The following is a 41,413-nucleotide window of genomic DNA, read 5'->3' as shown; positions in this document are numbered from 1 at the left end:
TCAACCGCGCCCGCCGCTTGCCCGTCCGCTACGAACGCCGCGCCGACATCTACGAGGCCTTCACGTTCCTGCAGGCAAGCCTCATCACCCTCCGCCAGATCAGGCGGTTCTGTTAGGCGCTCTAAGCAGTTGTCGGTGCGGCCGAAGCCCTCCATGGGCGGCAGGATGTGCCCGACATAGACGAGCCCGGGAAGAGTGAAGCCAGCGACTGTCACCCGCCCGCCGGCAGGCACCCAGGTCCGGTCGCCAGATGCCTTGTACGGCGGCGTTGGCGCTTTGGCCTGGAGAAGCTGAGGCGCGGGCGCGATGTCCGGGAGGGTGACCTCCGGGAGAGGCTTGGCCGCCAGCGGTGGTGTAGCAACGAAGACGTAAGCCTGGACAGGGGCAGTCACCACCTCGAACGTCGCCCGCGGCGCCGAAGAAGTGACCGGCGATGCCGGGGGAGCACCCTCAACGTTCTGAACAGCCGGGGTGGCTGCCATGTCCTGCGGCGGGCCGGCTTGCCTGTCGGGCTGAGGCGGCAAGGCCGCGGCTTCGCAGATCACGACGGGAGGCTCCTCGACGTCGGGGAGGCGCGGGGGTGCGTCGTCGGAGATGCCCGCGGAAGTCGCCGGCAGATGCGTGTCCGGCCTGCTTCGCCGCCGCAAGGCCCATAACGCCAGGACGGCAGCGATTGCTAGCACCGCAGCAACAACCATTGGAGCCACATGCAGGCGGCCCGGGTCCCAGAGTGTAGGCTTCCCCGTGTCGGCCGCGACGGCCGAAGGCGCGTGATGGGGTCGGTCAAGTACTGGCACCTCGCCCGTGGCCGGGATCCCGGGCGGGATGACGGCGGGCGGCGAAGGCAGTGGTTGGCCCGATGATGCCACCCTGCCGCCTTCCGGTCGGGTGGATGACACAGTTTCCCTTGGTCCGTTGCCGACTGTCGGGACGGACTTCGTTTCCACCTCGACAGCGGGAAGAGCCGGTGTCGGGAGTAAGGTAAGTGGCGACCCCGTTGAGGGCACATTGACGGTCGACTTTTGGCGCGCAGAGGAAGCAATCCCTGCGGCAGCCTGCCTCCGCTCCCGCAGTCGAGTCAGGGTCGGCAGATCGGCACGGCCAGTTGGGGGGAGGCCTTCCGCTTGCTGGAAGCGGAGCAGGGCTTGCACCGATTGGCGTCCCCATCGACCATCGACGCCGCCGGGATTGTGGCCTAGAGCCTGAAGGTCGGCCTGTACCGCGCGCGCCTGAGTGCCCTGTTCACTCTGCTGCGCCGAGGCGGGGAAAGGGACCGACCCGCCAATCAAAACGGCTGCCAACCCGCATGAGACCAACCACCCTGTCGCCGGGAGTATATCCTTGGCCACGTAGGTCACACTCCCGCTCGCAGCCATCCGTCCCTGGTCCTGCATCCCCTCTTCCCACCCTACGCTAAGTTGTTGGACCAAACCAAGACCCTGTCCACAACCAGGGAGACCCATCGAGCCCGCTCGGGTGATCCGGGGCAAAAATTTGCAATGTCTCTGGCCAACCTCAATGATAGGGTGCAACTATGGCAGTCGATCATGAGACGCGGTATCCAAGAGGAGCAGGCATATGCGACGGCCCGCAACCGCCGAACCTACCGGACGAGACAGGACAACCCAAACAGACCCATCGCCGTTCTCGCACCGATTGCGGCCACGCCAAGTGTCTGAAACTTGTCACATCTGATCAGAGGCATTCTGCCGACAGACGGTCTCCGACGCAGCTCACGAACTGCAGCTCGCCCCCGCCGGGTCGACGGACCTTCGTCGCGCCCGCGCACGGCTCACCCTGACCGCGTACGGTCCCCTACGCGGGCGTCCGTCCGACCGCGCCGGAGGAGCCGAGGCAGCGGGTCCACTCGGGCCGAAGCCCCGGGACATCTTCATCCCCGACCGGCACACCGACGGGATCGGGGCACCCAATGTGAACGAGGCCACCCCCGCGATCCGGGTACACACGCGAGACTTTCGCTGATTGTCACCTGAGAGGCTACCAGCATACCGGCGCCGCTCCGATGGAAGCCCCCTGCGACAGCGGCAGGTAGCGACTGGGTGCCCTCGGCATCGCCTACTGGGAACCCTCAAAGGCTCTGCTCTCTGGATCCGGCGCCCCACTACGATCCATTACGCCCGGCGCCCCGGGGCCGGTCACTACCCTGGCTGCCACACAGCAAGGCCCTCAATGGACCGTCTTGGCCCGCCTGCCCCGGCTAGCCCCGGCTAAACGCGCAAGCTATTGAAATAAAATATCTTTTCGAGGCGGTCTGCCATTTCGGCCCGACAAATGTCCATTCCTGCCGCAGTGGTGAAACTGGCAGTTTTCTCGGCGGCCGAACGGAGGCGCCCTCAACGACTATCACCGAGACCGTCTCGGACGGTACGCGGAAGCCCACGGACGATCGGTTGACGGACCGCCCTGCCTCGGATGTTGTCTGGCGGAACAGCATCCCGATCACCGAGAGAGCTTACGTCGCGAAGGGGCGCACACGCAGAGAAGCCCGCCGGGGATCCCCGGCGGGCTTCTCTAAATACGAGTTCATGAGGACGCGGAATGAAGGCCGACCTATTTATAGGCGGCGCAGTCTCCTCGATGCCCCAAAGGCCTGTTTGCTAGATCAGATCGCGTCGAAGCATCTCCGTCAGACGGTCGCCCTCCCCGCGTCGGTACTCCGCGTCGTCGTACCGATGCTCACCATCGATCAGGTAGTAGCACTCGGGGTACCCTGCCTCCTGCCTAGCTTTCCTGAGCATGTCTTGCGACACCCGCACGCGCTGAAGGGTCACGATGCCCGAGTACCGGTGTTTCAAACCATAGAAGCCGGTAAACGTGTCGTCGGGCGCCAAGCCGTTGACATCGCGCTCGCGCGCGTTGAGCGCCGGGTCGACCCCCTTCATGCAGTAGCGAAACCAGCGCCACTGCTCCTCGATCGCACGCGCGACGGCCGTCTCCCGGCGGCGCCGAACGTGGAGGCGTTGTTTGAAGCCTACGCGATCGATGCGCTTAACGTACCGTTCCAGCCACCGCCGGTACTGGGGGTACACGTGCACGGGGACGTGTACCCCGCTGTGCGAGTGGAGGCCAAACGTCTGGGAGCGCTCGAAAACCGCGTAGTTGTAGTTCGGCACCCCGTGACGCCGCATGAATTTGCGTTGGGCCTGCATCAGCACGCGGTGCGCCACATCGACCTCCTGGCTGTAGCGGTAACCTATTTTGTCCCAGGCGATGGTCATCTGTACGTTGAGGATGGCCCCCTGGTGATTGGCGAACGCCACGGCCTGATGCGCAATCCAGAACTGCGGCCGCGTGATAAAGTGCGGCTGTGGTTGGAACTGCTCGTCGTAGGCCGCTGGACAGCGGCCAACCACGGCGCCCCGAAGAGCTTGCTGGCAAGGATCGGAGAACGGCCTCCAAAGATCTTCATCGGATCTCTTATTGAATGGTACCGTACTGTCGAATCCTAACATCGCTGAGCCTTCATTTGATCGTTTGATCAGGGCGCGAACGCGCTCTCTCTTTCCAGAGCGATAGAGATCGTTGAGCCACATCTTGTATTGTTAATGCAGCCCAACGATCGAATGGGAGTTCAGAGATGACAGCGTCAGGCGACCTTGTCGTCCTCGCTTTGCATGAGAATCATCCGGCTAATCTGGAAAATTGACGTCTTATTTTTCTTGGTTCGCCGAGATATTTTTTGCTTTACAGTAATCTTGGGCTCTGGCGGCGGTGTATCCAGCAAGTGCTGGACGAAAGCGCCGAAATGACAATGAGCGGCCACTGACTTGACCAAGTTACGTGTGCGTTCGTCGTAGGGCCGATAGGGCGAGATGCGCAGCATGGACGTGCGCTCCGACAAGTCCTTTTGGCGTTCGAGGCGATCGAAGTAAGCTGCTTTAGCACTTTGTTCTATCACCTGCTGGACGAGAGACATCGACGAGGTCGCTGATGCTTCGCCTGGCGACTTCGCGTCCAGCTGTGGCGCGGCGCTAGGCTCCACGATCGTGGACTCGGAGGCAGTTGCCTCCACGATGAATACGGGAGCAGCGGCTTCGTCAGCGGCAAGGCGTGCGTCCGCGAGCGCGCCAGCGGGCACGCCATCATCATGCTTGTACATGGATTCTCTGTCGGTTTACGGGGGAAGGGCCAACGACGACGTTGGAGATCGCCGCTGTCAGGCCAGGAATGCATGTCACCCATCCCGAACGCAAGCAAGATTCGAAAAATTCGTCGAAAATATTGCCGAGAACCAGCGTGAATACTTTAGGCCCTTAGGATCGAATTATGTCGCACCAAACACTGGGGGGAGCAGAGTTCGCTTCCAAGCCATGTCGTTGATAATAATCCATGCGCATCAGTGGCTTGGTGTTCATGGCACCATGGCGACACAGTCTCGGAGCGCGCAAATCGGCGCCGATTTGGCTCTGTGATCACGAAAATGTGATCGCCGAACCAAAAAATTTTCAGCTCTTGTCCGTGATTGAAGCTCTGCCGTTGGAGGGAAGGATCTCTGTTTATTAGGGACCGCGCCCCGTGCGCGACCTGCACATCGGCGTCATCGGGGCGCCGGTCGCGGCCGAGGTGGCGCCAGTCACCGCGTAGGTCGTCCACTGGCCGAAGATGTCGGCGATCTCGCGCTCGGTCTTGCCGAGTTCTCTGAGGTCCGTTGCCATCGAGTGCCGGACCCCGTGCGGCGTCAGCCCGGGCTTGACCTTCCCCTCCGTCTCGAGCCGCAGCCGCACCCGGAGCCAGCTCGCGTGAAATCCACCCTCGGACCACGGCGAGCCGTCCGAGCTGGAGAACAGGTGCGTGGCGTGGTCCGGCTGCGCGTCGAGGATCCGGGCCAGCGGTTCCGGGCAGGGTGCCGTGACCTCGACCGCTCCCTTGCCGGTGACGAACGAGATCATCCCGGCCTGGTAGGCATCGCGCCGCATCCCCCGCACGTCGCCGAGCCGCACGCCGAGATAGCGCATCATCGCGAACGGGCCCCGCAGCGGCACCGGTAGCTCGGCAAGCACCGCGTCGCGCTCCGCCGAGGTCCACACGGCCGGTTCAGGCTTGTCTCCCCCGTCGCCTTGCGCACCTTCTCGACGTGGTCGACCGGGTTTTCCGTCAGCAAGCCCAGCCCGATCCCGATGCCGCAGGCCCGCGAGAGCACCTGCACGACGTAGTTCGCGAACCGGCGCTTATACGTCGCATAGGCCTTGTTGCGCAGGCCGACCATGAACGGGCGGTCGAGCCGGTCGAGCGGCATCGCCGGCAGCGGCTCCAGGGAAATCGAACACCTTGTGGTAGTCGGCCCGGGTCCCCGACGCGATCGGCGTGACGGGGCAGGCCCGCTCGAACACCGGGGCCGTGCAGCGGCAGTAATCCGCTGCCAGCGTCAGGAGGCGCCGGCTCATGCCCGGAATCGCGGACTGCGTCTTCATCGGATGTCGTGCTCTTCAGGTTCGGGGTTGGCCGTAGAGGTCGCCGAGCCGCTCGCGATCCGGGCAGCCGTCAGCGCCCACGCTTTGGTAGTGCGCAAAGTTCTGGGGTCAGCTGGAACGGATCGAGCGCCAAATCGTAGTTCGGGCAGACGAGGCGCGCGTGAGCAGCGCCCGACACCTCACTCTCGAAAGCTGTACAATCATGTTGCTCTATGAAGTGACGGACGCCCTTGGCGTGGGCGGCCTCTTTCGCGATGTCATGAAGCCGCTCGACACCTATCTCTCCAGCGGCGAAGTCGAGGCAGGTCAGCCGATCGGGCGCAGCGAGGCCGATTGGTCGGCGACCGCGCTGCGTGACGGGACCATCCGGCGCAACGCCATTCGGCGCGCGCCGGAGACCGTCTCGGCGAACGTCTGAGCGCGGCGGCCTCACTGTGCCCTCTCCGATGAGGCGGCCAGCACGGCCGCTCGTCGAATCGGGTAGATAAGCCGCTGATTCGATGCGGCTTTTCCCGGCGAGAGGCCCGACGTCAGGGCCGTGGAATCACTCCCCTTCGGGGCGGCCGCGAGGTGGTGCAGCCGCCGAAGGTCCACGCCTGCCCGGCCTGCGGCTTCAAGCCGGAGAAGCAGAGCGAGATCCGGTGCGAGGACGGCGAACTCGTCGAGGTGAAACCTCTCAAGGCGACGGCCAGGACGCTCGAGAAGGCGAGCCTGGTCGGGCGGCTGAAGCTCGTGGGGCGTCGCCGGGGCTACTCGGCCGGTTGGGCATCGAACCAGTTCCGCGAACTTACCGGCGTCTGGCCGAACCACTCCCGGGATGTCTTGTCAGCCGCCTCCGCTACCAGGCCGAGACCCCCTCCTGGCACCCGGCCATGCTCGCCATGGTCACCGGCCCCGATGGCGTGCCCGCGACGATCCACCGGACCTAACTGACCGAGGACGGCAGAAAGGCTTCGGTCGAGGATCCGCGCCGGATGATACCCGGCACCATCCCGGCCGGCGCGGCGATCCGTCTCTTCGACCATGGCCCGGTTCTCGGGATCGCCGAAGGGGTCGAGACGGCCCTGGCCGCGGCCTCTCTCTTCGGCATCCTGTGCTGGGCGGCGATCAACTCCACCCTGCTCGCGAAGTGGGAGCCGCCGCCCAACGTGGAGACAGTGATCGTATTCGGCGATTCTGACGCGTCATTCGCAGGACAAGCAGCTGCGTATGCTCTTGCGCATCGACTTTCTCAAAATTAATCGACAGTAAAAATCGAAATTCATGCTGGGATTGGTGCTGACTGGTGTGATATCCTCGCGGATCAGCGGTTGGCAGCTTGAGCCGGTGACCAAGAACGGGAGGCCAGAATGGACGATCTCGCTACCGCCGCCACTCACGACTTCGCCGCCCCCGCCGCTGACGTCGTCTCCGGCGAGTTTGCGAACAGTCTGATCTTCGTGGAGAACTGTGCGGCGCGGCGGAGCGATTTCACGAGACGCAACGGGCTCGGCTCTCATTGGCGCAAGTGACGGGTGGCGCAACGGTACCCGGCCTCGCCGTCTCCGGACGGCAGGACCTCTCACGAGCGGGGACAGCAGATGATCGACGAGAGCACCCTCAAGGCTTGGGGCTTCACACCTGGCTCTTGGTTCAAGGCTGGTCTCGCCAAGGCGGTCGAGATGCAGGCTGCCGGCGCGCGCGAGGACGAGATCATGGCAGCGCTTCGAGCGATGAGCGACGAGCGGCCGGCCGAGCCGGAGACGCGTCCGGCCGTGGCCTTCGTCGAGCGCCGAGACGACCTCGCCGTCTTCGATCCGCCCGTTACGATCTTCGGCGAGCACGACGCCAGGACGCTCGCGCAGATCGGGCGTTGCATGTCGCTCGGCAGCGCCGTGAAGGGCGTCCTCTGCGCCGACGGGCACCTCGGCTACGGCCACCCCATCGGCGGCGTAATCGCCTACGAGGACCACATCTCGATCTCTGGCGTCGGGTTCGACATCGCCTGCGGGAACATGGCGGTGCGGCTCGACGTGACCTACGCCGACGTGAAGGACCGGGCCGCGACGATCCTCGCCGACATCGGCCAGGTCGTCAGCTTCGGCATCGGGCAGAAGAACGGCGTGAAGGTCGACCATGAGCTGTTCGATTCACCGCTCTGGGGCGAGGTGATCGGCGCGGCCCCCTTGAAGGGCAAGTCGCGTGATCAGCTCGGCACCGTCGGCTCGGGCAACCACTACGTCGACCTGTTCGAGGACGAGGCGGGCTTCGTCTGGATCGGGGTCCATTTCGGCTCGCGCGGTCTCGGGCACGCGATCACGACCGAGCACCTGACGCTGGTCGGCGCGAAGGACGGCATGGACGTCGATCCAGCCCTTGTGCCGATCGACCACGACATCGGCCGCAGCTACATTTCCGGCCTCGATCTCGCCGGGCAGTATGCCTACGCGGGGCGCGAGTGGGTCGTCGAGCAGGTGCGTCGGATCATCGGCGGCGCGGTCACCGACACCGTCCACAACCACCACAACTGGGCTTGGCGCGAGCGTCATGGCGACCGGGATCTCTGGGTGGTGCGCAAGGGCGCGACGCCTGCCTTCCCGGGCCAGCGCGGTTTCGTCGGCGGGTCGATGGGCGACGATGCCGTGATCCTGGAGGGCGTCGAGAGCGAGCGTTCTCGCGACAGCCTCTATTCCACCGTCCACGGTGCCGGCCGGGTCATGTCCCGCACCGAGGCGCGCGGCAGCTTCGTGAAGGACGAGCGCGGCAAGAAGATCCGGCAGCCGGGCCGCATCCGGCACGACGAGTGGCAGAACTGGATCCGCGAGCGCGGCGTGATCCTGCGCGGCGGCGAGATCGACGAGGCGCCTCAGGCTTACCGTCGTCTCCCCGACGTGCTGGCCGAGCACGAGGGCACGATCCGTGTCCTGCACACCCTGCGCCCATTCGCGGTCGCCATGGCCGGTAAAGGCGAGTTCGACCCCTACAAGGACTGAACGACCTGGCCCGGCGCTCCGGCGCCGGTCTCGTCCGTCGCGTGGAGCCGCCGATGTCCCGTCGATCGACCGCTCTCGCCCAAGCCGCCGGGGAGGCAGCGGACGCGCCGGCCCTGCGCCTGGGTGACCGCTGCCGCTGGCCGCGGGACAGCCGCCGCGAGACCGCCCTGGCCCAGGCCGCCGGCGAGCCCAATCCGGTCCGCTGGCATGCCGCCGTGACCAACCCGGGCTGCAAGGTCATGGTGCGCGACGCCATGGCCCGCAGGGGCGTCGACACGGTGCTGCCGATGCTCCGGTTCGCGGGTCCGTCACCGGAAGCGGATCGTCGCCGAGCGCCCCCTGATGGCCCGCATCGTGGAGTTCGGGCTCGACCGCTCGACGCAGCACAGCGCCGGCATCTACGGCCTGGAGCGCATCGTCAGGGGGGGCGTCGGACCGCTGGACGGTGCTGGACCAGGGCGAGGTGGAGGATCTGCGCCTGCGCATCCTGCGGGGCGAGTTCGACGCCACCCTGAGGCAGACGGATCCGCAGATGGAGGTGCCGCCGCTGATCCGGCACTTGGTCGCGATCGGCGCCCTGCCCTACTCTGCCACCTGCACCCACAAGGCCGCGAGGAACTTAGGCTTGAAATTCAAGGAGGTAGCGTGACATTTGATGGCGTCCGCACGGAAGGCTGCTCTGCACCTGCCATGCGTTAGCTTTGGTGGATGGGTATCCGGTGTCCCTTCCGCCGAGGTGCTGTCGGTGCCGTCCTGTACCTGCTATACTCAGTGGACCGTCGGCCTAGACCGGAGGCTCCGCATGTTCGAGTGGCTTCGCCGCATCCTGTCGCAGGACACGTCTTCTCGAGACGCACTTCGGCGCAGGGAAGAATCCGGCACCGTGCAACACACTCCGCCATACGTCGCCGACCAGTCTGCCGCCATCGCCTCAAGCACCGCCGCTGCCACGATCGCGAGCTCCGGCAGCTTCGGCTGGTTCTCGTCGGGAGGCTCGGATAGCGGCTCGTCGTCCAGCTGCTCGACCGACAGCAGTAGCAGCAGTTCGAGCGGGACCTGCTAAAGGCGGTCGATGAGATGAAGAGGTCGCGCCCGCTTCCGCCGCAGCCTGAACGAACATGAAAACGCCGCCGGTGCGGCGGCAGCGGACCGGATGCCGCGGAGCAAGCGCCGGAGTGGTGCCAGCGCGCAGTGCGGCGAAGGTCAGGCCAGAGCACCAGAGCAATCGAGAAGACGTCCCAGTCTCTACCCCAAGAGCGAGGCGTGGCAGGGCTGGTACAAGAGCCAGCGTTGGGTCCGCATCGCCAAGGCGCAGCTGGCCGCCTCCCCCCTGTGCGTGATGTGCATGGAGGGCGGGAGGCCAGAGCCGGCGACGGTCTGCGATCACGTCGTGCCGCACCGGGGTGACCCGCCCCCGTCGCGGCAACACGAAGGCCATCGCGAGGGTGAGCCCACACCATACGGCGATGCGGGAACTCGGATCGGATGCGGCGGCCCTCGAAGCCGAACTAGGTCTCTCGCCGCGGCGCCGTGACGAAGGTCGAGCGGAAGGCAAAGGCAGCACGTGCGGCGGACGCCTACCTCAAGCCCGTCGGCGCCTGACCCGACCACCGCCTGGGCGCAGGATGTCGCGGCGGGCCGGATCGTATCGGGCGAATTGGTGAAGCACGCGGCCGAGCGCCACCTGCGCCACCTGCGCCACCTGCGCGACGGTCCGGCGCGCGGGCTGCATTGGCGGCCGGAGATCTCGGCCCGGGCGCTCGGCTTCCTGCCGGCGCTGCTGACCATCACGGCCGGCGCCAAGGCCGGCGAGCCGTTCGTGCCGCTGGCCTGGCATGGGTTCGTGATCGGCTCGCTGTTCGGCTGGCGCAAGGCGAGCGGCCGGATGCGGTTCCGGGCCGGCTGGCTGGAGACCGGCAAGGGCCAGGCGAAAAGCCCGCTGATGGCGGCGGTGGGCCTCTACCTGATGGGGTGGGCCGGCATCCCGCGGTCCGAGGTCTACGCGATCGGCCAGGACCGGGCGACGGCCAACGTCCTGTTCGGCGACGCGGTGGCGGTGTGCCGGGCGCCGATCCCGGGCGCCGAGGACGACAGCGACACGCTCGAGCCGCGCGGCGAGGTCGTGATCCGCGGCGAGGGCGACAACGCCTGGAAGGTGGAGCACGTCGAGACCGGATCGAAGTTCCGGGCGCTCGCCAACGGCGAGGCGGTATCGGGCCCGCGGCCGACGGCGGTGCTGGCCGACGAGATCCACGAGTTCAAGGCCAACGGCGCGATCGAGACCTGGCGGCGCGTCATCGCCAAGATGCCGGGCAACGCGCTCATGCTGCTCGGCACCAACACGCCGTCCCTGGCTGCGCTGGAGCGTGCGACGTAGATGGAGCGCCTGATCGCATTGCTGCCGCTGCTGTCGTCGATGCCGGCGCTGCAGGTCTTCGTCGGCGCCGCCGTGGCCGTCACGTGCGTCGCCATGGTGCTGAGGGCGAACAGGGACAGGCACGAGGTGCCGCCCCCGGCGCCGGGTTCGGTGGGCGACGCGATGGTGCATCTGCAGGGCCCGGCCAAGGTGCTGAGCCTCCTGCGCGAGATGCGAGAGCAGGGCCGGCAGTAGACCGACTATCTCGGCCGCATCGCCGAATGCATGCGGGTCATCCGGGGCGAGACGCACAACCAGACCCAGATCCTGCGGAGCATCGACCGGGAGCAGGTGCGCAATGATGGGCACGACCGGCGCGAGTAGCGCTGCGGAGCCCGCCCCGATGCCGCCTCGTTGCCTGTCGGATCTTCACTGGACCCGAGCCCTGCCTTCAGCCCCGCCGGCAGCCGCCGCACGGGGTTTTTTCGGTCTGGCCCCGCCCCTCCGGCGGCGAGCACGCCCTGGCCGATGACGAGGCTCATCCCCCGCTCACTTGCTCGGCGAAGTCCTCCGGCACCTCGCCGAACGAGCCGAGGATCGTCACGCTCTCGGCTCCGCAGGCGACTCCAGCAGACGGGCGTGCAAACCATTAACTGCCTGCAGGAAGTTGCCTGTCAGACCCTATGGACGTTTCGCTCCAAGCATATATTCTTATGACCCAGAAAAATGATGAATATGTATGCTGCAAGCGAACACAACTCTTGCATGTATGCGGCTGTGTTCATTGTTGTCACTGAAGATGTCCGACGCTAGCAGCTTCATGCCCATCACCCGCCCGTCGTTCCTGCAGATGTTACAATGCGAGAGCGGCACGATCGCCGTGCTGTTCAGTCTGCTCCTGCCGATCCTGGCGATGGGGGCGGTGGGCGTAGCCGAGCTCGCTGAAGTGATGCTCGCAAAATCGAAAATTCAAAGCTACGTCGATGCCGCGGCAATCCAGGGTGCCGGCGAATTCGGCGTCGACCAGTCGACGGCCACGGTGGAGCGGGCGCGTCTCTACGCCGATACGATGGCAGCGCCCTTGCGCCTGCGCTGGAGCATTGCTTCGACTGCCGCGGTCAATGCTGCTGCGCGTACGGTCACGGTCAGCCTGGCGGCGCACCGTGCGTCGTTCTTCGGCAGCCTCCTGCCGCCCGGTGGCTGGACCCTGGCCGCGACTGCCACCGCCATCCGCACGGCTCGCAAGCCTTTATGTGTTGTGGGCTCGCGAGCGGGCAGCGAGGACAGTGTGACCGTGACCGCAAGTTCCGAGATCACGGCCAGGGAGTGCGTGGTCCAGAGCAACGCCAACATGACGGTGACGGGCGCAGCCACCCTCTCGGCCGGGGAGGCGCGAGCCTCCGGAAGTGCCTCGGGGGCGATCCAGCCCGCTCCAATCACAGACGCGCCCCCTATCGCAGACCCCTTCGCGAGTCTCGCGATCAACGTGCCGCTGCTGTGCGGCTCGACGTTCGTTAGCATCGGGGGCGGCACGACCTATCTCAAGCCGGGGGTGCATTGCGGCGGCATCTCGCTGCTCGGCAACGCCAATATCGTGCTGGAGCCTGGCGAGCATTACTTTGTCGGGCCGAGCCTCAGCATCGGCGGGCAGACCTCGATTACCGGCAGCGACGTCGTCGTCATTCTCAAGGGGCTGGAGACAGCACAGTTTACGGCGAACTCCCTGCTGCAGTTGGAGGGCCGCAAAAGTGGGCCCTATGCTGGCTTCGTCCTCATCGCGGATCGTAGCTACACCGGCACGGTCGAGATCTCGACCAACAATGCCCGTAAGCTCCTTGGTACGATCTACCTTCCTAATGCCGATCTCAAGGTAAAAGGCAATAACAGGGTCGCCGATCAGTCGGCCTGGACGGTTATTGTCGCGCGTAACATTCGAACGGAGGGGAATGCGCGCCTGACGGTCAACTCGAACTACAGCTCGTCAACTGTTCCCGTGCCCTCGGGTGTCGGTCCGCCTCGGGACCAGCCCGTGCGCCTGTCTCAGTAGCAATGCACCGGTCCGCCCCATCGGAGTGGTCCGCCCTGAAGTATGGCTTCGAGCCGACGTGGCGATGACCTGGAAGGAGCAGGGGCCGACGTCGTGGCGCTACAACGAGGCGGGGCTCGTCACCACCGATCTCGTGCCGCTCGATGAGGCGCCGCGCCCGCTCTTCGACGCGCTGGACCGGGAGAAGTCAGTGAAGCTGATGGCCGCGATGGATACCTGCAACAGCCGGTTCGGTCGCGGCGCCGTCGTGCCGGCGCGGGCGGGGCTGGTCGAGAAACGCCTCTGGTCGACGAAGTTCGAGATGCGCTCGCCGCGATTAGTGAGGTGCCGAGCGTGTCGGCGGTGTTGTAGGCGCCCGCTGCCCACCCTCTCATCCAGCCGGCGCGCCGCGTGCGTGGACTGTGGCACCGCTCCCCAGGCATAGGAGGCCCCACGAAGCGCGTGCAGAGTGCTGGACATTTCTGATTGCATCTGCTTCGTCGATTTTTAGTCCTAGAGACCGCTAGCCACTACTGGTGCGCCTCCAATGAACGGAGGCAAGCCACCGGGGCAGTCGCGAATAAGGTTCTGTAAATTTTCTTCTACCAATTTATTATCTTTATTGTCCTGAAACCATCTGCGCGCAGCTTGGTTCATTGCACTGCAAAACATCAATATATCGAATATCGCGGCTTTCTTTTCTCCAACAACTATTGACAGGGCGTGTATAGATGCGCGAGTTTCAGGAGTTGTGAATATTATATGAGACGCATCAAAATGCGGGTGTCCAGAAAAACTTGCGCGATGCACTACGCCTCCGCGAAGTCTATAACAGTCAAGACCGTCGCAACCCAACTGAGATGGTATTGTGTATTTATCAACAAACTCTACATAATGTTTTTGTTTTACAAATTTTTCCTTCGTCAGGGTCAATGCCGCGCATATTTCGGGGATGGTCAAGCAAATAATTAGAGCAGGATAGTATAATTTTGCATCTATGCACCTTTGCACATCATGCAAAATCCGGTGAAGAGCCCAAGGTACGATTAATTGCTCGTGCATCGATTGCTCCCAGCGTGAGCTTTCCCACCCGTTCGAGCAAGTCGAAGAAATCTACGTCTACACATGAGAAGCCACCCTCATTGATTGCACGCACGACGAAGCGTCCGGTATCTTCGTCTCGACACAATTGCACAGGGTAGCCGTCTTCGCCACCACGGACGCCATGCAGCGTGATAGCTTTCGCCTTCCCACTGGCAGCATCATCCGTATGGACTGGCATGGCCGATTTCTCGTGATAATGAGAGCCAACTGAGTTTGACGCTACACTACCGGCGAGATTACAGGCAACCAAACCACACCGGCGCCACCAGCACCGCCGTCTTCCCCGCATTCCGCCGCCGGGCCGGGGTCGCATCCCCGACGGCAAGCTCATCCGCCGACCACTGGTGCGCCAGGACGGCCGCGGCGACGTCGAGGCGCTTGTCGCCGATCACCAGCACCACCGGCTTCGATGGGTCGGCGAGGTAGGCCGCGATCGCCGCGTCGAGCGCGTCATCGGTGATCAGCTTCTGCTTGTAGGCCTCGCCGCCGGTCACTGCTTCGCCTCCCAGATCGGGATCATGCCCCGCTGCGTGATCGGGTGTGCCTTGTAGGCCCGGCCGTTCCCGATCCGGATCCACTCGTCGGTGACCTCGGTCACGTCGCGGGTGAGCGGCAGCAGATGCCCGGTCCAGTCGCCGCGGATCGTCCCGAGCGTGGGCGACACCCCGAACAGATGTGTCGTTCCCCAACTGGCCTCATGCGCCTGCACGCGGCACTGGTCGATGAAGGCGCAGAGCCGCCCGTGCGTCTCGCGCCATTCGTCAGGACGCAGCCCGCGCCACGGGACGACGCCCGGCGACAGGCTGGCGAGGCCGCGGGACCAGGAGAGGACGGTGAGGAGAATGCGACTTCTCGCCCCTCCCCGTCTAGACGGGGTGGCGAAAAAAGTGAGCAGCATCAACACCCGTCTAGATGCGCGTGCGGACACCGAAGAGACTGATTTATATAACAATATCGGCGGACTCTGACTCCGTTGGTCGTGGCTCGAACTCTGGGCCCCCGAGCCACCCTTACGCCTCCGGCGTCATGCGCATCACCGCAGACTGCCGCAAGGGCATCGGTTTGGGCGCGGCTGCGTCGGACAGGTGGTCTGCGCCCGATCGACATCGATTTGTGTGCTGGTTGCCGGTAAAGCAGCAGCGCTTGCCCGCGATGCGCCCGTCGCGGACGGGGCATCGCCGGGCGCCGGTTTCCCCCTCGGCAGGACGGACGGTGCGCATAGCGCGCCGATGCCGAACATCGCGTCGGAGACCTGCGCCGGGCGCCGTCTCAATTTCATCGACCGTCAGGGCTTCTCGCCGCTCCGTGCGGACGGCGTGATCGCGCGGTGTCCGGACTCCGCATCGCCGGTCGAGGCCGTCCTTCAATCTGACGATGCCTTTTGGGCCGTACGAGCCGATACAAGGCCTGAAGCAGGGGATCGAAGCGACGATGGATCGTCTTCGATCGGCCTGACCGCTAAAAATCCCGCGGAGGAAAAAGATGCGCTCGCTTCTCGTGCCGCTGACGGCACTGGCGATGCTTGCCTGGACAGGACAGGCTTTCGCGCGCTGCCCGCTCTACTTGCCGATGAGAGTCGGTCCAGTCACCGGAAATCCCGAGAAGGACACGGTCGGCCTGTTCTGCGCCCAGCCTGAGCCGGATCGGCCAGCCGCGTCCATCGGTGGCAGCCGCCCCGCGGCGCGGGTGGGGGCGATGACGGGCGAGGCCGAGAAAGACAGCGTCGGCTTCGTCGCCGCCCCGGACGGGGCGCAGGCCGCGCGCTGACCGGCAAGATGGATCGGCAAGACAGGCCCGGCAAGAAAGGCCCGGCGAGGTGGCGGAACGGGCGTCCGGTCAGCCCTCCGCCGCCCGCAGCGAGCGGGCACAGGCGGAGAGGATCGCCCGGGCTTCCGCCGGATAATCGTCCTGCAGCACGGCCTCGAGGGTGCCGACGGTCTCGGACAGCAGCGCCTCGCCGTCGGCGACGCCCTGCTTGTGCAAGGCGACGGCGAGCGCGGTCGCCAGGGTGGCGAAGGCGACACCCACATCCTGGTCGGTCATGAGAGAGATCCTCGTCGTCGAGGGCCGCTCGACGGGTCACCCGGAGCCGGTCGGCGCCGCCCGGTCAATCTGACATCCGGAGCGGTGATGGTGGGCGCGACAGGGATCGAACCTGTGACCCCTACGATGTCAACGTAGTGCTCTCCCGCTGAGCTACGCGCCCCTCGATCCGTCGGCGAAGGCCTGCGGATGTCGGTCGACGACCCTCGCCATAGAGGGTGTCCTGGTCTTCATGTCGTCCGGATCCTTCGATCCGGTGCCGCTCCGCTGGGGAAACCCCTGACATCCGGAGCGGTGATGGTGGGCGCGACAGGGATCGAACCTGTGACCCCTACGATGTCAACGTAGTGCTCTCCCGCTGAGCTACGCGCCCTCGGTGCCGCGTGGCGCGGCGCCGGTGTGAGAGGGCGTATAGAGGCAGTTGCGGCGAGTGACAAGCCGGTTCCTGCGCCAACGCAGTTTTGCCGGCCGACCCGCGACAGGCACCCGGTGCCCCGCAGGCGCGGGGATGGACCGACCTATCAGCCGACCCTTGCCAGCCACTCCGCCCCCCTGCTACACGTCGGCTCACAAGATGCAATCTAAGATATTGATTTCATTGAAGATGCGGCGCCTGTCGGCGCCGGTCGCCGGCCCGGCGACATCGTGAGGCGCGAGGACCGGTGACAGCCCAGACCCCTTCTCCCGCCGCGTCCCGTCCCGGTGCTCCCCTGCCCGACAGCCCCGTCCCCCCCACGCCCTTGCGCGCCTCGCTCCGCCTCGGGCGCGGGCGCGTGGTCGCGCGGGACTTCGCCCGCATCCGGCTCGAATTCGGGGCCGAGGCCCTCAGCCTCGACGTGGCGGATCTCGGGCTCGGCGGGCTTTGGGTCTCCATCGCCTTCAAGGACGAGAATCACGGCGCCTTCAGCCGGGTCGAACTGACGGCGATCGGGGCCGGGCCGGACGGCCCCCAGGGCACCAGCCTGTCGGAGCGCGCCTTCGGCCACGGGCGCTTCACCTGGCTCGGGCGGCTGCCCGCCGGCACCACGGCCTTGACGCTCACGCCGATGCTCGGCGAGCCGGCCCTGAGCATCGACGAGTTCACCGTCCGCGTGCGCAGCCGTGCCGCCCTTGTCGGCCGGGCGGCCCTGCGCCGGCCGGTGCTCACCGCCCAGGCGCTGTTCTGGCGCGCGGTCGGCAAGCGGGTGCGCTCGCAGCACCGGCTCGCCCGCGCCCTCGTGCCGCCGGGGCTCACCGGTTACGACACCTGGGTCCGCCACTTCGACACGTTGGGCGAGGCCGACCGCGCCCGCATCAGTGGGGAGGTGGCGCAGTGGCGCGACCCGCCCCTGATCTCCGTGGTGATGCCGGTCTACGATCCGGGTCCGACGGTCCTGGAGGAGGCCCTGCGCTCGGTCCGCGATCAGCTCTACCCGCATTGGGAGCTGTGCATCGCCGACGACGCCTCGACCGATCCGGCGGTGCCGCGCCTGCTCGCCCGGGCCGCGGCCGAGGATCCCCGCATCCGGGTCGAGCGGAGGCCCGAGAACGGCCATATCGCGGTCGCCACCAACACCGCGCTGGCGCTCGCCCGCGGCACCTACGTGGCGTTCATGGACCACGACGACGTGCTGCCGGCCCACGCCCTCTACGAGGTGGCGAAGGCGATCCGGCGCGAGCCGGACCTCGACCTGATCTACAGCGACGAGGACAAGATCGACGCCGAGGGCCGGCGCTTCGAGCCGCACTTCAAGGGCGACTGGAACCCGGAACTCCTCTACGGCCAGAACTACCTCAACCACCTGACGGTGGTGCGCCGCAGCCTGGTCGAGGCGGTGGGGGCCTTGCGTCCCGGCTTCGAGGGCAGCCAGGACCACGACCTGCTCCTGCGCCTGAGCGACCGGCTCGACCCGGCCCGCGTCCGGCACCTGCCGGTGATTCTCTATCATTGGCGCACCGCGATCGGCTCCGGGACCTTCTCGGACACCTTCCTGGCGCGGGCCGAGGCGGCGCGCCTGCGGGCGCTCGAGGAACTGGTGGCGCGGCGCGGCTGGCCGCATCGGGTCGAGCGCGGCCCGCTGGGCTTCAACCGGCTGGTGCGCGCCCTGCCCGATCCGGCCCCGCGCGTCTCCGTCGTCATCCCGACCAAGGACCGGGCCGAATTGCTGCGCGTCGTCCTCGACGGCCTCCTCGACCGCACCGCTTATCCCGACATCGAGGTCGTGGTGGTTGATAACGGCAGCACCGAGCCCGCGGCCAAGGAGCTGCTCGCATCCGCCGCCGCCGATCCGCGGGTGCGGGTGCTGGCGCGCCCCGGCCCGTTCAACTTCTCCGGGTTGTCGAACGACGGCGCGGCGGCGGCGAGCGGGCCGCTGCTGCTGTTCCTCAACAACGACATCGAGATCGTGGAGCCCGGCTGGCTCGCCGAGATGGCCTCGATCGCGGTCGAGCCGGCGGTGGGCGCCGTCGGCGCCAAGCTGTCCTATCCGGACGGCACGCTCCAGCATGGCGGCGTGGTGCTGGGCGTCGGCGGCGTCGCCGGCCACAGCCACCCGGATATCGGGCCGGACGACCCGGGCTATTTCGGCCGCATGGTGATCTCGCAGGAGGTCTCGGCGGTGACCGGCGCCTGCCTGATGGTGCGCCGGGAGGTGTTCGAGGCGGTGGGCCGCTTCGACGCGGAGGCCCTCGCGGTCGCCTTCAACGACATCGACCTCTGCCTGCGGGTGCGCAAGGCCGGCTACAGCGTGATCTGGACCCCGCACGCGGCCCTGACGCACCACGAATCGAAGAGTCGCGGCAAGGAGGACACGCCCGAGAAGCGCGCCCGCTTCGAGGCCGAGGTCGCCACCATGACCGAGCGCTGGGGGCCGGAGCTGCGCAACGATCCCTATTACAACCCGAACCTCGCCCGGGCGAAGGCGCTGTTCCGGCTCTGGTGACACGGCGTCCGACGGATCCCGTCCGGAAAGCCGTATCGCCAGCCCGCGACGGTGGAGCCGTGCTCCACACGCTCCAGCGACGCCGAAATCCGCATGGCGACGGCCATCGCCGGGCGATCGATCGGACGTCGTACGACCGCTCCGCCGCAGGCTCGCCTCGTGTCGGGGCCGGCGCAACCGTTGCTCGTTTTGCACCGCAACGCTACAGCGGTGCCGCCGGGCGCCGGGCCGCGCCGCTGCCGAGAGGACGTGAGATGCGCGTTGCGATGGTGGGGGCGGGCTATGTCGGCCTGGTCTCCGGAGCCTGCTTCGCCGATTTCGGCCACACCGTCGTGTGCGTCGACACCGCGCCGGAGAAGATCGCCGCCCTGAGGGACGGCCGCATCCCGATCTACGAGCCCGGCCTCGACGCGCTGGTGGCCGAGAACGTGCGCCAGAGCCGCCTCGCCTTCACCACCGACCTCCGCCAGGCGGTCGCCGGCGCCGATGCGGTGTTCATCGCGGTCGGCACGCCGTCCCGCCGCGGCGACGGCTTCGCCGACCTCTCCTACGTCTACCAGGCGGCGCGCGACATCGCCGCCGCGGTCACCGGGCCGACGGTCGTCGTCACCAAGTCCACGGTGCCGGTCGGCACCGGCGACGAGGTCGAGCGCATCGTCCGCGAGGCGCGGCCCGACCTCGCGATCGCGGTCGCCTCGAACCCGGAATTCCTGCGCGAGGGCGCGGCGATCGCCGACTTCAAGCGCCCCGACCGCATCGTCATCGGGGCCGACGACCCCCAGGCCGCCGCGGTGGTGAGCGAGCTCTACCGCCCGCTCTACCTCAACCACGCGCCGGTGCTGGTGACGAGCCGGCGCACCGCCGAGCTGACCAAGTACGCGGCCAACGCCTTCCTGGCGACCAAGATCACGTTCATCAACGAGATCGCCGACCTCTGCGAGCAGGTCGGCGCCGACGTGCAGGAGGTCGCCCGCGGCATCGGGCTCGACAACCGCATCGGCCGCAAGTTCCTGCATGCCGGTCCCGGCTACGGCGGCTCGTGCTTTCCGAAGGACACCCTGGCCCTGGTCAAGACGGCGCAGGATGCCGGATCGCCGGTGCGGCTCGTCGAGACGGTGGTGGCGGTCAACGACAGCCGCAAGCGCGCCATGGCCCGCAAGGTGGTGGCGGCCTGCGGCGGGAGCGTGCGGGGGAAGCGGATCGCGGTGCTCGGGCTGACCTTCAAGCCGAACACCGACGACATGCGCGAGGCGCCGTCCCTGGCGATCATCGCCGGGCTGCAGGATGCCGGCGCCCGGGTGGTGGCCTACGACCCGGAAGGGGTGGAGCAGTCCCGCGCCCACCTGACCGGGGTCGATTACGCCGCCGACCCTTACGCCTGCGCCGAAGGGGCGCACGCTCTCGTGATCGTGACCGAGTGGGACGCGTTCCGGGCCCTCGACCTCAAGCGCCTGCGCGCCGCCATGGCCGATCCGGTGCTCGTCGACTTGCGCAACGTCTACCGGCCGGAAGACGTCCGCAAGCAGGGATTCGTCTACGCCAGCGTCGGGCGTCCCTGACCGGTGCCGAGATGCGGTTTCGGGGCCGTGGCAGCCGCTCCTGCGGAGTGCGCGGCCACCGTTTTGAATTCTTATAAAAACGAATCGCGTAAGCCGCCAGGAGAGAGCCGATGCAGACCTTCTTCGTCGAGATCAAGTGCCGCCTGGGCAAGACCTATACCGTGGCGAGCGCCTTGGCCGACCGCGAGATCGCCTCCGAGATCTATTCGACGGCTGGGCATTACGACGTGCTCGCCAAGTTCCACGTCGATGACGGGGTGGATATCGGGCATTTCGTGGCCGAGCACGTGCAGACGATCGCGGATATCCAGGATACCCGCACCATCATCACCTTCAAGGCCTTCTGACGATCTGCCCCTAGCCGGGGCGCGATGGGGCGGGTGATTCGGCGCCCTGCCCCATTGCGACCCGATTTCTCGGGTCTAACGTTGACGGCGCGCTCCGGCCCAGCCGGGACCGCGATCAAACTTAACCTTATCGTATGCCGCACCGCGCATGTTGATCGGTTGACAATCTTAGGTCGTTTCTCACCGGTTTCGCCGGGATAGGCGGCAGGACTTCGACTGATGAAGGCATGTCACAGGTGGGCCATGTCTTGCCTATCCGGGGCTGGGGGTGCCCGTCCGGGGTTGGCGCGATGCGGGCCTCATACTATGGGTTAGGGTGAATTGCCCGGGTGCGGCGCCGCCGTGTCCGGTCCTCCGTAAAAGAGCGTGCAGCGAATCGAACGTGACACAGCGTCCTGACATCGCGATCATCGGTCGGGCCTGCCGGCTTCCGGGCGCCTCGGGCGTCGACAGCCTGTGGCAGATGCTCATCGAGGGACGGTGCGCCGTCTCGCGCATCCCGGAGGACCGGTGGTCCCTCGAGCGCATGGGGCATCCCCGGGCGCAGGAGCGGGGCAAGAGCTACACCTGGGCCGCCGGCGTCATCGACGATCCCTGGTCGTTCGATCCGTCGGTGTTCGGCATCTCGCCCCGCGAGGCCGAGCAGATGGACCCGCAGCAGCGCCTGCTGCTGGAGCTGACCTGGGAGGCGCTGGAGAGCGCGGGCCTGCGGCCGTCGGCGGTCGCCGGCAGCCCGATCGGCGTGTTCGTGGGCGCCTCCTCGCTCGATTACGGCAACCTGCGGGTGCTCGACTCGGCGTCCGGCGACGCCTACGCGGCGACCGGCAACACGCTGTCGATCCTGTCGAACCGCATCTCCTACATCTTCGACCTGAAGGGGCCGAGCTTCACCCTCGATACCGCCTGCTCGTCGTCCCTCGTCGCCCTCGACGCCGCGGTGGCGGCGATCGCCTCGGGGCGGATCGACACGGCGGTGGTGGCGGGCGTCAACCTGCTGGTCAGCCCGTTCAACTTCGTGTCGTTCTCGAACGCCTCGATGCTGTCGCGAACGGGCCTGTGCCAGGCCTTCTCGGCCAGCGCCGACGGCTACGTGCGCGCCGAGGGCGGCGTCGTCCTGGTGCTGCAATCGGCGCAGGCGGCCGCCCGCAACGGGTCGACCGTGCGCGGCGTCATCGCCGCCTCGAAGGTCAATTCCGACGGGCGCACCACCGGCATCTCGCTGCCTTCGGGCTACGCTCAAGGCGCGCTCCTCGACGAGATCTACCGTGAGGCCGGAGTCGCCCTCGACTCCATCGCCTTCGTCGAGGCGCACGGCACCGGCACTCCCGTCGGTGATCCGATTGAGGCCGGCGCGATCGGCGGCAAGCTCGGCCGCGGCCGCGCCACGCCCCTTCCGATCGGCTCGATCAAGACCAATATCGGCCATACCGAGCCGGTCTCCGGCCTCGCCGGCCTGCTCAAGGCGAGCCTGGCGCTCGAGCACGACCTGCTGCCGCCCTCGCTGCACAGCGCCGAGCTCAACCCGGCGATCCCGTTCGACGAGCTGAACCTCGCGGTCAACCGCGCGCTGAAGCCCCTGCCCCGCACGGGCAAGGAGCGCTTCGCCGGCGTCAACTCGTTCGGTTTCGGCGGCACCAACGCCCACGTCATCCTGACCGACCCGGTGCCCGTCGCGGTCGCCGCCCCGTCGGCGGCGCCGGCTCCGGAAGTTCTGCTGGTCTCGGCCCAGACCAAGGCGGCGCTCGCCGACCTCGCCCAGGACTACGCCGCCCGCCTCGACGGGGCGGACGCGGCCGAGATCGCCCGCGTCGCCGCCGCGGCGGCGCATCGCCGCGAGCGCCTGCCGGTCCGCGCCGCGATCCCGCTGAAGGACCTGGATTCCGGCGCCGTCGTCGAGGTGCTGCGCGGCCTCGCCGAGGGCGAGGACATCCCGGCGGCCGCAGTCGCCACCGCGGTCGAGCGCGCCGGCGGCGTCGCCTTCGTGTATTCGGGCAATGGCAGCCAATGGGCCGGGATGGGCCGGGACGCCTATGCCCTCAACTCGGTCTTCCGCGCCCGCTTCGACGAAGCCGACGCCCTGTTCCGGCCGCTCGCCGGCTGGTCGCTGAAGGAGGCCCTGCACGCCGACGACCTGGAGGAGCGGCTCGCCCTCACCAGCGTGTCGCAGCCGCTGATCTTCGCCATCGAGGCCGCCTCGACCGCGGCCCTGCGGGCGATCGGCCTCGCGCCCACGGCGATCGTCGGCCACTCGGTCGGCGAGATCGGCGCGGCGGAAGCCGCCGGCATCCTGACCCTCGAGCAGGCCGTCAAGGTCATCTTCTACCGCTCGAAGCACCAGGAGGCGACCCGCGGGCTCGGCACCATGGCGGTGCTGCTTGCGCCGATCGAGGAGGTGCAGGCCTTCCTCGCCGACTTCCCCGAGCTCGACATCGCCGCCTACAACAGCCCGAAGGCCGTGACGGTGGCGGGCCCGGTGGCGGCGATCGACGCGGCCATGAAGGCGCTGGCGCGCAAGCGCCGCCGCGGCCGCAAGCTCGACCTCGACTACGCCTTCCACGGCCGGCTGATGAACCCGATCGAGGCGCCGCTGCGGCGCGACCTCGCCGGGCTCGCGCCCTCCTCCGGCACGGTGCCGCTCGCCTCGACGGTGACCGGCGACGTGCTCGACGGCCGCGCCTTCGACGCCGGCTACTGGTGGCGCAACATCCGCGAGCCGGTGCGGTTCAGCGCGGCGATCCAGGCGGCGGCGCAGGCCGGGGCCCGGGTCTTCGTCGAGGTGGGGCCCCGCCCGACCCTGCTGCCGCATGTCGGCGACTGCCTCGAGCCGCTCGGCCTCGACGGCGCCACCGTCGGCGTGCTGCCCAAGAAGGCGCTCTCGGCAGATCCGTTCCGGCGCGCCCTCGCGGCGGCGCTCGCCGCCGGTGCGGCGGTCGACGAGGACCTCGCCTTCGGCGCCGACCCGGCCGGCAGGGTGGCGCTGCCGCACTACCCCTGGCAGCGCAAGGTCTTTCGCCTGCCGGAGACCACCGAGGCGATGAACCCGGCGAGCGCCCGGCCCTACCACCCGCTGATCGGCACCCGCCAGGGTCCGGACGGGCTGGAATGGCTGGCCCATCTCGACGTCGCGACGGTGCCCGAGCTCGACGATCACCGCATCGACGGCCAGGCGATCCTGCCCGGCGCCGGCTTCGCCGAGATGGCGCTGGCGGTCGGCCGCGAGATCGTGCGCTCGGACTCCGTGACGCTGGCGGATCTCGAGATCCAGCAGCCGATGGTCTTCGCCGAGGACGCGGTGCGCGAGGTGTTGTCCCGGTTCTCCCCGGGCGCCAACCTGGTGCAGATCCTGTCCCGCCCGCGCCTCAGCCAGGCGCCGTGGCAACTTCACGCCGTCGCCAAGCTGGTCGAGGGCGAGACGCCGCCGCCGGCGCGCCTCACCGGCCGCGACGCCGCCTCCCTGCCCTCCGAGACGACGGTCGAAGGCGAGGCGCTCTACGCCCGCGCCAAGGCCTCGGGCCTCGGCTTCGGCCCGAGCTTCCGCCAGGTCGCCCGCTCGGCCCGGCTCGACGACGCCACCATCGTCTCCGACCTCGTGCCCGCCGAGGCCCATGCCCGCTACGGCGTGGTGCCGGCGCGCCTCGATTCCTGCTTCCACGGCCTGATCCTGCTCTTCGCCGACCTTCTCGGCGAGGCGGCGAGCCGGGCCTACGTGCCGATCCGCTTCGGCGAGATCCGGCTGGTGCGCCCCGGCGCGGCGATCGCCCGGGCGGTGATCCGCACCCGGCGCTGCAACGAGCGCAGCATCCTGGCCGACTTCACCCTGGTGGACGAAGCCGGCGAGGTGGTCGCCACCTTGCGCGAGGGCCGGTTCCAGGCCCTGCGGATGAAGGCGGGCAACGACCTCGACGCCTTCGCGATCCGGCAATTCACCGAGCTCGCCACCGAGCCGACGGCGGTCGCCCTCGAGCCGCAGCCGGCCATCGCGGCCCTGGTCCGCCGGCAGGCCGGCGCGGTCACGGCCAAGACCGAACCAGGCAAGGGTGAGGCGGCCCTCGGGGCCGGCCACATGCTGCTCGAAGGCTGGGCGACCTCGCTCGCCGACCGGCTCGCCCGCGGCCTCGCGGTCGGCGGCGTCGTCGACGTCGCGGCCTCGCGCCGGCTGCCGGCGGCGCTTCGCCCCTGGCTGACCAACCAGCTCCTGGCCCTCGAGGTCAGCGGCCTCGCCGACGCTGCGGGCGACGGGCGCTGGCGCCTGCGCGCCGACGTGACGCTGCCCGCGCCCGACGAGATCATGCGCTGGATCGCGGCGGACCACCCGGAGCTATCGGCGGAGCTCTTGCTCTGCGCCGATCTCGGTGCCGTGGTGGCGCGGGTCCTCGCCGGCTCGCTCGCCGAGGCTCCGTCCCTGCCGCAGGCGGCGCTCGACGCCTTCTCGCTGCGCGGCGCCACCGTACGGGCCTCGGCCGACGCGGTGATGCGGCTGCTCAGCGACAGCGCCGCGTCGCTCCCCCGCGACCGGGCCCTGCGCCTGCTCCAGGTCGGGTTCGGGCCGCTCTCGGCGCAGGTCGCGACCTTCGCGGGGCTGCACGAGGCGCGCCTGACGGTGTTCGAGGCCGATCGCCGCCTCGCCGAGCGCGCCCGCCTCGCCCTGCCCGCCGGCGTCACGATCGTCGAGGATCCGGCGGCGCTCGGCCACGCCGCCTTCGACGCGGTGCTGGCGAGCGACGTGCTCCACCGCGCCTCCCGCGACCTCCTCAGCCCCCTGGCGTCGAGCCTCGCGGCCGGCGGCCTGTTCGCGGCGGTCGAGCCCGGCGCCTCCTTGTTCCGCGACATGGTGTTCGGTCTCACCGCGGGCTGGTTCGAGACCATCGGCGACGTGCCGGTCGGGCGCCTCGACGACGTGGCGGCTTGGCAGCGCGCGTTGAGCGCCGTCGGCCTCGTCAAGGTCGCGGCGGACCGCGCCGTCACGCGCAACGGCAACGACCTCCTGCTGCTGGCCGAGGCCCCGCCCCGGCCGAAGGCCGCCACGGGCCAGACCTTCGCCTTCGTGATCGGTTCCGAGGACGAGTTCGCGGCCGAGACCGCCTCGTCGCTGGCCACCCTGCTGGTGGCGGGCGGGGTCCACGTCTCGATCATCCTCGATTCCGAATCGTCCCTGCGCGAACTCGAGCGCGAGACGCCCGACACGGTGGTCTACCTCGCCGGCGCCTTCAACCGCGGCGGCGACCCGGCCGAGCGGCTGCGCGAGCGCTGCCTCGGGCTCAAGCGCTGCGTCGAGCATCTCGGCAGCCGCCAGACCCGGCTCTGGGTCGTCTGCCCCAGCGCCACCCGCGACCGCGGCGGGCTCGCCGGCAGCGTCGAGGCCGGTGTCTGGGCGTTCACCCGGACGCTCGCCAACGAGGTCGCGAATCTCGACGTGCGCCGCATCGACCTGTCGACGGCGATCGCCTCGAAGCGCGCCGCCGAGCGCCTGCGCGACCTGATCCTGTCCGGTACGCCGGAGACCGAGATCGTGGTCGACGACGACGCCACCCGCGTCGTCCGCTTCTCGCAGGGGGCCCGTCCGGCCCGGCGCTCCGGCCCGGCGGCCCCGGCCGCGCGGCTCGAGCGCAGCACGACCGGCGGCCTCAACGAGATGCATTGGGGCCCGGCCGAGCGCGTCGCGCCCGGCCCCGGTCAGCTCGAGATCGCGGTCGAGGCCACCGGCCTCAACTTCCGCGACGTGCTCTGGGCCCTGTCGATGCTGCCCGAGGAGATCCTCGAGGACGGCTTCGCCGGCCCGCGGCTCGGCCTCGAATGCGCCGGCCGCGTCGCCGCGGTGGGGGCGGGCGTGACCGCCTTCAAGCCCGGCGACCGGGTGGTGGCCTTCGCCCAGTCGGGCTTCTCCACCCACATCGTCGTGCCCGAGATGGTCGTCGCGGCCGCGCCCGAGGGGCTGTCGTCGGAGGCCGCCGCCACCACGCCGGTGGCGTTCCTCACCGCCTTCTACGGCCTGGTGACGCTCGCCCGCCTCAAGGCCGGCGAGTGGGTGCTGGTCCATGGCGGCGCCGGCGGCGTCGGCCTCGCGGCGCTCCAGATCGCCCGGATGCGCGGCGCCCGGGTCATCGCCACGGCGGGCTCGAACGAGAAGCGGGCGCTGGTCAAGGCGCTCGGCGCCGAGCACGTGCTCGATTCGCGCTCGCTCGCCTTCGTCGACGACATCCGCCGCATCACCGGCGACGGCGTCGACGTGGTGCTCAACAGCCTGTTCGGCGAGGCGATGGAGCGCAGCCTCAACGCGCTGAAGCCCTTCGGGCGCTTCGTCGAGCTGGGCAAGCGCGACTACGTCGCCAACACCCATATCGGCCTGCGGCCGTTTCGCCGGAACCTGTCGTATTTCGGCGTCGACCTCGACCAGCTGCTCCAGTTCCAGCCGGACGAGGGCAAGCGGCTGTTCCGCGAGGTGATGGCGCTGTTCACCGACGGCAGCCTGAAGGCGCTGCCCTACCAGCCCTTCGCGGCCGAGGAGGTCTCGGACGCCTTCCGGCTGATGCAGCAATCGGGTCACGTCGGGAAGATCGTGATCGCGCCGCCGAAGGCCGGCACGATCCCGGCCGAGACGACGAAGCCCTTCGTGGTGGCGCCCGACCGCGTCCACCTCGTCACCGGGGGCCTCGGCGGCTTCGGCATCGAGGCGGCGCGCTGGCTCGCCGACCGGGGCGCGCGCCACATCGCGCTCGTCGGCCGCAAGGCGCCGTCCGGCGAGGCGGCGCTCTCGACCATCGCCGACCTCAAGGCCCGCGGCGTCGCGGTGCAGGTGGAATCCTGCGACATCACCGACCGCGCCTCGGTCCAGCGCCTGCTGGAGCGGGTCGAGGCCAAAGGAGTGAAGCTCGCCGGCATCATCCACGGCGCGATGGTGCTGCAGGACGGCCTGATCGCGAACCTCGATCCGGCCGCCCTCGAGGCGGTGATCGCCCCCAAGGTGATCGGCGCCGGCCATCTCGACGCGCTGACCCGCGACCGGGCGCTCGACTACTTCGTGCTGTTCTCCTCGGCCACGACCTTCATCGGCAATCCGGGCCAGGGCTCCTACGTCGCCGCCAACGGCTTCATGGAGGGCCTGGCCCGCCAGCGCCGCCGCCTCGGCCTGCCGGCCCTGGCGGTGGCCTGGGGCGCGATCGGCGATGTCGGCGTCCTCGCCCGCAACAAGGCGGTGATGGAGACCCTGGCCGGCCGCGTCGGCGTGACCCCGGTCGATGCCCGCAAGTCCCTCGACCTGATGGCCGAGGCGCTGGGCGTGCAGGGCGCGGCGTCCGACGATGCGGTGATCGCCATCGCGGCGATGCACTGGGGCAAGGCGCGCGAGCGCCTCGCGACCCTGCGCTCGCCCAGCTACGCCAGCCTCGGCTCGGAGCAGCAGGCGGAGGCCGGCGGCCAGGTCGCGATCAGCATCCCGGGCCTCTTGCGCGCCCATGACCTCGACGATGTCCGCAAGACGGTGGCGGATGCCATCGTCGAGGACATCGCCCGGATCCTGCGCCTGCCGAAGGACGACATCAGCCGGGTGCGTCAGCTCTCGGAGATCGGCCTCGATTCGCTGATGGGCGTCGAGCTCGGCGCGAGCCTGCAGGAGCGCTTCGGCCTCGACGCGCCGCCCTCCGGCGTGTCGAGCGGCCAGACCGTGACCGAACTCGCCGACACCCTGATCCAGTCGGTGGCGGCCCCGGTCGACGAGGGCGCGGCGGCGGTCCTGAGCCTGTCGCAGCGCCATGGCGGTGTCGAGGCGGTCGATGCCGAGGCGCTGCAATCCCTCCAGGTTCTCGTCGAGCAGAACAGCCAGGACATCAAGGTCATCACCTCATGAGCAGCGGATCCTCCCACGGCGCGGGCGGGCGCGAGGCCCTGGCGGGCTTCGTCGCCGCCCGCCTCGGCAAGGCTCCCGTCCGTCCCGCTCCGGTCCGGCCGGAGCCCAAGCCGGCGCTGGCCCAGGCGCAGAGCTTCGACAGCCTGCCGGCCTACAAGGAGCTGAAGCTCCAGCGCTCCGCCGCCGACCTGATCGGCCTCGGCAACCCGTTCTTCCGCGTCCATGACGCCAAGGCCGGCGCGACGACGCGGATCGACGGCCGCGCCTTCACCAACTTCTCCTCCTACGACTATCTCGGGCTCAACGGCCATCCGGAGGTGAACGCGGCGGCGCAAGAGGCGCTCGCCGTCTACGGCACCTCGTCCTCGGCGAGCCGGATCGTCGCCGGCGAGCGCCCGGGCCACCTCGTGCTCGAGAAGGCGATCGCGGCGCATTACGGCACCGAGGCCTGCGTCGTGATGGTGAGCGGCCACGCCACCAACGTGGCGACCATCGCGGCCCTGCTGGAGCCCGGCGACGTGATCTATCACGACGCCCTGATCCACAATTCCGTGGTCACGGGGGCGCAGCTCTCGGGCGCCCAGCGCCGCAGCTTCGCCCATAACGACCTCCAGGCCCTCGAATCGCTGCTGCACGCGACGCGCCACGAGCATCGCCGGGCGCTGATCGTGATCGAGGGCCTCTACAGCATGGACGGGGACGCCCCCGACCTCGCCGGGTTCGTCGCCCTCAAGGAGCGTTACGGCGCCTGGCTGATGGTCGACGACGCCCACGGCCTCGGCGTGCTCGGCAAGGACGGCCACGGCCTGCACGAGCATTGCGACGTGCCCCCGGGCAGCGTCGACATCTGGATGGGCACGCTGTCGAAGACGCTGTCCTCCTGCGGCGGCTACGTCGCGGGCGCCGGTGCTCTGATCGAGCTGCTGAAATGCACCGCCGGCGGCTTCGTCTACTCGGTCGGCCTGTCGCCGCCGCTCGCCGCCGCCGCCACCGCGTCGCTGGCGCTCATGCGCCGCGAGCCCGAGCGGGTGGCGCGGCTGCGCCGCAACGGCGCCCTGTTCCTCGCCACCGCCCGCGAGCGCGGCCTCGACACCGGCACCAGCCTCGGCCTCGCCGTGGTCCCGGTGATCCTCGGCGACTCGCTCAAGGCCGTCACCCTGTCCGACCGGCTGTTCAAGCGCGGCATCAACGTGCAGCCGATCATCCACCCGGCGGTGCCGGAGCGCTCGTCGCGCCTGCGCTTCTTCATCACCTCCGAGCACACGCCCGAGCAGATCCGCGAGACCGTGACGGTGTTGGCCGACGAACTCGAGGAGCTGAACCAGGGCGGCTCGCTGGTCGAGCGGCTGATGTCGCGGAGGGCGTGACGCGCGGGGTCCCGGGATCGGCCCTCCACCGTCCGACACCCGCCCTGCCATCCCGGGTTCCGCTGTGCGGCTCCGGGATGGCGGCAGGATCTGGCAAGGTCAGCGCGTCTCCCTGTGCCTTCACAGAGTGTGCCCGGTCATGGCCTGAGCGACAGGCTCAGCGCTTCGCGCAGGTCTCCGGCATCGACCAGCCGCCTGCCCCGCCGCTTCAGGTCGCGCAGCTGGCCCCGCGTCGGGAAGCCGCAATAGGGCAGGACCGGGACGCTTCGCCCCTCCGGCAGCGCACCCGCCCGCTCGGCTTGCGCCAGAACCCCCTCCAGCAGCGGCCGTCCGGCCTCGTGCAGCAGCACCGCCGCCCGCGTGGCGGTGACGTCGGCGGGCAGGGCCACCGGCGCTTGCGCGAGGATGCCGCCGGCATCGATCGCCGGGGCCAGCCGGTGCACCGTGACGCCGAAATCCGGCTCGTCCTCCAGGAGGGCGTGCAGGGTCGGGACCGGGCCGCGATGGCGCGGCAGCAAGGAGGGATGGACGTTGAGTCCGCCCCCCGGCGCCGCCGCCAGGGTCGCGGCGTCGAAGATCTGGTCGAAGTGGAACGACAGGATCAGGTCGGCGCCGTGCTGGCGCAGCTGCCCCGTGACCTCCGGCCCGTTCACGTCGGTGATGGTGGCGTGCGGCAGGCCGAGGCGCCGGCACAGGGCGCGCAGCGGCGTCGCCTCCGGCACGTCGCGACTGCCGGCGAGGGCCTGGGTCGCCGGGGCCAGTCCGCGGACGAGGTCGGGCAGGCCGAAATTGACCGCCAGGTAGGGCAGGAAGCCGGGCCCCGAGCGCATCAGGTGGCGCCGCACCTGCCCGGTCAGCCCGCCGGTGCTCGGCCGCTCGGGATCGGACAGGCCGACGAAGGCGATCCGCGCGGCGTTGTCGGCGACGAAGCGGCGCACCGCCCGGGCGTTGGGCAGGGATTCGAGGGTGAACAGGGCGATCCGCACCGGGGTGACCTCTTCGCAGCCGGACTGAGAACGCTTCCTCGACGAAGCGGGTGCCGGTTCGTCGCAGACGACGCGGCACCATCAAAGATCTGGAGCCGCGTCCGCAGCGGCGCGATCGGGGCGGGTGCCCTAGCGCTGCTGGCGCTCGCTCATCTTGAAGCTGAAGCCGCGCATGCCGAGGCGGCGCCAGGATTCCGGGATCAGCGCGGCGCCGCGCGCCGCCGCGGCCAGGGCCGCCGGGAAGGCGATCACCGCCTCGTCGCGGGCCAAGCCCTTGGCGATGCGCCGGGCGGCGGCCTCCGCGCTCATCTCGAGCGGGCGCCAGCCCTCGTAATCCGCGCCCATCGCGGTCTTCACGTAGCCGGGGCAGACCACGTTCATCCGCACGCCCGTCGGCGCCAGCTTCTCGCGCAAAGCCAGGCCGTGGGCGAGCAGCGCCGCCTTGGTGCCGCTATAGGCCGGGGCGTCGGGAAGCGGCGCGTAGGCGGCGAGCGAGGAGATCAGCGCCACCTGGCCCCGGCCCTGCGCCGCCATCCGGGCGACCGCCGGCAGCGCGACGTTGAGGGCACCCATCAGGTTGACGTCGAGCACCAGGAAGGCGGTGTCCTCGGTCTCGAGCCCGCCCTCCGGGTGGCCGCCATTGACCCCGGCATTGGCGACGACGAGGTCGAGGCCGAGCCGCCCGGCGACGTCGTCGATCCAGGCCCGCACGCCGTCCCGATCGCGGACGTCGAGGGCTCGCGCCTCGACCGCGGCGCCCTTGCGACGGCAGAGATCGGCCACCGCCTCCAGGCGCTCAAGCCCGCGGGCGTTCAGCACCAGGGTGGTGCCGGGGGCGGCGTAATGCTGCGCCAGGGCCGCGCCGATGCCGCTCGACGCGCCGGTGATCAGGATGACGGGCATGGTTCTGCTCCCGGATGATCGGACCACGGCGGCACGGCCGCGCCTGTAGCACGGCGCTCAGGCCGGGGCGCGAAAAAATCCGGTTGCCGTGGGATCGGAAAAATCAGAACGACTGTAACGAAGACCGATGCGGGACAGACGCCCGACCGACCGGGACCCGCTCCCCCGCGCGCGGCGGGCGTGCTTGACGGGGTCGGGGTGATGTGGAACGGCCCCTGCTCCAGGTTGCATGGCCGGGGCGGCACGGTCCGCAGTGAGTGAGAGGCGGATGGATCGCGGCAAGCTGAAGCGGTTGTGGCCCCGGATGCCGTCGGAGTCGGAAGGGCCCGGCCCTCGGCGCTCGCGGCGCCTGGGCAGCGAGCCGACCTCGCGGCGGGTGCGCCTGAGCGACCGCTGGGACGCAGGCTTCCTGCGTCTCGGCGACGCCCAGGCCGAGCGTCCCCTGAGCTACATCATCGACGGGCTCGGGATCCATTACGACGCCACGGCGCCGAGCGAGCTCGAGGTGATGCTCGAGGAGGGCGGCTGGGAATCGGACGAGCTGATGGCCCGCGCCCGGTCCGGCATCGCGCGCCTGCGTGCGGGACGGCTCAGCCTCGACAACGACCCCCGCCGCCGCGACCTGCCGGCGCGCGTGCCCGGCCGCCGACGCATCGTCATCGTCGATCAGGCGGTCGGCGACCCGACGGTCGGCTTCGGCCTGGCCGGGGCCAGCGCCTTCACGGCGATGCTGGCGGCGGCCGCCGCCGACGCGCCGGAGGCCGAGCGCCTGGTGGTGATGGACCCCGCCGCCGGAATCGGCCGGCGCGGCCACATCGATGCCGCCGCCGCCGAGGCCGCCGGCGCCCGCCTGGTGGGCGATCCGGTCACCGCCTGGTCGGTGGCCGAGGACAGCGACCGGGTCTACGTCGTCTCGGCCCATGCCGGCTTCGAGGCGGCGCTCGCGGGCACGCCGGTGACCTGCTTCGGCCTGCCCTTCTATGCCGGCTGGAGCTTCACCGACGACCGGCTCCACCTGCCCCGGCGCACCCGCCGACGGAAGCCGGAAGAAGTCTTCGCCGCCGCCTACCTCGTCTGCTCGCGCTACTTCGACCCCTATACGGGGGCGCCGACCCGGTTCGAGGATGCGGTGGCGGTCCTCGACCTCGTCGCGTCGCGCTGGCGCGAGAACGCGGTGCCGACCCTCTGCGTCGGCTTCTCGGCCTGGAAGCGCGACTGGATCACCCGGACCCTGTCGGCGCCGGGCCACCGCCCCGTGGTGCGCCGGGGCGACGCGCCGCTGGCATCGGCCGAGCTGGCGGAGGTCCGGCGCGTGGTGACCTGGGCCAGCCGGATGCCGGCGGGGACCGAGGAGGCCTGCCGCGAGGCCGGCGTGCCGCTCCTGCGGATGGAGGATGGCTTCCTGCGCTCGATCGGGCTGGGCGTCGCCCTGCGGCCCGGCGCCTCGCACGTCCTCGACGCCGCCGGCGTCTACTACGACGCGACGGGGCCGAGCGATCTCGAGCACCTGCTCGAGACCGGGTCCTTCCCGCCCGACCTCCTCGCCCGGGCCGCGGCCTTGCGCGAGGCGGTGATCGAGGCCCGCGTCAGCAAGTACAATGTCGGCAGCGCCGCGATGCCGGCGATGCCGCGGCCGGGCCCGGTGGTGCTGGTCGCCGGCCAGGTCGAGAACGACGCCTCGATCCGCCTCGGCGGTGCGACGGTCTCGGGCAATGCCGCGCTCCTGCGCCTCGCCCGCGGGCGCAACCCCGATGCGGTGATCGCCTTCAAGCCGCATCCCGACGTCGAGGCGGGCCTGCGGCCCGGCTGGGTGCCGCCGGACGAGCTCGCCGCCCATGCCGACGTGGTCCTGCGCGACGTCTCGGCGATCGACGCCATCGAGGCGGCGGACAAGGTCGAGGTCGTGACCTCGCTGATCGGCTTCGAGGCGCTCCTGCGCGGCAAGCCGGTCACCACCCACGGCCTGCCGTTCTACGCCGGCTGGGGCCTGACCGAGGATCCCGGCTGCTCCCGGCGCACCCGGCGCCTCACCCTCGACGAGCTGGTCGCCGCCGCCCTGATCCTCTACCCGCGCTACCTCGATCCGCGCACCGGCCTGCCCTGCCCGCCCGAGGTGCTGGTGCAGCGCCTCGCCGCCGGCGACCCCGAGCTGGCGCGCCGTGCCCGCACCCCCGAGGCCGTGCTCAAGCAGGTCTGGTCGGTGATCTGGCGCCGCGTGCTGCGGCGGGGGTGATCGGGTCCGGGCCCGGGCTCCGCTGCCCGGGCCGCCGGACATGAAAACGGGGCCGTTCTTCGGCCCCGTCTGGTCTCCCGTCCCGTGCGCCCGTCCGGGTCAGGCGTTCTGCAGCGCCTCGAGGCCCGGCAGGTCGTCGCCGGCATCGGGGATCGTGCGGGCTCGGGAGCGGACCTCGAGCCAGGCGCCCTGGGTCAGGTCGAGGCGGGAGGCGGTGGCCTCCACCGCGGCCGCCATGCCCTCGGCCTTGTAGTAGACGCCGCGGATCTGGATGTTGGCGACGATCGCCTTGATGAAGGCGTCCCACAGCGCGCGGCTGGGCGGCTCGGCCTGCGTCCAGAACGTCTCCAGCGCACCCTGGTAGGTCAGGCCCTGGATGTCGTAGATCGCAGCACCGAGCGTCATGGTCGGCTTGTTGGCGCGCATCGACCACAGGCCGACGGTGCTGTTGACCGTGACGACCCCGCGGCATCCGTCCAACATCGCGCCGAGATCGCCGCCATCGGCGAAGTTGACCCGGTCGGAGACGCCCCACTTCTCCGCCGAGCGCCGCACGATCCGCGCCCAGTTGCGGATGCCGGGATCGAGGGGGTGGATCTTGACCAGCAGGCGCGAGTCGGACGGCGCGTGCTCGGCGAAGGAGCGGATCACCGCGTGGATCGGCGTCTTCAGGTCGAAGAACGGCGAGTAGGCGCGCAGCTGGAAGTCGTTCTCCATCTGCAGCGGCAGCACGTAGTAGGTCGTGCCGGCCTCGCGCAGGCGGCGCACCAGGGCGTCGACCCGCGGGCCGGTGCGCTTGGCGCGCAGCATGTGCAGGCCGGTGCCGAGATAGATCAGGGCATTGTGGTGCACCTGGTGCGACTTGTAGCCCGGATAGAGCCACCACAGCCAGTTGCTCATCAGGTGGTAGGCCATGTCCCAGACGGCCTGGAGCTGGAAGCTGTCGCGGTAGCGCGGCACCAGGTCGGGCTCGGGCGCCTGGGCGGCGAGCGCCATCACGGCGTCCGGATCCTTCGGGAAGCAGCTGTCGCCCGACATGCCGTCGCGCTCCAGCGTGATCCAGTCCGGCCGCAGGTAGCCGAAATCCGTCACCGTGACGTTCAGGCCGCGGGCCTTGGCGGCGGCGACCGCGACCTTGTGGTAGTAGCGCTGCTCGCCGAGCAGCATCAGGTCGGTCACGCCCTCGCGGTCGATCAGGTCGGCGATGAAGGCCGGCCAGGTCTCGCGGGTGCCGCGGAAATTGACCCCGCCGGCCCGGCGCCAGAACATCCAGTCGCCGAAGCAGAGATTCACCCGCAGGCAGCGGTGGCCCCGCGCCTCCAGGGCATCGGCGACCCGGGCGAAGTACGGCGTGATCGGCCCCTGCAGGAACAGGAAGACCTGGCGCCGGCCCGGACGGGCGGACGACCGGGGGTCGCCGCGGGATTCCTGCTGGCTCGGCTCGACGGTTCGCGCGGGATCAGCTCTCACGGGCACACCTCGGGTCTGGGCGGGAGCCGGCGGCCGATCACGATCTGCCGGCGGGCCCTGGGACGGCGAAGGCCCGAGCAGGCTGCGGCCAGCCTGCCCGGACGGACATTCGGGGCGCGCGAACCGCGCGCGTGCCGCTGACGAGGCGGACAGTATCGGCCGGTCCCGGACGGGCAATGGCAAGTCTGCAACACTCGCGAGAAATCGCCGTGTCGCGGATGCGTCATGCCAGGGCCGACGATCCGGCCGACCGCCGCCATTAGGCCTGCGATCTGGGCAGGAACGTGGAGATTCCGGGGTCATGCCCGTGATTCACATCCCGGCGCACCGATCGATGCATCCGCGCCACGGGTGACGGGGTCCACCGCCACGCTCGCGACGCATTTGCGGCCGACGGCCTCACCGCCGGGCCCACCGCCGTGGGTCCCGTGCAACACACGCGCCGCATATGCATCGCGCGGCTCCCGCGGCGCCCCGTTCATTCGATCGTAGCGATCCGGGGTGCTAGAGGAAGGATGGCGAAGCGTGGCCGGTACGGCCGCGCGGCTGCGCGCCGGCTCGAGCGGTGCGGCGGATGCCGGTCCGGTCGCGGCCGGCATCGATGGAGTGAAGACCGGAGGGGCCGTGGCCGACGGCCCCCTTGTGGTGTCGGAGGGTGGTGCATGGTGCGCGTCGGTATGCCAGCGGTCCTGGTGGCCGCTTGCTTCATCGGGGGGTGCAGCAGCTTCCTGCCTGCGGCCGGCCCGACGGCGAGCGCGGTCGCGGAGGGCGCCGACATCGCCACCGACCAGGGCCTGCTCGCCCGCTACGAGATCGTCGACGTCGATGCCGCGGTGGTCGAGGCCCTGCGCGGCCGGCCCCTCGACAGCCTGCTCGCCTCGTTCGGCGACCGGCGCCCGTCGGTGCAGCCGGTGATCGGCGTCGGCGACGCCGTGACGGTGACGATCTGGGAGGCCGGCAGCGGCGGCCTGTTCTCCGCCCCCATGATGGGGGGCATGTCCACCGGCTCGAAATCCTCCAGCATCCCCGAGCAGATCGTGGCCCGCGACGGCACGATCTCGGTGCCCTATGCCGGCCGCATCAAGGTGGCGGGCAAGCGCGCCCCGGACGTGCAGGCGCAGATCGAGCAGGAGCTCGCCGGCAAGGCGATCCAGCCGCAGGTGCTCCTCACCGTGAACTCGCCGCTCAGCACCAGCGTCACGGTGCTGGGCGAGGCGGCGGCAGCCGGCGGCGGCGCCCGCCTGGCGGCGGCGAGCCGCGGCGGGCCGGTCTCGAATCTCGGCGGCGGCCGCGTGCCGCTGACCGAGAAGGGCGACCGGCTGCTCGACGTCATCGCCACGGCGGGCGGCGTCTCGGCGCCGGTCAACGAGACCTTCGTGCGGCTGTCGCGCGGCTCCACCACCGCGACGGTGCCGCTCACCGCCGTGGTCTCGAACCCGCGCGAGAACATCTTCCTGCGTCCGGGCGACACCCTCACCCTGGTGCGCGACCCCCAGACCTTCCTGGCGGTCGGCGCGACGGGGGCGAATTTCGAGATCCCGTTCTCCGCCGAGGGCATCACCCTGGCCCAGGCGCTCGCCAAGTCCGGGGGCTTGCGCGACTTCCAGGCCGACCCGGCCGGCGTGTTCGTGTTCCGGTTCGAGCCGGCCTCGGTGGTGCGCCGCCTGCGCCCGAACAGCCCGCTCGTCTCCTCGAACTTCGTGCCGGTGGTCTACCGGATCAACATGCGCGACCCCAACAGCCTGTTCGTCTCGCAGGCGTTCCGGATGCGCAACCGCGACCTCGTCTACGTCTCGAACGCGCCCTTCACCGAGGTCCAGAAGGTGCTCAGCGTGTTCTCCACCGTCACCTCGCCGATCGCCTCCGGCGCCTCGCTGTACTCGGCGACCCGGTAGGGGCCAGGGCGGATCATGCCCTCGCGCCTTGGCATCGCACGTCGATGCCGTGGCGTCCGGCGCATCGGCGCCGGCGCCCGTTCGGGCTTGCCTTGCGCCGTCGAACGGATCCGTTCGACGGCGCGGCGGTCTCAGGACACGAAAAAGGGCCCCGCGGGGCCCTTTTTTTATTGTCCGAACCTCATCGAAGGGGGCGGCGCCGGAACGCCGCCCCTGTCCCGCCGGTCAGCGGCTGAACTTCTTGTACTTGATCCGGTGCGGGATGGTGGAATCGACGCCGAGGCGCCGCTTCTTGTCCGCCTCGTAATCGGCGAAGTTGCCCTCGAACCACTCGACGTGGCTGTCGCCCTCGAAGGCGAGGATGTGGGTCGCGATGCGGTCGAGGAACCAGCGATCGTGGCTGATGATCACCGCGCAGCCGGCGTAATCCTCCAGCGCCTCTTCCAGGGCGCGGAGGGTGTCGACGTCGAGGTCGTTGGTCGGCTCGTCGAGCAGCAGCACGTTGGCGCCGCTCTTCAGGATCTTGGCGAGGTGGACGCGGTTGCGCTCGCCGCCCGACAGGACGCCGACCTTCTTCTGCTGGTCGGAGCCCTTGAAGTTGAAGGCGCCGCAATAGGCTCTGCTGTTGATCTCGCGCTTGCCGAGATACAGGATGTCGTTGCCGCCGGAGATCTCCTGCCAGACGGTCGCGTCGGGGTTCAGCGCGTCGCGGGACTGGTCGACATAGCCGAGCTTGACGCTCTCGCCGACGCGGATGTCGCCCTTGTCGGGGGTCTCCAGGCCGTTGATCATCCGGAACAGGGTGGTCTTGCCGGCGCCGTTCGGGCCGATCACCCCGACGATGCCGCCCGGCGGCAGCTTGAACGACAGGTCGTCGATCAGCAGCCGGTCGCCGAAGGCCTTCTCCAGGTGGTCGAACTCGATGACGTTGTTGCCGAGCCGCTCGGCGATCGGGATGACGATCTGGGCGGTCGAGGGCCCCTTCTCCTGCGCCTTGGCGACGAGGTCCTCGTAGCGGGCGATACGGGCCTTCGACTTGGCCTGGCGGGCCTTCGGCGAGGCCGAGACCCATTCCTGCTCGCGCTCGATGGTGCGCTGGCGCGACTCCTCCTCGCGGCCCTCCTGGGCGAGGCGCTTCTGCTTCTGGACCAGCCAGGACGAGTAGTTGCCCTCGTAGGGGATGCCCCGGCCGCGGTCGAGCTCGAGGATCCAGCTCGTGACGTTGTCGAGGAAGTAGCGGTCGTGGGTGACGATCAGGATCGCGCCCGGATAGGAGCGCAGGTGGCCTTCGAGCCAGCCCACGGTCTCGGCGTCGAGGTGGTTGGTCGGCTCGTCGAGGAGCAGCAGTTCCGGCTGCCACAGCAGCAGGCGGCAGAGCGCGACGCGGCGGCGCTCGCCGCCCGACAGGGTCGCGACCGCGACGTCGTCGCCCGGGCAGCGCAGGGCGTCCATCGCCTGGTCGACCTTGGAATCGAGATCCCACAGGCCCTTGGCCTCGATCTCGTCCTGGAGACGGGTCATCTCGTCCGCCGTCTCCTCCGAGTAGTTCATCGCGAGCTCGTTGTAGCGGTCGAGGATCGCCTGGGACTCGGCGACGCCCTCCATCACGTTCTCGCGGACCGTCTTGTCGGGATCGAGCTGCGGCTCCTGCGGCAGGTAGCCGACCCGCGCACCCTCGGCCACGAACCCGTCGCCGTTGAACTCGGTGTCGATGCCGGCCATGATGCGCAACAGCGTCGACTTGCCGGCGCCGTTGACGCCGAGCACGCCGATCTTGGCGTCCGGGTAGAAGGACAGGTGCACGTTGTCGAGCACCTTCTTGCCGCTGGAATAGGTCTTGGTCAGACCCCGCATGTGGTAGATGAATTCACGGGCCATGGCGGTGATCCTTTTCGGGTTCTGGCGCGCGGTCCGGCCGAGAGATCCTTGCCGGGAGATCCTTGCCGGGAGATCTTTGCCGAGAGATCCTTGCCGGATTCAGGCCGGCTCCCGGAAGACGATCGAGGCCGCCGGGCGCCGGCGCGGGCGGCCGCGCGTGGGAATGGGGAGTGCTCCCGCGCTTACCAGGGCCGCCGGGGGGGTGCAAGGCGGCGCGAGGGCGCCCCGGGCCTGCCGTCTCACCCGAACGGGTTCTTGACCTCCTGCGTCGCCACCCGGGCTTCTTCTGCGCGCTCGGGCAGGTCCGCCTCGCCCTCCAGCGCCGCCACGATCGCCGCCAGGGTCTCCGCGAGCGCCCTCGCCCGTCCCAGGCTCTCGCGGTCCCGCGCGAAATCGAGGGCGCCGTGGAGCGCGATCCGGGCCTTGCCGTTCTCCAGGGTCAGGCCGCCGAGGGTCTGGACCGCCTCGTCGTCGGCGAAGGGGGTAAAGGCGGGCTTCGCGTGCGCGGGCATGCAGGATGTCTCGTCAGAACAGCGAGCGGAGGAGGTCGCGCCAGGCGCGACGGGCGGCGCGGCGCAGCTCAGCCGTGAGCCAGTCGAGGAAGCCCGGTTCGCGGCGGCTGCGCGGGCCGCCGGCATGTTCGTCGCGCTTCGGCTCGGGCAACGGCATGATGCGGCGGCGGACGGAGTCCGGCAGGTCCGGGAAGGCGACGAGGCCGCCGATCGCCGCGAGCTGGTCGAGGGAGATCGCCTCCCAGGCATCGCCCGGGGCGTTGCCGGACAGGTAGACTGCCGCCTCGCCGCGATTGGCGTCGTAGACCGCCTTGAACAGCCGGGTCGGGATCAGCACCCGGCCGCGCAGGGACTGCACGCTCGCGCCCTCGAACAGCGGCCCTGTCACGACGAAGAGGTCGCCGCGCGCGATCGCCAGCGCCCTGACGCTGCTCTCGATTCCGGCCCAGAGCCCGCGGTTGTTGTCCGGGTTCTGCGGCACGATGTTGGCAAGGCTGAAGGATTCTTCCTGCGCGGTCGGGGTCGGCATGTCGCCGGACGGCGCCATGTGTCCCCGGTCCCAGCCGCTGCCGGCGTAATCCGAGAGCTCGGAGCGGGCCGCCTCCGGCAGCTGCTCCTCCTCGTGGAAGGCATCGACCCGGTCGACGCGGCGCGCGGCCTCGACCTGGGCGGCGGTGATGTGCTCGGCGGCGTAGAGGGGCGTGCGCGAGAGGCCCGAATACAGGATTGCGAAGGCCTGGTAGCACAGGAGCGTCGTGTCGGCGGAGAGGCGCGGATTGGTCAGCACCGGGAGCGTGCCGCCGGCGAAATGCTCCGGGCAGCTGCGCGCCAGCGCCGGCGCTGGCAAGGCCAGCAGGAGCAGCAGGCCGGCGCCGCGGGACGAGGACATCGCGAACGGTTTCGCAGGTCGCCTCACGGTGTGGGTTACCCGCAGATCCGGACCCGCCGCGGGCCCTCCGGCGTCGGACGTCGCCGCCAGGCGCAGACGGGAGCCCGCCGCCGCGAGACGATGTCGCAGGTACGGTCGGCGGGCGCGCAAGGGGCCAAGTGCGGCAGCCAGGCGGGGTCCAGGGCGGGGTAGAGCGGGACCGCCCGCGCCTGACCCGGCAACGTCAGCAGGATGCCCAGGATGAACCCGCGCACCGGTATCTGCTGTCTCATCGGACCTCCGTGGGGATGCGTATTGGCGAGATCGCGCCGCGTCCGGCCATTCTAACGCATCCCCTCGCAGCTGTCGCGCCGCCGCCGAAATTCACCGTGAGTTCAGGATGTTCTTGGGAGTTGTTCTGCTGCGCACAGCCGCAACCGGAGCGGTTGCGAGGCGCCGATGGCGCGATCGGCGGCTTGCGGTATAACGGCCGCCATCTGCGAGGACCCCGGGCCGCGACGCCCGGCGGGGTCCGCCCTCGAATGAGCGAGTGTCACCACGTGTCCGAACTGGTTCTTCCCCTCCTCGACCGCGTCCGCGTTCCCGCGGACCTGCGCCAGCTGCCCGAGAGCGACCTGACGCAGCTCGCCGCCGAGCTGCGCACCGAGACCATCGACGCCGTCTCGGTCACCGGCGGC

The 41,413-nt window shown here is 69.5% G+C and carries 33 protein-coding genes, 2 tRNA genes and 2 pseudogenes; 19 read left to right on the top strand and 18 right to left on the bottom strand.

From position 1 onward, the window contains the following. Nucleotides 1-116, top strand: a pseudogene (locus FF100_RS32680) (IS5/IS1182 family transposase); the annotation flags it as partial. A 966-nt stretch (nucleotides 117-1,082) separates the two neighbouring features. Here the strand turns inward: FF100_RS32680 and FF100_RS38735 are convergent. The 5 genes and pseudogenes from FF100_RS38735 to FF100_RS32660 all read right to left on the bottom strand — a co-directional run. Continuing rightward, a pseudogene (locus FF100_RS38735) lies at nucleotides 1,083-1,376 on the bottom strand (peptidoglycan-binding domain-containing protein); the annotation flags it as partial. 1,242 nt (nucleotides 1,377-2,618) lie between these two features. Further along, nucleotides 2,619-3,554: a hypothetical protein gene (locus tag FF100_RS32675; protein ID WP_139040201.1), complete on the bottom strand. Its 936-nt coding sequence runs from the start codon at nucleotides 3,552-3,554 to the stop codon at nucleotides 2,619-2,621. Nucleotides 3,555-3,607: 53 nt separating this feature from the next. After that, nucleotides 3,608-4,120 carry a hypothetical protein gene (locus FF100_RS32670; RefSeq protein ID WP_139040200.1) on the bottom strand — a complete coding sequence of 171 codons (513 nt, stop codon included), beginning with the start codon at nucleotides 4,118-4,120 and terminating at the stop codon, nucleotides 3,608-3,610. Nucleotides 4,121-4,520: 400 nt separating this feature from the next. After that, nucleotides 4,521-5,021 (bottom strand): tyrosine-type recombinase/integrase, encoded by a 501-nt coding sequence (locus FF100_RS32665; RefSeq protein WP_139040199.1) that lies wholly within the window; start codon nucleotides 5,019-5,021, stop codon nucleotides 4,521-4,523. Continuing rightward, nucleotides 4,976-5,257, bottom strand: coding sequence for a hypothetical protein (locus FF100_RS32660; RefSeq protein WP_139040198.1), 282 nt, complete (start codon nucleotides 5,255-5,257; stop codon nucleotides 4,976-4,978). Before FF100_RS32660 ends, FF100_RS32665 begins: the two co-directional genes overlap by 46 nt. A 377-nt stretch (nucleotides 5,258-5,634) precedes the next feature. Here FF100_RS32660 and FF100_RS32655 point away from each other — a divergent pair, with 377 nt between their 5' ends. From FF100_RS32655 to FF100_RS32620, 9 genes are all read left to right on the top strand, one after another. Continuing rightward, nucleotides 5,635-5,850 carry a hypothetical protein gene (locus FF100_RS32655; RefSeq protein ID WP_139040197.1) on the top strand — a complete coding sequence of 72 codons (216 nt, stop codon included), beginning with the start codon at nucleotides 5,635-5,637 and terminating at the stop codon, nucleotides 5,848-5,850. A gap of 556 nt (nucleotides 5,851-6,406) precedes the next feature. Next, nucleotides 6,407-6,673: a toprim domain-containing protein gene (locus FF100_RS38165; RefSeq protein ID WP_246102645.1), complete on the top strand. Its 267-nt coding sequence runs from the start codon at nucleotides 6,407-6,409 to the stop codon at nucleotides 6,671-6,673. A gap of 108 nt (nucleotides 6,674-6,781) precedes the next feature. After that, the gene (locus FF100_RS37405; protein ID WP_171070423.1) at nucleotides 6,782-6,943 is read left to right on the top strand and encodes a hypothetical protein; all 162 of its coding nucleotides are present in this window, start codon (nucleotides 6,782-6,784) and stop codon (nucleotides 6,941-6,943) included. 69 nt (nucleotides 6,944-7,012) lie between these two features. Further along, nucleotides 7,013-8,404, top strand: coding sequence for an RtcB family protein (locus FF100_RS32645; protein WP_139040196.1), 1,392 nt, complete (start codon nucleotides 7,013-7,015; stop codon nucleotides 8,402-8,404). Between the two features lie 445 nt (nucleotides 8,405-8,849). After that, nucleotides 8,850-9,053: a hypothetical protein gene (locus FF100_RS32640; protein WP_139040195.1), complete on the top strand. Its 204-nt coding sequence runs from the start codon at nucleotides 8,850-8,852 to the stop codon at nucleotides 9,051-9,053. A gap of 1,011 nt (nucleotides 9,054-10,064) precedes the next feature. Then, the gene (locus tag FF100_RS32635) at nucleotides 10,065-10,781 is read left to right on the top strand and encodes a terminase large subunit domain-containing protein (protein ID WP_246102643.1); all 717 of its coding nucleotides are present in this window, start codon (nucleotides 10,065-10,067) and stop codon (nucleotides 10,779-10,781) included. Further along, nucleotides 10,782-11,015, top strand: a complete 234-nt coding sequence (locus tag FF100_RS32630) for a hypothetical protein (protein WP_139040194.1) — start codon at nucleotides 10,782-10,784, stop codon at nucleotides 11,013-11,015. Between the two features lie 484 nt (nucleotides 11,016-11,499). After that, entirely contained in the window at nucleotides 11,500-12,807 is a 1,308-nt protein-coding gene (locus FF100_RS32625; protein ID WP_139040193.1) for a TadE/TadG family type IV pilus assembly protein, read from the top strand. Between the two features lie 64 nt (nucleotides 12,808-12,871). Further along, the gene (locus FF100_RS32620) at nucleotides 12,872-13,231 is read left to right on the top strand and encodes a DUF4113 domain-containing protein (protein ID WP_139040192.1); all 360 of its coding nucleotides are present in this window, start codon (nucleotides 12,872-12,874) and stop codon (nucleotides 13,229-13,231) included. Between the two features lie 68 nt (nucleotides 13,232-13,299). Here the strand turns inward: FF100_RS32620 and FF100_RS32615 are convergent, their stop codons facing one another. From FF100_RS32615 to FF100_RS37645, 4 genes are read right to left on the bottom strand one after another with little or no spacing between them, the layout of a single operon-like run. Further along, a complete protein-coding gene (locus tag FF100_RS32615) occupies nucleotides 13,300-13,848 on the bottom strand; it encodes a hypothetical protein (protein ID WP_139040191.1) in 549 nt (182 codons plus the stop codon). Then, nucleotides 13,799-14,068: a hypothetical protein gene (locus FF100_RS32610; protein WP_139040190.1), complete on the bottom strand. Its 270-nt coding sequence runs from the start codon at nucleotides 14,066-14,068 to the stop codon at nucleotides 13,799-13,801. The genes FF100_RS32615 and FF100_RS32610 overlap by 50 nt, the downstream gene beginning before the upstream one ends. 58 nt (nucleotides 14,069-14,126) lie before the next feature. After that, nucleotides 14,127-14,384 (bottom strand): hypothetical protein, encoded by a 258-nt coding sequence (locus FF100_RS32605; protein ID WP_139040189.1) that lies wholly within the window; start codon nucleotides 14,382-14,384, stop codon nucleotides 14,127-14,129. Then, on the bottom strand, nucleotides 14,381-14,788 hold the full coding sequence (locus FF100_RS37645; RefSeq protein WP_425463378.1) for a hypothetical protein: 408 nt from the start codon (nucleotides 14,786-14,788) through the stop codon (nucleotides 14,381-14,383). The genes FF100_RS32605 and FF100_RS37645 overlap by 4 nt, the downstream gene beginning before the upstream one ends. A gap of 584 nt (nucleotides 14,789-15,372) precedes the next feature. On the opposite strand from FF100_RS37645, the gene FF100_RS32595 reads away from it, so the two are divergent. Beyond that, the gene (locus FF100_RS32595; RefSeq protein WP_139040188.1) at nucleotides 15,373-15,657 is read left to right on the top strand and encodes a hypothetical protein; all 285 of its coding nucleotides are present in this window, start codon (nucleotides 15,373-15,375) and stop codon (nucleotides 15,655-15,657) included. Nucleotides 15,658-15,726: 69 nt separating this feature from the next. Here the strand turns inward: FF100_RS32595 and FF100_RS32590 are convergent, their stop codons facing one another. From FF100_RS32590 to FF100_RS32580, 3 genes are all read right to left on the bottom strand, one after another. Then, the gene (locus FF100_RS32590; protein WP_139040187.1) at nucleotides 15,727-15,933 is read right to left on the bottom strand and encodes a hypothetical protein; all 207 of its coding nucleotides are present in this window, start codon (nucleotides 15,931-15,933) and stop codon (nucleotides 15,727-15,729) included. An 88-nt stretch (nucleotides 15,934-16,021) separates the two neighbouring features. After that, nucleotides 16,022-16,096 (bottom strand) — tRNA-Val (locus tag FF100_RS32585). A gap of 135 nt (nucleotides 16,097-16,231) precedes the next feature. Beyond that, nucleotides 16,232-16,306 (bottom strand) — tRNA-Val (locus FF100_RS32580). Between the two features lie 400 nt (nucleotides 16,307-16,706). On the opposite strand from FF100_RS32580, the gene FF100_RS32575 reads away from it, so the two are divergent. The 5 genes from FF100_RS32575 to FF100_RS32555 all read left to right on the top strand — a co-directional run bounded on the left by FF100_RS32575 (nucleotide 16,707) and on the right by FF100_RS32555 (nucleotide 29,970). Continuing rightward, entirely contained in the window at nucleotides 16,707-18,854 is a 2,148-nt protein-coding gene (locus FF100_RS32575) for a glycosyltransferase family 2 protein (RefSeq protein WP_171070425.1), read from the top strand. Between the two features lie 254 nt (nucleotides 18,855-19,108). Continuing rightward, nucleotides 19,109-20,413: a UDP-glucose dehydrogenase family protein gene (locus FF100_RS32570; protein ID WP_139040186.1), complete on the top strand. Its 1,305-nt coding sequence runs from the start codon at nucleotides 19,109-19,111 to the stop codon at nucleotides 20,411-20,413. A gap of 110 nt (nucleotides 20,414-20,523) precedes the next feature. Next, the gene (locus FF100_RS32565) at nucleotides 20,524-20,760 is read left to right on the top strand and encodes an Lrp/AsnC ligand binding domain-containing protein (protein ID WP_048426071.1); all 237 of its coding nucleotides are present in this window, start codon (nucleotides 20,524-20,526) and stop codon (nucleotides 20,758-20,760) included. A 382-nt stretch (nucleotides 20,761-21,142) separates the two neighbouring features. Next, nucleotides 21,143-28,603, top strand: coding sequence for a type I polyketide synthase (locus FF100_RS32560; protein ID WP_139040185.1), 7,461 nt, complete (start codon nucleotides 21,143-21,145; stop codon nucleotides 28,601-28,603). Then, entirely contained in the window at nucleotides 28,600-29,970 is a 1,371-nt protein-coding gene (locus FF100_RS32555; protein WP_139040184.1) for an aminotransferase class I/II-fold pyridoxal phosphate-dependent enzyme, read from the top strand. Before FF100_RS32560 ends, FF100_RS32555 begins: the two co-directional genes overlap by 4 nt. Before the next feature lie 137 nt (nucleotides 29,971-30,107). Here FF100_RS32555 and FF100_RS32550 read toward each other — a convergent pair whose 3' ends face one another. Both FF100_RS32550 and FF100_RS32545 read right to left on the bottom strand, forming a co-directional pair. Then, a complete protein-coding gene (locus FF100_RS32550) occupies nucleotides 30,108-30,956 on the bottom strand; it encodes a formyl transferase (RefSeq protein ID WP_139040183.1) in 849 nt (282 codons plus the stop codon). 129 nt (nucleotides 30,957-31,085) lie between these two features. After that, nucleotides 31,086-31,859, bottom strand: a complete 774-nt coding sequence (locus FF100_RS32545; protein WP_139040182.1) for an SDR family NAD(P)-dependent oxidoreductase — start codon at nucleotides 31,857-31,859, stop codon at nucleotides 31,086-31,088. A gap of 376 nt (nucleotides 31,860-32,235) precedes the next feature. Here FF100_RS32545 and FF100_RS32540 point away from each other — a divergent pair, with 376 nt between their 5' ends. Next, the gene (locus FF100_RS32540; RefSeq protein ID WP_246102641.1) at nucleotides 32,236-34,092 is read left to right on the top strand and encodes a capsular polysaccharide biosynthesis protein; all 1,857 of its coding nucleotides are present in this window, start codon (nucleotides 32,236-32,238) and stop codon (nucleotides 34,090-34,092) included. A 99-nt stretch (nucleotides 34,093-34,191) separates the two neighbouring features. Here FF100_RS32540 and FF100_RS32535 read toward each other — a convergent pair whose 3' ends face one another. Further along, nucleotides 34,192-35,562, bottom strand: coding sequence for a capsule biosynthesis protein (locus tag FF100_RS32535; protein ID WP_139040180.1), 1,371 nt, complete (start codon nucleotides 35,560-35,562; stop codon nucleotides 34,192-34,194). Nucleotides 35,563-36,224: 662 nt separating this feature from the next. Here FF100_RS32535 and FF100_RS32530 point away from each other — a divergent pair. Next, the gene (locus tag FF100_RS32530) at nucleotides 36,225-37,457 is read left to right on the top strand and encodes a polysaccharide biosynthesis/export family protein (protein ID WP_171070422.1); all 1,233 of its coding nucleotides are present in this window, start codon (nucleotides 36,225-36,227) and stop codon (nucleotides 37,455-37,457) included. A gap of 225 nt (nucleotides 37,458-37,682) precedes the next feature. On the opposite strand, the gene ettA is transcribed toward FF100_RS32530, so the two are convergent. The 3 genes from ettA to FF100_RS32515 all read right to left on the bottom strand — a co-directional run bounded on the left by ettA (nucleotide 37,683) and on the right by FF100_RS32515 (nucleotide 40,736). Beyond that, nucleotides 37,683-39,335: an energy-dependent translational throttle protein EttA gene (ettA, locus tag FF100_RS32525; protein WP_048426435.1), complete on the bottom strand. Its 1,653-nt coding sequence runs from the start codon at nucleotides 39,333-39,335 to the stop codon at nucleotides 37,683-37,685. Nucleotides 39,336-39,574: 239 nt separating this feature from the next. Continuing rightward, on the bottom strand, nucleotides 39,575-39,847 hold the full coding sequence (locus tag FF100_RS32520; protein WP_139040179.1) for a hypothetical protein: 273 nt from the start codon (nucleotides 39,845-39,847) through the stop codon (nucleotides 39,575-39,577). Nucleotides 39,848-39,860: 13 nt separating this feature from the next. After that, nucleotides 39,861-40,736 (bottom strand): DNA/RNA non-specific endonuclease, encoded by an 876-nt coding sequence (locus FF100_RS32515; RefSeq protein ID WP_139040178.1) that lies wholly within the window; start codon nucleotides 40,734-40,736, stop codon nucleotides 39,861-39,863. Nucleotides 40,737-41,275: 539 nt separating this feature from the next. Here FF100_RS32515 and FF100_RS32510 point away from each other — a divergent pair. Then, a partial coding sequence (locus FF100_RS32510) for a 1-deoxy-D-xylulose-5-phosphate synthase N-terminal domain-containing protein (RefSeq protein ID WP_139040177.1) occupies nucleotides 41,276-41,413 on the top strand: 138 nt, incomplete at its 3' end.

The sequence above is a fragment of the Methylobacterium terricola genome, from assembly GCF_006151805.1.
Taxonomy (GTDB): Bacteria; Pseudomonadota; Alphaproteobacteria; order Rhizobiales; family Beijerinckiaceae; genus Methylobacterium; species Methylobacterium terricola.
This window is presented reverse-complemented; position numbering and strand designations above follow the sequence as displayed.

Excerpts from the sequence above, each read along its gene's own strand:
- FF100_RS32675 (WP_139040201.1), bottom strand. The coding sequence starts at position 3,554 with ATGTGGCTCAACGATCTCTATCGCTCTGGAAAGAGAGAGCGCGTTCGC.
- FF100_RS32670 (WP_139040200.1), bottom strand. The coding sequence starts at position 4,120 with ATGTACAAGCATGATGATGGCGTGCCCGCTGGCGCGCTCGCGGACGCA.
- FF100_RS32660 (WP_139040198.1), bottom strand. The coding sequence starts at position 5,257 with ATGCCGCTCGACCGGCTCGACCGCCCGTTCATGGTCGGCCTGCGCAAC.
- FF100_RS32655 (WP_139040197.1), top strand. The coding sequence starts at position 5,635 with ATGTTGCTCTATGAAGTGACGGACGCCCTTGGCGTGGGCGGCCTCTTT.
- FF100_RS38165 (WP_246102645.1), top strand. The coding sequence starts at position 6,407 with ATGATACCCGGCACCATCCCGGCCGGCGCGGCGATCCGTCTCTTCGAC.
- FF100_RS37405 (WP_171070423.1), top strand. The coding sequence starts at position 6,782 with ATGGACGATCTCGCTACCGCCGCCACTCACGACTTCGCCGCCCCCGCC.
- FF100_RS32645 (WP_139040196.1), top strand. The coding sequence starts at position 7,013 with ATGATCGACGAGAGCACCCTCAAGGCTTGGGGCTTCACACCTGGCTCT.
- FF100_RS32630 (WP_139040194.1), top strand. The coding sequence starts at position 10,782 with ATGGAGCGCCTGATCGCATTGCTGCCGCTGCTGTCGTCGATGCCGGCG.
- FF100_RS32625 (WP_139040193.1), top strand. The coding sequence starts at position 11,500 with ATGCTGCAAGCGAACACAACTCTTGCATGTATGCGGCTGTGTTCATTG.
- FF100_RS32620 (WP_139040192.1), top strand. The coding sequence starts at position 12,872 with ATGACCTGGAAGGAGCAGGGGCCGACGTCGTGGCGCTACAACGAGGCG.
- FF100_RS32615 (WP_139040191.1), bottom strand. The coding sequence starts at position 13,848 with ATGCACGAGCAATTAATCGTACCTTGGGCTCTTCACCGGATTTTGCAT.
- FF100_RS32610 (WP_139040190.1), bottom strand. The coding sequence starts at position 14,068 with ATGCCAGTCCATACGGATGATGCTGCCAGTGGGAAGGCGAAAGCTATC.
- FF100_RS37645 (WP_425463378.1), bottom strand. The coding sequence starts at position 14,788 with ATGCTGCTCACTTTTTTCGCCACCCCGTCTAGACGGGGAGGGGCGAGA.
- FF100_RS32595 (WP_139040188.1), top strand. The coding sequence starts at position 15,373 with ATGCGCTCGCTTCTCGTGCCGCTGACGGCACTGGCGATGCTTGCCTGG.
- FF100_RS32590 (WP_139040187.1), bottom strand. The coding sequence starts at position 15,933 with ATGACCGACCAGGATGTGGGTGTCGCCTTCGCCACCCTGGCGACCGCG.
- FF100_RS32570 (WP_139040186.1), top strand. The coding sequence starts at position 19,109 with ATGCGCGTTGCGATGGTGGGGGCGGGCTATGTCGGCCTGGTCTCCGGA.
- FF100_RS32565 (WP_048426071.1), top strand. The coding sequence starts at position 20,524 with ATGCAGACCTTCTTCGTCGAGATCAAGTGCCGCCTGGGCAAGACCTAT.
- FF100_RS32555 (WP_139040184.1), top strand. The coding sequence starts at position 28,600 with ATGAGCAGCGGATCCTCCCACGGCGCGGGCGGGCGCGAGGCCCTGGCG.
- FF100_RS32545 (WP_139040182.1), bottom strand. The coding sequence starts at position 31,859 with ATGCCCGTCATCCTGATCACCGGCGCGTCGAGCGGCATCGGCGCGGCC.
- FF100_RS32530 (WP_171070422.1), top strand. The coding sequence starts at position 36,225 with ATGGTGCGCGTCGGTATGCCAGCGGTCCTGGTGGCCGCTTGCTTCATC.
- ettA (WP_048426435.1), bottom strand. The coding sequence starts at position 39,335 with ATGGCCCGTGAATTCATCTACCACATGCGGGGTCTGACCAAGACCTAT.
- FF100_RS32520 (WP_139040179.1), bottom strand. The coding sequence starts at position 39,847 with ATGCCCGCGCACGCGAAGCCCGCCTTTACCCCCTTCGCCGACGACGAG.
- FF100_RS32515 (WP_139040178.1), bottom strand. The coding sequence starts at position 40,736 with ATGTCCTCGTCCCGCGGCGCCGGCCTGCTGCTCCTGCTGGCCTTGCCA.